General features: G+C 68.2%; 53 protein-coding genes, 1 tRNA gene and 1 pseudogene (2 of these 55 cut by a window edge). 19 read left to right on the top strand and 36 right to left on the bottom strand.

Features of this window, described 5'->3' with window-relative positions:
* The 3 genes in view from F9C12_RS29555 to F9C12_RS29545 are tightly spaced (each overlapping or abutting the next) and all read right to left on the bottom strand, a layout consistent with a single transcriptional unit that may run on beyond the window.
* Window positions 1-122 carry the 5' portion of a sensor histidine kinase gene (locus F9C12_RS29555; protein WP_409462531.1) on the bottom strand. 1105 nt of this gene lie to the left of the window's left edge, so the window shows 122 of its 1227 coding nt (coding positions 1-122); the start codon lies at window positions 120-122; the stop codon falls past the left edge of the window.
* The gene (locus F9C12_RS29550; protein WP_409462530.1) at window positions 98-940 is read right to left on the bottom strand and encodes an ABC transporter permease; all 843 of its coding nucleotides are present in this window, start codon (window positions 938-940) and stop codon (window positions 98-100) included. Before F9C12_RS29550 ends, F9C12_RS29555 begins: the two co-directional genes overlap by 25 nt.
* A complete protein-coding gene (locus F9C12_RS29545) occupies window positions 937-1812 on the bottom strand; it encodes an ABC transporter ATP-binding protein (protein ID WP_409462529.1) in 876 nt (291 codons plus the stop codon). The genes F9C12_RS29550 and F9C12_RS29545 overlap by 4 nt, the downstream gene beginning before the upstream one ends.
* Between F9C12_RS29545 and F9C12_RS29540 the strand changes: the two genes are divergently transcribed.
* Window positions 1811-3019, top strand: coding sequence for a pyridoxal-phosphate dependent enzyme (locus F9C12_RS29540; RefSeq protein WP_409462528.1), 1209 nt, complete (start codon window positions 1811-1813; stop codon window positions 3017-3019). The two genes, F9C12_RS29545 and F9C12_RS29540, sit on opposite strands and share 2 nt — an antisense overlap.
* Before the next feature lie 65 nt (window positions 3020-3084).
* On the opposite strand, the pseudogene panD reads toward F9C12_RS29540, so the two are convergent.
* From panD to F9C12_RS29525, 3 genes and pseudogenes are all read right to left on the bottom strand, one after another.
* Window positions 3085-3450 (bottom strand): annotated as a pseudogene (gene panD / locus F9C12_RS29535) (aspartate 1-decarboxylase); the annotation flags it as partial.
* 125 nt (window positions 3451-3575) lie between these two features.
* Window positions 3576-3884: a hypothetical protein gene (locus tag F9C12_RS29530; protein ID WP_409462527.1), complete on the bottom strand. Its 309-nt coding sequence runs from the start codon at window positions 3882-3884 to the stop codon at window positions 3576-3578.
* Between the two features lie 276 nt (window positions 3885-4160).
* Window positions 4161-5822 (bottom strand): alpha/beta hydrolase, encoded by a 1662-nt coding sequence (locus F9C12_RS29525; RefSeq protein ID WP_409462526.1) that lies wholly within the window; start codon window positions 5820-5822, stop codon window positions 4161-4163.
* Window positions 5823-6733: 911 nt separating this feature from the next.
* Between F9C12_RS29525 and F9C12_RS29520 the strand changes: the two genes are divergently transcribed.
* On the top strand, window positions 6734-7726 hold the full coding sequence (locus tag F9C12_RS29520; protein WP_409462525.1) for a BTAD domain-containing putative transcriptional regulator: 993 nt from the start codon (window positions 6734-6736) through the stop codon (window positions 7724-7726).
* Window positions 7727-8239: 513 nt separating this feature from the next.
* Here F9C12_RS29520 and F9C12_RS29515 read toward each other — a convergent pair.
* The 3 genes from F9C12_RS29515 to F9C12_RS29505 all read right to left on the bottom strand — a co-directional run bounded on the left by F9C12_RS29515 (window position 8240) and on the right by F9C12_RS29505 (window position 10492).
* Window positions 8240-8313 (bottom strand) — tRNA-Leu (locus F9C12_RS29515).
* Window positions 8314-8395: 82 nt separating this feature from the next.
* Complete coding sequence (locus F9C12_RS29510) at window positions 8396-9724, bottom strand: NAD(P)/FAD-dependent oxidoreductase (protein WP_409185033.1); 1329 nt, start codon at window positions 9722-9724, stop codon at window positions 8396-8398.
* 84 nt (window positions 9725-9808) lie between these two features.
* Window positions 9809-10492, bottom strand: coding sequence for a uracil-DNA glycosylase (locus F9C12_RS29505; protein WP_409185032.1), 684 nt, complete (start codon window positions 10490-10492; stop codon window positions 9809-9811).
* A 52-nt stretch (window positions 10493-10544) separates the two neighbouring features.
* Between F9C12_RS29505 and F9C12_RS29500 the strand changes: the two genes are divergently transcribed.
* Window positions 10545-12035, top strand: a complete 1491-nt coding sequence (locus F9C12_RS29500; RefSeq protein ID WP_409462524.1) for a S10 family peptidase — start codon at window positions 10545-10547, stop codon at window positions 12033-12035.
* A 40-nt stretch (window positions 12036-12075) separates the two neighbouring features.
* Here F9C12_RS29500 and F9C12_RS29495 read toward each other — a convergent pair whose 3' ends face one another.
* Complete coding sequence (locus F9C12_RS29495) at window positions 12076-12678, bottom strand: DNA-binding response regulator (protein ID WP_409185030.1); 603 nt, start codon at window positions 12676-12678, stop codon at window positions 12076-12078.
* A complete protein-coding gene (locus F9C12_RS29490) occupies window positions 12675-13814 on the bottom strand; it encodes a sensor histidine kinase (protein WP_409185029.1) in 1140 nt (379 codons plus the stop codon). The genes F9C12_RS29495 and F9C12_RS29490 overlap by 4 nt, the downstream gene beginning before the upstream one ends.
* Before the next feature lie 135 nt (window positions 13815-13949).
* Between F9C12_RS29490 and F9C12_RS29485 the strand changes: the two genes are divergently transcribed.
* From F9C12_RS29485 to F9C12_RS29465, 5 genes are all read left to right on the top strand, one after another.
* The gene (locus F9C12_RS29485) at window positions 13950-14834 is read left to right on the top strand and encodes an ABC transporter ATP-binding protein (protein WP_409462523.1); all 885 of its coding nucleotides are present in this window, start codon (window positions 13950-13952) and stop codon (window positions 14832-14834) included.
* Between the two features lie 18 nt (window positions 14835-14852).
* Window positions 14853-15572: an ABC transporter permease gene (locus tag F9C12_RS29480; RefSeq protein ID WP_409462522.1), complete on the top strand. Its 720-nt coding sequence runs from the start codon at window positions 14853-14855 to the stop codon at window positions 15570-15572.
* A gap of 156 nt (window positions 15573-15728) precedes the next feature.
* Window positions 15729-17249 (top strand): alpha/beta hydrolase, encoded by a 1521-nt coding sequence (locus tag F9C12_RS29475; protein ID WP_409462521.1) that lies wholly within the window; start codon window positions 15729-15731, stop codon window positions 17247-17249.
* Between the two features lie 100 nt (window positions 17250-17349).
* Window positions 17350-18855 (top strand): alpha/beta hydrolase, encoded by a 1506-nt coding sequence (locus F9C12_RS29470; protein WP_409462520.1) that lies wholly within the window; start codon window positions 17350-17352, stop codon window positions 18853-18855.
* A gap of 28 nt (window positions 18856-18883) precedes the next feature.
* On the top strand, window positions 18884-20398 hold the full coding sequence (locus tag F9C12_RS29465) for an alpha/beta hydrolase (RefSeq protein ID WP_409462519.1): 1515 nt from the start codon (window positions 18884-18886) through the stop codon (window positions 20396-20398).
* A 42-nt stretch (window positions 20399-20440) separates the two neighbouring features.
* Here the strand turns inward: F9C12_RS29465 and F9C12_RS29460 are convergent, their stop codons facing one another.
* From F9C12_RS29460 to F9C12_RS29430, 7 genes are all read right to left on the bottom strand, one after another.
* Window positions 20441-22156, bottom strand: coding sequence for a S8 family serine peptidase (locus F9C12_RS29460; protein WP_409462518.1), 1716 nt, complete (start codon window positions 22154-22156; stop codon window positions 20441-20443).
* Between the two features lie 83 nt (window positions 22157-22239).
* Window positions 22240-23238, bottom strand: coding sequence for an ABC transporter ATP-binding protein (locus F9C12_RS29455; RefSeq protein ID WP_409185022.1), 999 nt, complete (start codon window positions 23236-23238; stop codon window positions 22240-22242).
* A complete protein-coding gene (locus tag F9C12_RS29450) occupies window positions 23231-24256 on the bottom strand; it encodes an ABC transporter ATP-binding protein (protein WP_409185021.1) in 1026 nt (341 codons plus the stop codon). Before F9C12_RS29450 ends, F9C12_RS29455 begins: the two co-directional genes overlap by 8 nt.
* Before the next feature lie 5 nt (window positions 24257-24261).
* Complete coding sequence (locus tag F9C12_RS29445; protein ID WP_409185020.1) at window positions 24262-25218, bottom strand: ABC transporter permease; 957 nt, start codon at window positions 25216-25218, stop codon at window positions 24262-24264.
* The gene (locus tag F9C12_RS29440) at window positions 25211-26137 is read right to left on the bottom strand and encodes an ABC transporter permease (RefSeq protein ID WP_409185019.1); all 927 of its coding nucleotides are present in this window, start codon (window positions 26135-26137) and stop codon (window positions 25211-25213) included. The genes F9C12_RS29445 and F9C12_RS29440 overlap by 8 nt, the downstream gene beginning before the upstream one ends.
* A gap of 103 nt (window positions 26138-26240) precedes the next feature.
* The gene (locus F9C12_RS29435) at window positions 26241-27869 is read right to left on the bottom strand and encodes an ABC transporter substrate-binding protein (protein ID WP_409185018.1); all 1629 of its coding nucleotides are present in this window, start codon (window positions 27867-27869) and stop codon (window positions 26241-26243) included.
* A 205-nt stretch (window positions 27870-28074) separates the two neighbouring features.
* Window positions 28075-29028, bottom strand: a complete 954-nt coding sequence (locus F9C12_RS29430; RefSeq protein ID WP_409462517.1) for an exopolyphosphatase — start codon at window positions 29026-29028, stop codon at window positions 28075-28077.
* Between the two features lie 180 nt (window positions 29029-29208).
* Between F9C12_RS29430 and F9C12_RS29425 the strand changes: the two genes are divergently transcribed.
* Both F9C12_RS29425 and F9C12_RS29420 read left to right on the top strand, forming a co-directional pair.
* A complete protein-coding gene (locus F9C12_RS29425; RefSeq protein WP_409462516.1) occupies window positions 29209-29949 on the top strand; it encodes an oxidoreductase in 741 nt (246 codons plus the stop codon).
* On the top strand, window positions 29946-30680 hold the full coding sequence (locus F9C12_RS29420; RefSeq protein ID WP_409185015.1) for an SDR family oxidoreductase: 735 nt from the start codon (window positions 29946-29948) through the stop codon (window positions 30678-30680). The genes F9C12_RS29425 and F9C12_RS29420 overlap by 4 nt, the downstream gene beginning before the upstream one ends.
* A 4-nt stretch (window positions 30681-30684) precedes the next feature.
* On the opposite strand, the gene F9C12_RS29415 is transcribed toward F9C12_RS29420, so the two are convergent.
* From F9C12_RS29415 to F9C12_RS29390, 6 genes are all read right to left on the bottom strand, one after another.
* Complete coding sequence (locus tag F9C12_RS29415; protein WP_409462515.1) at window positions 30685-31578, bottom strand: LysR family transcriptional regulator; 894 nt, start codon at window positions 31576-31578, stop codon at window positions 30685-30687.
* Window positions 31579-31633: 55 nt separating this feature from the next.
* Complete coding sequence (locus F9C12_RS29410; protein WP_409462514.1) at window positions 31634-32725, bottom strand: lytic transglycosylase domain-containing protein; 1092 nt, start codon at window positions 32723-32725, stop codon at window positions 31634-31636.
* A gap of 628 nt (window positions 32726-33353) precedes the next feature.
* On the bottom strand, window positions 33354-33875 hold the full coding sequence (locus F9C12_RS29405) for a DUF501 domain-containing protein (protein ID WP_409467098.1): 522 nt from the start codon (window positions 33873-33875) through the stop codon (window positions 33354-33356).
* A gap of 601 nt (window positions 33876-34476) precedes the next feature.
* Window positions 34477-34842: a septum formation initiator family protein gene (locus F9C12_RS29400; protein WP_078870811.1), complete on the bottom strand. Its 366-nt coding sequence runs from the start codon at window positions 34840-34842 to the stop codon at window positions 34477-34479.
* A gap of 193 nt (window positions 34843-35035) precedes the next feature.
* Entirely contained in the window at window positions 35036-36322 is a 1287-nt protein-coding gene (eno, locus tag F9C12_RS29395) for a phosphopyruvate hydratase (RefSeq protein ID WP_409185011.1), read from the bottom strand.
* 115 nt (window positions 36323-36437) lie between these two features.
* A complete protein-coding gene (locus F9C12_RS29390) occupies window positions 36438-36920 on the bottom strand; it encodes a VOC family protein (protein WP_409185010.1) in 483 nt (160 codons plus the stop codon).
* A 70-nt stretch (window positions 36921-36990) separates the two neighbouring features.
* Between F9C12_RS29390 and F9C12_RS29385 the strand changes: the two genes are divergently transcribed.
* Together F9C12_RS29385 and F9C12_RS29380 are read left to right on the top strand one after the other, a co-directional pair.
* Entirely contained in the window at window positions 36991-37395 is a 405-nt protein-coding gene (locus F9C12_RS29385) for a tetratricopeptide repeat protein (RefSeq protein ID WP_409185009.1), read from the top strand.
* A gap of 206 nt (window positions 37396-37601) precedes the next feature.
* Entirely contained in the window at window positions 37602-37784 is a 183-nt protein-coding gene (locus tag F9C12_RS29380; protein ID WP_409185008.1) for a hypothetical protein, read from the top strand.
* Window positions 37785-37933: 149 nt separating this feature from the next.
* Here F9C12_RS29380 and F9C12_RS29375 read toward each other — a convergent pair whose 3' ends face one another.
* Window positions 37934-38725 (bottom strand): murein transglycosylase, encoded by a 792-nt coding sequence (locus F9C12_RS29375; protein WP_409462513.1) that lies wholly within the window; start codon window positions 38723-38725, stop codon window positions 37934-37936.
* 268 nt (window positions 38726-38993) lie between these two features.
* Here F9C12_RS29375 and efeU point away from each other — a divergent pair, with 268 nt between their 5' ends.
* The 5 genes from efeU (at window position 38994) to F9C12_RS29350 (ending at window position 43837) form a co-directional block, all read left to right on the top strand.
* Window positions 38994-39845: an iron uptake transporter permease EfeU gene (gene efeU, locus F9C12_RS29370; protein ID WP_409185006.1), complete on the top strand. Its 852-nt coding sequence runs from the start codon at window positions 38994-38996 to the stop codon at window positions 39843-39845.
* 2 nt (window positions 39846-39847) lie between these two features.
* Window positions 39848-40999: an iron uptake system protein EfeO gene (efeO, locus tag F9C12_RS29365; RefSeq protein WP_409462512.1), complete on the top strand. Its 1152-nt coding sequence runs from the start codon at window positions 39848-39850 to the stop codon at window positions 40997-40999.
* The gene (efeB, locus tag F9C12_RS29360) at window positions 40996-42252 is read left to right on the top strand and encodes an iron uptake transporter deferrochelatase/peroxidase subunit (protein WP_409462511.1); all 1257 of its coding nucleotides are present in this window, start codon (window positions 40996-40998) and stop codon (window positions 42250-42252) included. The genes efeO and efeB overlap by 4 nt, the downstream gene beginning before the upstream one ends.
* Window positions 42253-42357: 105 nt before the next feature.
* Window positions 42358-43422, top strand: a complete 1065-nt coding sequence (locus tag F9C12_RS29355) for an LLM class flavin-dependent oxidoreductase (protein ID WP_409462510.1) — start codon at window positions 42358-42360, stop codon at window positions 43420-43422.
* Window positions 43423-43426: 4 nt separating this feature from the next.
* On the top strand, window positions 43427-43837 hold the full coding sequence (locus tag F9C12_RS29350; protein ID WP_409185002.1) for a PPOX class F420-dependent oxidoreductase: 411 nt from the start codon (window positions 43427-43429) through the stop codon (window positions 43835-43837).
* A 74-nt stretch (window positions 43838-43911) separates the two neighbouring features.
* On the opposite strand, the gene F9C12_RS29345 is transcribed toward F9C12_RS29350, so the two are convergent.
* The 7 genes from F9C12_RS29345 to F9C12_RS29315 form a co-directional block, all read right to left on the bottom strand.
* Complete coding sequence (locus tag F9C12_RS29345) at window positions 43912-44475, bottom strand: hypothetical protein (protein WP_409462509.1); 564 nt, start codon at window positions 44473-44475, stop codon at window positions 43912-43914.
* A complete protein-coding gene (locus F9C12_RS29340) occupies window positions 44475-45824 on the bottom strand; it encodes a hypothetical protein (protein WP_409462508.1) in 1350 nt (449 codons plus the stop codon). The genes F9C12_RS29345 and F9C12_RS29340 overlap by 1 nt, the downstream gene beginning before the upstream one ends.
* On the bottom strand, window positions 45821-46624 hold the full coding sequence (locus tag F9C12_RS29335; RefSeq protein ID WP_409462507.1) for an ABC transporter ATP-binding protein: 804 nt from the start codon (window positions 46622-46624) through the stop codon (window positions 45821-45823). Before F9C12_RS29335 ends, F9C12_RS29340 begins: the two co-directional genes overlap by 4 nt.
* A 21-nt stretch (window positions 46625-46645) precedes the next feature.
* Window positions 46646-47434: a zf-HC2 domain-containing protein gene (locus F9C12_RS29330; protein WP_409462506.1), complete on the bottom strand. Its 789-nt coding sequence runs from the start codon at window positions 47432-47434 to the stop codon at window positions 46646-46648.
* 29 nt (window positions 47435-47463) lie between these two features.
* Window positions 47464-48018, bottom strand: coding sequence for an RNA polymerase sigma factor (locus F9C12_RS29325; RefSeq protein ID WP_409184997.1), 555 nt, complete (start codon window positions 48016-48018; stop codon window positions 47464-47466).
* 242 nt (window positions 48019-48260) lie between these two features.
* On the bottom strand, window positions 48261-49175 hold the full coding sequence (locus tag F9C12_RS29320; protein WP_409462505.1) for a MazG family protein: 915 nt from the start codon (window positions 49173-49175) through the stop codon (window positions 48261-48263).
* Window positions 49172-50170, bottom strand: coding sequence for a hypothetical protein (locus F9C12_RS29315; protein WP_409462504.1), 999 nt, complete (start codon window positions 50168-50170; stop codon window positions 49172-49174). Before F9C12_RS29315 ends, F9C12_RS29320 begins: the two co-directional genes overlap by 4 nt.
* Before the next feature lie 81 nt (window positions 50171-50251).
* Here F9C12_RS29315 and F9C12_RS29310 point away from each other — a divergent pair, with 81 nt between their 5' ends.
* Window positions 50252-50665, top strand: coding sequence for a hypothetical protein (locus F9C12_RS29310; protein WP_409462503.1), 414 nt, complete (start codon window positions 50252-50254; stop codon window positions 50663-50665).
* 660 nt (window positions 50666-51325) lie between these two features.
* Here the strand turns inward: F9C12_RS29310 and mfd are convergent.
* Both mfd and F9C12_RS29300 read right to left on the bottom strand, forming a co-directional pair.
* Window positions 51326-54904: a transcription-repair coupling factor gene (mfd, locus tag F9C12_RS29305; protein ID WP_409462502.1), complete on the bottom strand. Its 3579-nt coding sequence runs from the start codon at window positions 54902-54904 to the stop codon at window positions 51326-51328.
* 6 nt (window positions 54905-54910) lie between these two features.
* Window positions 54911-55852 (bottom strand): LLM class flavin-dependent oxidoreductase, encoded by a 942-nt coding sequence (locus F9C12_RS29300; protein ID WP_409462501.1) that lies wholly within the window; start codon window positions 55850-55852, stop codon window positions 54911-54913.
* A gap of 88 nt (window positions 55853-55940) precedes the next feature.
* Here F9C12_RS29300 and F9C12_RS29295 point away from each other — a divergent pair, with 88 nt between their 5' ends.
* Entirely contained in the window at window positions 55941-56717 is a 777-nt protein-coding gene (locus tag F9C12_RS29295) for a helix-turn-helix domain-containing protein (protein ID WP_409184991.1), read from the top strand.
* Here the strand turns inward: F9C12_RS29295 and F9C12_RS29290 are convergent.
* Window positions 56695-57201: a DedA family protein gene (locus F9C12_RS29290; RefSeq protein ID WP_409462500.1), complete on the bottom strand. Its 507-nt coding sequence runs from the start codon at window positions 57199-57201 to the stop codon at window positions 56695-56697. The genes F9C12_RS29295 and F9C12_RS29290 overlap by 23 nt on opposite strands.
* Window positions 57173-57405: the end of a class I SAM-dependent methyltransferase gene (locus F9C12_RS29285; protein ID WP_409462499.1), read on the bottom strand. Its footprint extends 373 nt past the window's final position; only the last 233 of its 606 coding nucleotides appear in the window; its start codon lies beyond the right edge, outside the window; it ends in the stop codon at window positions 57173-57175. Before F9C12_RS29285 ends, F9C12_RS29290 begins: the two co-directional genes overlap by 29 nt.

Here is a 57405-nt window from a genome sequence, read left to right as displayed (position 1 = left end):
TCGAGTGCCAGGACGAAGACGATCGTGGCGGCGAACGCAGCCAGGTAGTAGCAGTCCCAGATCAGGTAGCCGCGCAGCCATTCGTGCGGTACGCGGATCAACCCTGCCTGCTGCTTTTCCACCGGAACGTCAGCAGGCACAGCAGCAAGCCCCCCACGCACCAGGCTCCCAGTATCACCGCCGTTCTTCCCAGCTCCCATGATCCCGCCACCTCCTGGAAGGTCATCATGTCCGGCAGGAACACCGAGCGGAATCCCTGCGCCATCCATTTCATCGGAAAGAACGACCCGATTTCGACCAGGGGCGAGCCCAGATTGCGAACCGGGTTGAACAACACCCCGGAAATGAACTGTAGCGCAATGAACGGCAGCAAGATGACCGCCGAAGCGCTCTTCGCCGTCCTCGGCAGGCTGCTGATCGCGATCCCCAGCAGCGCGGAGGCCACCACTCCGAGCAGGAACACCCAGCCGAACACCAGCCACTTGTCCGCCGTGACCGGCAGTTTCAGGTCGAACAGCGCCTTGCCGATGCCCAGCAGCACCAGGACCTCCGCCACACTGACCACCAGTACCAGCAGGATCTTCCCGATGAAGTACGACACGAGCGGGGTAGGGCTGCCGTGCAGGCGTTTGAGCGTGCCGTCGTCCCGGTCCTGCGCGATCCCCGTGCCGAGGTTGACGAACGTGGTCGACATGATGCCGGCGGCGATCATGCTCGCGGCGAAGATCTGGCTCGCGTTGACGTCCGAACCCGGCACCTTGTCCTTGAAGATGCTCCCCAGCAGCAACAACATCACCGCCGGCAAGGAGAAGGTGAACACGACCGCGTCACGTTCGCGGAAGAACTGCTTCAGCTCGATTGCCCCGCGGGCAAAGCCGACCTTGGCAGCACTGGGCGGTGCGGGTCTGGCGGGACGCTGGCCTGTCTCTCGCACGGTCATACCGATTCCTTCCGGAGCTTGGCCGCCGACGCGGAGTCGTCGATCAGCTGGAGATAGACGTCCTCGAGACTCGGCCGCTGCACGGACAGGCCCGGAACGTTGCCGTCGTGGCGCTCGACGAGGTCCGCGACCAGCCGATCAGGGGTCGCGGTCTCCTCGACCTTGAGCGAGCCATTCTCGCGCCAGCTCACCACCGCCTTGGCGCTGGCACGGCCGCCGAGCGTGGCCGGCTCGCCGGTGATCTTGATCCTCCCGTCCGCGATGATCGCGACCCGGTTCGCCAGCGCCTCGACCTCGTCGAGGTAGTGCGTAGTAAGCAGGATCGTGATGCCTTCGCCGGCCAGCTGACGGATCAACTGCCAGAACCGCACCCTGGCTTCGGGGTCGAACCCGGTGGTCGGCTCGTCGAGGAAGAGCACGTCCGGGTCGCCGATGATGCCCAGTGCGACATCCACTCGACGGCGCTGGCCGCCCGACAACCTGCCGACTCGCTTGCGGGCGCACTCGGCGAGCCCGACCTGTTCGATGACCGCTTCCGGGTCTCGAAAACGCGGGTAGGTGCCCGCGAAGTGCCGGACGACCTCGCGAACGGTGAGCTCGGACGCGTCGGTAGCCGTCTGGGTGACGATACCGATCCGGCTGCGCCACGCCCGACCCGCTTTCTCCGGATCCTCCCCCAGTACCGAGACGGTTCCGCTGTCCCGCTTGCGGAAGCCTTCCATGATCTCGACTGTGGTCGTCTTGCCCGCACCGTTCGGGCCGAGCAGTGCGAAGACCTCGCCCGCCGCGATGTCGAGAGCGAGTCCATCGACAACCGTGTTGCTGTCGTACCGCTTGACCAGGTCTCTCACCTGGACGGCTGTTTCGGTCATGGGGCAATCGTGTCCCTCTCACCGGTGGACGAGTAGCGATCGGTGGACGGATCTTCTTGTCCATCGATCGACGGACACCGCGCTGTGGCGGCCCTGGCCAGAAGTCGCCAGAAACCTATCCAAAAATACGAACGCAGTGGATGCTTCACTTGCCGGCTTCGCGATTTCAATTCGGGGGAATGTCTTGTTGCGGCGAACTGACGAACTGCGCGCCAGCATCAGCCCTACCCCTGTATCGGAAATCGTGGTCGAATACCGGGGACGGGCACACGAACTGGCTCTCAAACACGAGAGTCACCATCCGACTGGGTCGATCAAGCACCGCACCGCGGTCGGACTGCTCGCCGAACTCGACCGCCGCGAGCCGCTCGAGCCGGGAACCGTGATCGTGGAATCCACCTCCGGGAACCTGGGTCTCGCGCTGGCCAGGCTCATCCGGATACTGGATTGCCGGTTCATCGCGGTGATCGACCGGAACACCCCGGAACCCACCGTCGAATCCCTGGCCTCCAATGGAGTCGACCTCGAATTCGTCAACGAGTCTGACGGCCATGGCGGTTACTTGCTCAGCCGCCTGCGCACCGTGGCCGAGCTGCTGCGTTCCGAGCCTGGTTACCGGTGGACGGACCAGTACCACAGTCCCGCCAACCCCCGGATCCATCAGCAGACGACCGCTCCGGAAATCCTCCGGCAGGGCGGTGCTGCCCTCGACGCGGTCTACGTGGCTGTCTCCACCGGCGGCACTCTCGCCGGGATCTCCGCACACCTGCGCACCGCCAGGTCCGATGTCCGCGTCGTCGCGGTCGACGCCGTCGGCTCACTGGTCACCGGCGACACCGGCCACAAACGACTCATCACCGGCCTCGGCGCGAGCCGGAAGTCCTGCTTTCTCACCTCCGCCTCATTCGACTTCGTGACGCGGGTCGCTCCGGCGGAGACCGTCCCGACCTGTCGAATGTTCCGGCAGGACACCGGCATCGCACTCGGCGGGTCGAGCGGCAGCGTCGTCCACTCCTACCTGTGCGACCTCGAACGCGGGCAGTTCCCCCGGCGAGCACTCGGGCTCTGCCCCGATGACGGCAGCAAGTACGAAGGCACCATTTACGCCGACAAGTGGCTCGACGAAACTAGGCTCAGCGTCGAAGTCCACCGCACGATAGAAAAATTCCGCTCGGCAGGAGCAGCTTTCACGATTGGCATCGGCTGAACCACGCCCGTACCGCGGCATCATGATCTCGCCCGGCGCACCGGGCGAGATCACGCACATCAAGCACCGGGATCAGTCCCGTTTTGCAGAATCTTGTTGTTCTCGTCGACGAATACGACCCGCGGCTGCACCTTTTTCGCCTCGGTGTCCGGCACCAGGCCGTATCCGATCACTATCACCAAGTCGCCTGGGTGCATCAGACGAGCAGCCGCACCGTTGAGCTGGACGGTCCGGCTCCCCCGCGCACCTTCGATGACGTACGTCTCGAGCCGAGCACCGTTGTTGATGTCCACGATGTGCACCAGTTCCCCGGGCAGAAGATCGGCGGCGTCCATCAGATCTGGATCAAGGGTCAGCGAGCCGACGTAATTCAAATCGGCGGCGGTCACCGTCGCCCGGTGGATCTTCGACTTGAGCATGGTCCGAAACATCGGAAAACCTCCAGAGGTCAGCTCACCGAACTCTAGATCACTTTTCGGACCGAACCGTCGTCTGGCGATATAATGCCAGGCGGAGTATCTCTTTGGGGACTCGTTTTTCAGTTTCTCCGGCGAGACTAATTTCCGCGCCGGAGATTGAAGGCGACGTTGACCAGCACGACGGCAGTCCAGGCGATCGCGGCGACCAGGATGTTTCCCGGCCCGGGCAAGGAAGTGGCAACTCCGGTGATCGGGATGCCCATGCCGATCGTGATCGCGGCCAGCCAGAACCCGCCGTTGTCCACTATCCGCTCCCTTACCGGCGGAGAAATCTCCGCCAGTCGTTCCTCGACCCTCGCTTCGATGGACGACGAAGCGCGTTCGAGGAACGCCGCGATGACCGCGGATTCGGATTCCGGGCCCAGCTCCTGACGCGCGGCGAGCATCCCAGCGACTTCCTCGGAAGTGATGATCGGCCTCGTTCCGGGCGCAGCCGGAAAGGCATGATCCGAAATAGGTTCGCTCACCGCTTCAGGATAGTGACAGAGGCGAGCTTTGTCCCGGGAAAGGCGGCCACTCTTCCAAGATGAGACGGTCGACGGACAAAGTCCGTCCATCGACCGGTTGACAACCAGACCTTGCCGGCCGTGCCATCATCTCTTTGCTGCCGGACGACGTGCCGTGCCAGGACCGGCAAACCAGTTCCAGCACGGCACGGGTCATCACCGATTCACACCCGCGAGGGTCGCGAGCCGGGGCAGTCCGACGGTATCCGTGTTGCCGGATCCGGTGCCCGGAATCATCGGGTCTGGCAACGCGGTCCCAGCGCAACTCGCGTCCCTCGGCGGCAAGGTGTCCGCCGCGAGGTACGAGTCCACCGCGTGATCGACGCAGGGGTTGCCACTGCCGTACAGCATGTGGTCGCCTTCACCGACCACTGGCAGAAGGCGGGAACCAGCGAAGTTCGCATGCGCAAGCTGCGCGCCTTCCCACGGAGTCGCGGGGTCGTGCGTCGACTGGATCATCAGTACGGACGGCACTCCGCGGCCTGTCGGCTTCGGCAGTTCCTCTCCCGCCGGACGCTGCCAGAAAACACAGGGTTCGGCGATCGTCCGCCAGCCGATCAACGGAAACAGCCGCCCTTGGATGCCCGACGAAACCGTCAGCGTGCCACGGTTCCCATACCACCGGGTGTCGTTGCAGCCGATGGTGTAGAAGGTCGCATCGACGGCATCCGGCGCACCAGCCTTCGCCCCTGGCAGACGGGAAGCCGTTTTGGCTCGCGCTGCCGCTTCCGCCACGGAAACCGGGAAACGCATCTTCGCCGGCGGCGGCCCGCTCACCGATTTCAGTTGTGCCAGCAACTGGGCAAGCACCAAGAAGTTTCTCTTGCTGTACAGGTTCCCGGCGACGATCGAGTCCAGCGTGCCCGCGTAGAGGATCTGATCGCCGAGATGTTGCGGATGCTCGGCAAGGAACGCACGAATGCGTTCGTAGCTGCCGCGCACCTGCTCGCCGGTGGAGCCTAGGTCGTACAGCGCGTCGTACTTCGCCGCCCACGGAAGGAAGTCCTGCCTGAATCGACGTTCGAACCCCATCGGCTGCAACGCGTAAAACTGCTGCCAGGTTCCAGTGAACAAGGTGTTGGAGTCGAACACGAACCTGCCGGCTCGCGAAGGGTACGCCGTGGCGTAGTGCGCGCCTAGCCAGGTTCCCGCTGAAAAGCCGAACCAGTTGACGGTACTGTGCCCGAGCAAGGTCCTGATCAGATCAAAGTCCTTGACCGTTTGCGCAGTCGTGATGAAGTCGCCGACCGGCTCCGATTCCTGCTGACACGCCTTCGCCTGGTTTTCGGCAGAATCCAGCATCGCGGAAACGTTCGCGCCGCTGCGATCGCGGACGTCGCGTTCACGCCCGATCACGGACCCGCCGCAGGTGATCGTGGTGCTGCGGCCCGTACCTCGGACATCGACGCCGACGATCTCCGAACTCTCCGCAACGGCAGAATGTGCCGGATCCAGAAACAGCAGCGGAACGATCAGCCCCTCCTCGCCAGGCCCGCCGGGATTGGTCAGCAACAGGTTGACAGGCTCGGTGCCGACCGGCCGGAGCCGGCTCACCGCCAGGTCGACTGTGCCGCGATCCTGGTGGTGCCAGTCGAGCGGCGCTCGAACCACCGAGCATTCGAGGCGTTCGGTGCCGGGCGGCAACCCCGGCGGGACTTGCGGGAAACAGGGTTGCCACTGCAAGGCCTGCGAGCGGAAACGAGCGGCTATGCCGACATCGCCTGGATCACGAGACGTCGCCGACGCAATCGGGGCCCCCATGACACCTGCCAGCACAGCCAGCACAGTGAACAGGACGGCCCAACGGCTTCGGATCATACGTCGACTCCTCATCGGTATTCGGAATACGGACTCTGAGCGCCTGCTACGGCGATATAGGAAGCCAGTTCGATCGGACATGACGGCTTTCGCGATCTCGCATCCCCACAGCGGCATCGAGGATGGACATGCCGGAGGAAGGCGGCACCCGGACAGCGACCCGACCGGGCGCGGCATACGCGTCGGCCCGCAGCAGCGAAAGCCCTCGGGCACGGAGCCGAGCTGACTCCGCCACATCGCGGTCCGCCGAGGCCTCCCGCCCCTCTTTTCGTGAAAAATGGAGGAGGCGAGTACCTATATGCTCATCGAATCGTAACATTTAACAACCGATTCCAAAGGGAGTCGCTCCCGCCTCGGACAAGAAGCGGAACCTGGCCATACACTCAGCGATCAGCAGCAAAACTGGACCATAGCCGACGACTCGCGCGCCAGGCATTGGCATGTACTCGCCACCACCGGCGACCGATAATGCAACGAAGCCCGGTGTTGCGATACGCCCCGGGCCGCACAGTCCCGCACCGGCAAGGCCACTAGGCCGCTCGACCCAGCGATCAAGGTCTGATCGGCCGAGTCTGTCGCAGGTGGACAGCGCTATCGCTCAGGGCATCAGCCTGCCTCGAAGGTGGCATTGCCTCCCGTTTACTTGTATATTTCAGTACACGGTGAGGCCAACCGGGGGCCTTGACAGCATTGGGGTGATTGCAACACAGGGGGGCCACTGAAATGCCTTTATCTCGATTGAACAAAATAACGGGCTTTACGTCATGACGCTTCGATTTCGCATACTCGGAGCGACGGAAATAATAGATGGAGAAAATGTATTAACGCCGGATGATTCATTGGAGCGAGGAATTCTCGCCACACTGGCGTTGCACGCGAACAGCAGGGTCAGTGCGGAAACCATCGCACCGATGTTGTGGGACAACCCGCCTGAGACAGCGCTTCGTCAGATCCAGACAAAGGTATGGAAGATCCGCGATCTGATGGATCGTGCCTTCAGAGGCACCGAACCCGGCGGGAGGCCGAAGCTGATCAATCAGGCCGGTGGGTACCTGCTGTTCGTCGGCCCGGAACACATCGACCTCGATCTGGTACGGCGAATGGTGACCGACGCGAGGGCCGCGACCACTGCGAACCAGCTGACGAAGGCGGCAGAGCGTTATCAGGCAGGTCTCACTCTGTGGCGCGGCCCAGCGTTCGCGGACGTGACCGCGCCGGGAGTCCGGCTCGAAGCGATCCGGCTCGCCGAGTACCGCATGTTCATCCTCGAAGAACGACTTGACGTCGAACTGCGTCTCGGCCGTCACGCCGACATCATCGCCGAGCTTGACGAGCTGGTGCGGGCGCACCCCCTCCGAGGGCGGCTGCGGCTGCATCTCATCCGCGCGCTCGGCGCGATGGGCAGGCGCAGGGACGCCGCGGAGGTTTACCGTGACGGCTATCGCGTCCTGGTACAGGAACTGGGCCTCGAACCGAGCAGAGAGCTGAGCGAGGCCTACCGGGCAGTCCTGGCCGGCGATCCGTTGGGCCCGCCGCCCATCGCTCGGATCATCACACCGAGGACCGTCGGGGGACTGGACGCGACTCACACCGCCATGCCCTCGTCCAGCACGTCAACCGCACCGGTCGAGCTCATCACGCACCTGCCTGACCACAGCACGATGCCCCCACCCGACCACCTCGAACCGATACTGAGACAGTTGCTCAGCGGCGCTACCGACCTGACCGCGAGCCGAAGACTCGGCTTGTCTCCGCGCACATTCAGCAGGCGGGTTTCGGAATTGCTCGACTACCTCGGGGTCGAAAGCCGTTTCCAAGCTGGAGTGGAGGCAAGTAAACGCGGCTGGGTACTCCGCGAGAACCACCACGACTCGGAAACACCAGCTCTTTCCGAGAGGCGTTGAACTCCTGCCCCCACCCCTACGGCAGAGGCCGAGGAAGGTACCAACTGGTAAGCCCATCCCATGGGCACAGCTGCGGCGTCGAACCCTGCCCACCGATCGCCGTCGCGACAGCAGGCTGGCCTAGCAACGGACACGCTTGCGAGAGCCAAAGCAGAACGGTAGGGCGCGCGCAATTCTGCTTCTCTGCTCCTGACAGACGCTCTCGAGAGGGCCGTCTCAGCGATCCTCTGGACCAGCGGCCTCCCTTTCGACCCCGTCTAACGCTGTTGCCGGGCAGTCACCCAGCCACAACCGATCGACCAGGCCGGAAACCCCGCGCCAGCGACCAATCACGGCCTGCTGTCCCGGCTGTCGCCGCACTCAGCCCCGGCCCCGCAGCGGTTGAGAACGGCTTCCAGACCAGCCGCGCGCAGAAAACCGCCAAGAGAGACTTCCCCGAGAAGATCGGCGGCGCATCCCGTCCGCAGGCCATGGCACTCTCCGAGCAACGAGCCTGCCGACCAGCGAAACCAGTGCCCCCGACGGGGTTCGAACCCGCACTGGGTCGATTTTAAGTCGACTGCCTCTGCCAATTGGGCTACGGGGGCCCACCCACCCTAGCGAACCCGCCCCAGGACACGACAAAGCCGGGCCGCCCGAAGGCGACCCGGCTTCACCACGACAACCAACTCAGCCCTTGCTGGCCCGGTTGAACTCTTCCTTCGGGTTGTTGATCTGCCCCAGCGAGATGACCTCCCGCCGGAACAACCCGCCCAGCATCCAGTCGAACAGGATGCGGATCTTGCGGTTCCACGTGGGCATCGCCTTGAGGTGGTACGCCCGGTGGAAGAGCCACGCCGGGAAGCCCTTGATCTTCAGGTTCAGTGCGTCCGCCACGCCCTTGTGCAGGCCGAGGCTCGCGACCGCGCCCAGGTTCTTGTGGTAGTAGTCCTTCGGCTGTCCACCGCGGATCACCTTGATGATGTTCTTCGCCAGCAGGCGGGCCTGGCGGACCGCGTGCTGGGCGTTCGGCGGGCAGGTGGCCGTCGGGTCCTGCTCGGTGCGCGAGAGGTCCGGGATGGCCGCGTTGTCGCCGGCGGTCCAGACGTCCGGGTGGCCGACGACCTGCATCGCCGCGGTGGCCTCGACGCGGCCGCGCTTGTCGAGCGGCAGGTCCGAGCTCGCGAGGACCGGGTTGGCCTTCACGCCCGCGGTCCAGATGATCGTGTCGGTGTCGAACTCGGTGCCGTCCGAGAGCACGACGTGGCCGTTTTCGAACGACTTCGCCGCGGTCGACAGGTAGACCTCGATGCCGCGCTTCTCCAGCTGCTGCACCGTGTACACGCCCAGCGTCTCGCGCACCTCGGGCAGGATCCGCCCGGCCGCCTCGACCATCACCCAGCGGATGTCCGACGGCTTGATGTTCGGGTAGTAGTTCTCGACCGCGAAGCGGGTCATGTCCTCGAGTTCGGCCAGCGCCTCGATGCCCGCGAACCCGCCGCCGACCACGGTGAACGTGAGCAGGCGCTTGCGCAGCTCGGGGTCGAGCGTGCTGGCCGCCTCGTCCAGCTTGGTCATGATGTGGTTGCGCAGGTAGATCGCTTCGCCGATGGTCTTGAAGGCGATGCCCTCCTCGGCGAGACCCGGGATCGGCAGGATCCGCGCGACGGCGCCGAGCGCGACCACGAGCACGTCGTAGTTCAGCGTCTCGACGTGGCCGTCGGCGGCCTCGACCGTGACGGACTTGCGCTCGTTCTCGATCTTCGTGACCCGCGCGGTCAGCACGTGGCAGCGCTTCAGCACGCGGCGCAGCGGCACGACCACGTGCCGCGGCTCGATCGCGCCGGCTGCCGCCTCGGGCAGGAACGGGGCGTAGGTCATGTGCGGCTGCGGGTCAACGACGGTCACGGAGGCCTCGTTGGCGCGCAGCATCTTCTGAAGCCCGTACGCGGTGTACAGGCCGACGTATCCACCACCGAGGACGAGGATCCGAGTCGGTTCCGACTTCGCAGCAGCCATGTACCTATAGTCGCACTTCCGAAGCTGCTTCGCTCGGGTACCCCACCCCGCTGTGACCAGCATCGCCACGCTGGTTGTCACGATTCAGATGAGGCCCGCCGCCGAGGCCGCGGCGGTGAACGCGGTCACCACCATGGGCTGTGTCACACGACCGGTCTGGACATTGCGCGGTGACACGTGGTAACAGCCGAACACCGCAAGGTCGCCGAGCTGCAGCCGGGCGCCGTGCGCGAAGGCCGGACGGGGTTTCGGCACCGGCCAGCCCGCCGCCGAAAGCACTGGCAGGAGCGCTTGCCAGCCGAACGCGCCGAGCACGACGATCGAACGCAGGGTCGGCCGCAGCAGGTCCAGTTCGTCGGCCAGCCAGTGCCGGCAGGTGTCCCGCTCAGCGGGGGTCGGCCGGTTCTCCGGCGGCGCGCAGCGGACCGGCGAGACGAGCCGGGTGCCGCGCAGCGTGAGGCCGTCGCCGATGGCGGCCGACACCGGCTGCGACGCGAGACCGACCTCGTACAGCACGCGGAAGAGGAAGTCCCCGGACGGGTCGCCGGTGAACATCCGCCCGGTGCGGTTGGCCCCGTGCGCGGACGGCGCGAGCCCGACCACGGCCAGCGCGGCGTCCTCCGCGCCGAAACCGGGCACCGGCCGCGCCCAGTACGGCTCCCCGGCGAACGCGGCCTTCGTCCCGGCCACGCCTTCGCGCCACTCGACCAGCCGCGGGCACGCGCGGCACCGCACCAGCTGCGCGTCGAGCTCGGCGAACGTGCGCATCGATCTCCTCCGCTCGGTGTGCTGCCACGGTAACGCGGGATAGGTTGGGGCCATGGCCGACACCACCGCGGACGAGACCGCCGAGAAGACCAAGGACGAGGAGACGAAGGCGGCGGAGCCCGTCGACGACCTCGTCACGACGCAGCACACCCTCACCGTCAAGCGGCGCAAGCTCGCCTACACCGCCCAGACCGGCCGGATCGTGCTCCGCCAGGAGGTCAAAAAGGACGGCAAGTTCGAGGGCTACCAGGCCAAGGCCGAGGTGTTCCTCACCGCCTACACCCTGGGCGACGCCGACCCCGGCACGCGGCCGGTCACCTTCGCCTTCAACGGCGGCCCCGGTTCCTCCAGCATCTGGCTGCACATGGGCCTGCTCGGGCCGCGCCGGGTGCTGTCCGGCGACGTCGACGACCCGGTTCCGCCGCCGTACGGGCTCGAGGACAACCCGGAAAGCCTGCTCGCGCACAGCGACCTGGTGTTCATCGACCCGGTCCAGACCGGCTACTCGCGGGTGGCCGAGGGCGGCGAATCCCAGCCGTACACCGGATTCCAGGGCGACGTCGAATCGGTCGCGGAGATCATCCGGCTGTGGGTTTCGCGCAACCAGCGCTGGCTGTCGCCGAAGTTCCTGGCCGGCGAGTCGTACGGCACGCTGCGCGCGGCCGCGCTGGCCGGGCATCTGCAGGAGCGCTACGGCCTGTACCTCAACGGATTGATGCTCATCTCGTCCGTTCTGGACCTCGGCACGTTGCGCTTCCACGAGGGCAACGACCTGCCGTACTCGCTGTACCTGCCCACGTACGCGGCGATCGCGCACTACCACGGCCGTCACGGCGACCGTCCGCTCGACGACGTGCTCGCCGACGCCGAGGACTTCGCCTCGAAGGAACTGCCGTGGGCGCTTTCCCGCGGCGCTCGGCTGTCCACTCAGGACCGGACCGAGGCGGTGCAGACGCTCGCGTCGCTCACCGGGCTCAGCGAGTCCTATGTGGACCGGGTGAACCTGCGGATCGAGCACGTCCGGTTCTTCACCGAACTGCTGCGCGACCAGGGCAAAACCGTCGGCCGGATGGACGGCCGGTTCACCACGTGGGAGCCGGACGGCGGCGTCGAGCACATGAGCGACGACCCGTCGGTGTCGCGGATCATCGGCGCCTACTCCGCCGGGTTCAACCACTACGTGCGGGCCGAACTCGGCTACGAGAACGACCTGCCGTACGAGATTCTGTCCACCGAGGTGTTCAAGGCCTGGTCCTACAAGGAGTTCGAGGGCCGATCGGTGTCCGTTGTGGACACCTTGAGCGCGGCGATGCGGGCCAATCCGCACTTGCAGGTCCACGTCGCCTTTGGACACTACGACGGCGCGACGGCGTACTACGCGTCCGAGTACGTGCTCGCGCAGCTCAAGATTCCCGAGGAACTGCGGGAGAACATCGACACGGCTTACTACCCGGCCGGGCACATGATGTACGTGCACGAACCGTCGCGGGTGCAGCAGTCGAAGGATCTGGGCAAGTTCGTGAAGAAGGCGTCCAACCGGTGACCTCGTGAGTGCCTATGCCGGTTAGAACCGGCATAGGCACTCACAACCAGTCGTGCTCCCGCGCGTACCGCGCCGCCTCGTGCCGGGTCCGCGTCTGCGTTTTCTGCATCGCGTTGGACAGGTAATTCCGCACGGTCCCCGCCGCCAGATGCAGCTGCGTCGCGATGTCCGCGACCGAATACCCCTCCCGCGTCGCCCTCAGCACGTCGATTTCCCGTACTGTCAACGGACAATCGTCCACCACGGCGAGCGCCGAGACGTCCGGGTCGATCCAGCGTTTGCCCTCGGCCAGCGTCCGGATCACCTCCGCGATGTGCGCCGGTTCCGCCGATTTGCTGACGAATCCCTGCACGCCGAGCTTCAGCGCCTTGCGCAGCACGCCCGGCCGTGCGTGCCGGGTCAGCATCAGGACCACCTGCTCCGGCCGCTCCCGCCGGATCCGCGCGACCGCGCCGAGTCCGTCCACATTGGGCATCTCCAGGTCGATCACCAGCACGTCCGGCCGATGCGCCAGCGCGGCCCGCACCGCCGCCTCGCCGTCCTCCGCCTCGGCGAGCACGGTGATCTCGCCTTCCATCGGCAGCAGCGCGGCCATCGCCTTGCGGAGGAGGGCTTCGTCGTCGGCGAGCACCACCGTCGTCATCGCGCCCCCTTCTCGGGAAAGGACGCGGCGGTCACGAATCTGCCGTCCTTCTGTTCCACCGTCAGTTCTCCGCCCTGATCCGCCAGCCGGTCCGCCAAAGTGGACAGTCCACTCAGTACCGGCGCGGCACCGTCCGCGACCCCGTCGTTGACGATGCTGATCCCCGTTTCGGTCAAGGTGATCCGCACCTGCCGGGCTTGCGCGTGCCGGAGGATGTTCGTGGCGGTCTCGCGCAGCACCTGGCCGAGCAGCTCGTCCGCCCCCGTGCTGACCTGCGCCTGCCGGTCGATCCGCACGTGGATCCCGGCCGCCTCGAAGAGGTTCTTCGCGTTCTCCAGCTCCGCGGACAGATTGAGCCGCCGCTGGGCGTAAGCGAGTTCCTTGGTCTGCACGATGGTTTCGCCGACGAGAGCGTGCACCTCGCGCAATTCCTCCTGGGCCCGGTCGAGATCCCGGTGCAGCAGCTTCTCCGCGAGCGCCACCTTCAGCTTGACCACGTGCAGTGTGTGTCCCTGGATGTCGTGCAGCTCGCTGGCGAACCGGACGCGCTCCCGGACCACCGCCAGCTCGGCTTCCTTCTCTCGGGACTCTTCCAGTTCGACGACGAGGTCGTAGAACTTCTGGCTGGCGAACATAAACGCCGTCGACAGCGCCGCGGCGATGGCCGGCGACACGACGAAAGCGAGCACTCGCGCGCCGGCCTTGTCGTCGTACATCAGCAGATTCGTCGCGCCGATCGCTCCGGTCAGCACCGCGAGGCCGACCAGCGCGGCGAGCCGGTGCCGCACCAGCGGCGGGATCAGGAACGAACCGACCATGGTCAGCCCGAAGAACGCCGCGCTCTGGTCGCTGAGCGCCCCGGCGAGCCAGACGAACGCGGTCAGCACCAGGCACGGCCGCGCGACGCGGAGGAAATCGCCGGCCGTCCAGCGTTCCGCGGTGACCACCGCGGCCAGCAGCCCGACCAGCTGGATGACGACGTGCCACCAGGTCTTCGACGCGAAGGCCACCAGCGCCACCCCGACGAGCAGCAGCGGCGGCATCACCGTCATGAGGTTGAGCCGTCGCAGCCGGTCCTGGACCGCGCCGCTGGCCCACGCCGTGCGGCGCGTCCACGGGGGACGGATCTCGATCATGGTGCTCCAGCCTCGGCCGCGGAATTCGGACCCAGCATGCCGCAGCCGCCCGGGCCCCACCAGTGACGCTGCGTCATGTTTTCGGCTGACGTGACCGCACTACTCCAGACCTGCGGAAACGGCTGGAATCGGAGCATGTCCACGACCCCAGTCATCGCCGTCGACCGGCTGAACCTCACCTACGGCGATTTCCAGGCCGTGCGCGACCTCTCGTTCCAGGTCGCCCGCGGCGAACTGTACGCGCTGCTCGGCACGAACGGCGCTGGGAAGACCTCGACGCTGGAGACTGTCGAGGGGCACCGGGCACCCAGCTCAGGCACCGTGCGAGTGTTCGGAAAGGACCCGCGCGACCGGGCTTCGGTGCGTCCCCGGATGGGGATCATGCTGCAGGAAAGCGGTTTCTCGCCGGACCTGACCGTGCGGGAGTCCGTCCAGCTGATCGGCAGCCTGACCCAGCGCAGCGACACCGTCGAGCGGCTGCTCGGCATCACCGACCTCACGCGCAAAGCCACCACCAGGGTCTCGCAGCTCTCCGGCGGCGAGAAGCGCCGGCTGGACTTCGCGACCGCCGTGTACGGAACTCCGGACCTGGTCTTCCTCGACGAGCCGACCACTGGTCTGGACATCCAATCGCGTGACGCGCTGTGGAAGGCGGTGGACCGGCTCCGCGAGGACGGCACCACCATCGTCCTGACCACGCATTACCTCGAGGAAGCGCAGCAGCGCGCCGATCGCATCGGGTTGATGCACCAGGGCACGCTCAACCGCGAAGGCACCGTCGCCGAACTGACCCGGACGCTGCCCGCGACCATCCGCTTTGGACTTCCAGCGCATTCGCCGGCACCACCGCTGCACGCGACCCGCGAAGAAGACGGCCGGTTCCTCATCGAGACCTTCGACCTGCAGAAAGACCTGCACACCCTGCTCGGCTGGGCACAGGACCGCGCCGTGGAACTGACCGAACTGGAGGCCGGACCGACCCGGCTCGACGACGTCTTCCGCGCCATCAGCAACGCGTAATCACCGAAAGGTTTCCCCATGCTCTCGATTGCCCGCGGCGAATTGATTCAGCTCTTCCGGAATCGCCTGGTACTAGTCACCGCATTGATCCTGCCGGTCGCGTTCAGCGCGTTCTTCATTTCCCGGCACGAAACTTTCGCCCAGCTCGGCAGCCTCGGCTACATCGCGGCACTCACGCTTTTCTTCATCACCGCGATCGGCCTGTACACCACCACCGTCACCATCCTCGCCGCCCGGCGGCAGAACCTGTTCCTCAAGCGCCTGCGCTCCACCGCGGCGAGCGACCCCGGCATTCTCGTCGGGCTGCTCCTCCCGATCACCGCGCTCACCACGATCCAGGTCGGCGTCATCCTCGGCGTCCTCGGCGCGGTCGCCGGCGCGCCGAAGAACCCGCTGCTGCTGGTCGTCGCGGTCGTCGCCACCATCGCCATGATGGTCGCGCTCGGCCTGGCCACCGCCGGTCTCACGAACTCTCCGGAGCACGCCCAGGTCACCACGCTGCCGGTCACGCTCGCGGTCCTCGCGGTCGCAAGTTGGATCGGAATCACCGGAACCGAACAGCTGTCCCTGCTGAAACGCCTTCTTCCCGGCGGCGCGGCCACCGAACTCGTATTGAATTCCTGGAATGGCGGAACCTCGGCCGCCGACTCACTCGTCCTGCTCGGCCCGATCGCGGCGTGGCTGATTCTCAGCGGCACCCTGGCGGCCCGACTATTCCGCTGGGAACCGCGCCGGTGAAACCCCTTCCGGGACCGAGGAGACCGGAGTAACGTCGGCGTCGCTTCCGATCGTCGACGTGTCCGCGGCAGCCGAATGTCCGGGTGCCCAGCTGATTTCGTGCGCTTTCCCGTCAGTTTCCTGAGTTCGCTTGATCTCGGCAAAGGATGGAAGACAGTGCGAAAACAACTATTCGTCGCGCTGGCGGCCGCCGCGTTGACGGCGCCCGCCGCTCCGGCGTACGCGGCTCCCCCGAAGCCCGGGGTGAACTGGGGAGCGTGTCCGGCCGACGCCGCCGCGCCGCCGCAACTGCAGTGCGCGTCGATCCAGGTGCCGCTGGACTACCGGCATCCGGGCGGAAAGAAAATCAGCATCGAGGTCTCGAGGCTGCGGAGCACCGATCCGGCCGCTCGGCGCGGAGTGCTGCTGTTCAACCCGGGCGGCCCGGGCGGTCCTGGCTTGACCTTTCCACTGGACCTGGTCCGGTCCGGCGTCCCGACCAGCGTGCTGGCCCGGTACGACCTGATCGGCTTCGACCCCCGCGGCGTCGGCCACAGCAGTCCGGTGAACTGCGGCCTGACCCCGGAGCAGCTGGTGATCGCTCCGAAGTACGCGCACACCGAGGCCGACGTCGTCGCCGCCTCCGCGTTCGCCAAGGGGATCGCACAGCAGTGCGCGGCCTCGGAATCCGCCCCAGTGCTGCCCTATCTGACGACCGCGAACACCGCGCGGGACATGGACCAGATCCGGGCCGCCCTCGGCGAGGCTAAGATCTCTTACCTCGGCTACTCGTATGGCACGTACCTCGGCGGGGCATACGCGACGCTGTTCCCGAACCGGACCGACCGGATGGTGCTCGACAGCGTTCTCGGGCCGGGCGGGTACGACGTCACCGCGGCGCGGCGGTTCGCCGAAGGCATGCAGGACCGCTTCCCGGACTTCGCGAAATGGGCCGCCGTCCGCGATTCCGTCTACGGTCTCGGCGCCACCCCGGCCGCCGTCACCGCGACCTTCGGAAAGCTTGCGGACAAACTCGACAAAACCCCGGTGGCCGGGATCGACGGTTCGTACTTCCGGCTGGAGACGCACAACCTGACCTACCAAACCCAGGCATTCCCCAGGCTGGCGCAAGCTTGGCAGTCGCTCCTCGCGAACCAGGTACCGCCGGGCGCGGTGCCGCCTGCCCCGACGCCCGCCGAACAGAGCGAGACCGGCACGATGATCTCCATTCTGTGCGGGGACAACGCGTGGCCGCGACAGATTTCGACCTACCAGGAAAACGTCGCGCACGACCGGGCGAAGTACCCGATGCTCGGCGGCTTGACGGCGAACGTGTGGCCGTGCGCGCGCTGGCCGAAGCAGCCGATCGAACCCCCGGTGCAGTTCAGCGACCAGGGTCCGGCGAACCTGTTGCTGGTCCAGAACACCCGGGACCCGGCGACCCCGCTGTCCGGCGCGCTGGAAACCCGCGCGCAGTTCGGTGGCCGGGCCCGGATGGTCACTGTGGACCAGGGCGGCCACGGTGCCGCGCTCCCGTACACGAACAGCTGCGGATTCGGCGCCGTCGCGGAGTTCCTGGTGAACGGCACGCGTCCGGACACCGACAAATTCTGCGGCGCCGAAACGAACACTCGCCGGCTCAGCCAGCAGCAACAGGAGGCGGCCGACCGGATTCTCGACCGGATGACGCGACACTGAACCGGCGATGGGCGGGACGATGAAAAGACGGTGGGGCAGGGAATTCCGCCCCACCGTCTTTTCCGTCCCGCGGTCAGCTCTCGACAAAGGAAGGAAAACCGTGCGAAGAACATTGCTCGTCGTACTCGCCGCCGCCGCGTTGACCGCGACGGCGCTTCCGGCATCGGCTGCTAAACCCGCACTGCACTGGGGCCTGTGCCCGGCCGACATTTCCTCTCCAGTACTGCAATGCGCGGCCCTCCAAGTGCCGCTGGACTACCGCAATCCAGCGGGCAAGAAGATCAGCGTCGAAATCTCCCGCCTCCCCAGCAGCGACCCAGCCAAACGACGCGGCGTCCTGCTGTTCAACCCCGGCGGTCCCGGGGGCCCCGGACTGACCTTCCCGCTGACCTGGGCGAGCCTCGGCGCACCGGCAAGCCTGCTCGCGGAGTACGACCTGATCGGCTTCGACCCGCGAGGAGTCGAGCACAGCACCCCGGTGAGCTGCGAGCTGAGTCCTGAACAGCTTGTGCTCGCGCCCAAGTACGCGCACAACCGCGAAGAAGTCGCCCAGGCCTCGGCAACTGCGAAGCAGATCGCCCGAAAATGCGCCGATTCGGCCTCCGCGCCGATCCTGCCGTACATCACCACCGCGAACACCGCCCGAGACATGGACCAGATCCGCGCCGCCCTCGGCGAAGCTAAGATCTCCTACTACGGCCTGTCATATGGCACCTATCTCGGCGGCGTATACGCCTCGCTGTTCCCGGACCGGACCGACCGCGTAGTGCTCGACAGCGTCGTCGGGCCGGGTGGTGTCGACGTCACCACCGCACGGCGCTTCGGCGAAGGAATGCAAGACCGTTTCCCGGACTTCGCGAAATGGGCTGCCGTCCGCAATTCGAGTTACGGTCTCGGGGCCACTCCCGCCGAAGTCACCGCGACCTTTTTCGCTCTCGCGGACAAGCTCGACCGGCACCCCGCAGGAGGCCTCGACGGCTCCCTCTTCCGGTTGGGCACGCACAGCCTGAGCTACCAGACGTTCTCCTTCCCCCGGCTGGCGCAGATCTGGCAAGCGCTTCTCAATGACCAGCCCGGCTCGGCACAGCTGCCCGCCGTGAATGCGGACCAAAGCCAGCGATCCACCATGATCTCGGTGCTGTGCGGGGACAACGCCTGGCCGCGGCAGATCTCGACCTACCAGGAAAACGTCGCGCACGACCGGGCCAAGCACCCGATGCTCGGCGGCTCGGCGGCGAACGTCTGGCCCTGTGCGCATTGGGCCAAGCAGCCGCTCGAACCCCCGGTGCAGTTCAGCGACCAAGGACCCTCGAATCTGCTGCTGGTCCAGAACCTGCGCGACCCGGCGACCCCGCTGTCCGGTGCGCTCGAAACACGCGAAGCGTTCGGCAATCGGGCGCGAATGGTCACTGTGGACCAGGGCGGCCACGGCGTGGGACTTCCGTTCCTGAACGGTTGCGGTTTCGCCGCCGTCACCGACTACCTGGTGCACGGAACCCGCCCGGCCACCGACAAATTCTGCGGTGCCGAAGCGAACGCTCGCAGCCTCAGCGAGCAGCAACAGCAGGCAGCCGACCGGTTGATAGATCAACTGCGGCAGTACTGAACCGACGATCGACTAAAGAAGGAGAACCGTGCGAAGAACATTGCTCGTCGTACTCGCCGCCGCCGCGTTGACCGCGACGGCGGCACCGGCGTCCGCCGCTCCTCCCTCAGTGCACTGGGGCAAGTGTCCGGCCGACATCTTGGCTCCAGCACTGCAATGCGCGTCGCTCGAAGTACCGCTGGACTACCGCAATCCAACCGGCAAGAAGATCAGCGTCGAAATCTCCCGCCTCCCCAGCAGCGACCCGGCCAAACGACGCGGCGTCCTGTTGTTCAACCCGGGCGGCCCCGGTGTACCCGGTCTCACTTTCCCGTTGGAAATGACTCAGTTAGGCATTCCCACGAGTCTGCTCGCCGAGTATGACCTGATCGGCTTCGATCCGCGCGGAATCGAGCACAGCAGCCCGGTGAGCTGTGACCTGAAACCGGAACAGATCCTCGCCATCGTGCCGAACTACGCACACAACCCCGCCGAAGTCGAAGCGGCCGCGGTAACCGCCAAAAAGATCTCGCGGCAATGCGCTAGTTCGGCCTCGGCGTCGGTCCTGCCGTACATCACCACCGCGAACACCGCGCGAGACATGGACCAGATCCGCGCCGCCCTCGGCGAAGCTAAGATCTCCTACTTCGGCCTGTCATATGGCACCTACCTCGGCGGCGTATACGCCACCCTGTTCCCGAACCGGACCGACCGCGTCGTGCTCGACAGCGTTCTCGGACCGGGCGGGTACGACATCACCGCGTCCCGGCGCTTCGCCGAAGGCATGCAGGACCGCTTCCCGGACTTCGCCAAGTGGGCCGCTGTCCGCGATTCGAGCTACGGTCTCGGCTCCACGCCAGCCGAAGTCACCACGACCTTCTTCCAGCTCGCCGACCACCTTGACCAGCATCCCACCGCGGGATTCGACGGTTCGCTTTTCCGATCGGCAACACACGGCCTGATCTACCAGACCTCGACGTTCCCCCTGTTGGCGCAGCTATGGCAAGCCTTCCGCACCGGCCAGGCGCCTCCGTCTGGTGCGCTGCCGAGCACCACCGGGCCGGTCCAGAGCCAAGTGGGCACGATGCTCTCGGTGGTATGCGGCGACCACGCGTGGCCCCGGCAGATCTCGATCTACCAGGAAAACGTCGCGCACGACCGGGTCAAGTACCCCATGCTCGGAGGCTCGACCGCGAACGTCTGGGCGTGTGCCTTCTGGCCGTATCAGCCGATCGAATCGCCGGTGCAGTTCAGCGACCAAGGGCCGTCGAATCTGTTGCTGCTCCAGAACCTGCGCGACCCGGCGACGCCGTTGTCCGGCGCGCTGGAAACCCGCGCGCAGTTCGGCGACCGGGCGCGAATGGTCACTGTGGACCAAGGAGGACACGGCGTCGCTCTGCCCTCCTTGAACAGCTGCGGCTTCAACGCCGCCGTCGACTATCTCGTGCGCGGTGTCCGTCCGGCGACCGACAAATTCTGTGGCGCCGAAGCGAACGCCCGAACGCTTACCCCGCAACAACAGCAAGCAGCCGACAAGATCATAAACCGGCTGCGGCAGTACTGAAAGCAGGTGGTGGGGCGGAACACCCGCCCCACCGCCGCTCGCTCAGCGCAGGAACGCCGAACCCCGCGTCACCGCGGAATAAGCGTCCACCGAACCATGTCCGTAGAAACCGTTGAACGACGCGTCACCCAAGCAGGTAGCCGTGAACGAAGCGTCCCGGCCCTCCTTCAGGTAATCGACCGTCCGCGGCACCGGGCACGCGATCGGCGCGGCAGTGCCTTCCAGCACCCGCTGCACCGTGTCCGGGTCCATCGAAACCGAATGCCCGGTCTTCTTGCCGTACTGGGAAACGATCAGCGCGGCGACCCCAGTCGCATGGGGAGCGGCCATCGAAGTCCCTTGCAGCCACTGGTAATAGCCGACCCGGCCGTCCGCCGCCGTCGCCTTCTGCACGCCGAGCGCGACGCCGGCCGGAGTCACATTGCCTTCCGCGTCGATGTTGCCCGCCGCCACGCCGACATTGCGCGGGTACGTGGAAAGGATCTCGTTCTCCACCGTCCGGTACCACGGCGTGCCGTAGCCGTCCCGGAAGAATCCGCCCGGCGCGGAAACGGAAATCTGCTCGGTCCCGTAGTTCGAGTAATCCGCTTTCTTCTGCGTCGGACCGAACGAGCCGACACCGATCGTGTGCGGGCCTTCGACCGGCAGCGAGAAGCACGAGGAATTGTCGATCTTACGCGGGTGCGTCCCGTTCGCCGGATAGTCCGGGCTCGTCACGTCGTCGTGCGGCGCGGCCAGCTCGTCGTGCTGGTTGCCGAGTGCGACCACCATCGTCACGCCCTTGCCGTGCGCGTAATTCAACGCCCGCGTGGTCGCCTCGATGACCGTGCGCTGTTCTGCTTGCTCCGCAGCGGAATCCGCCGGGTTCGACCGGCAGTTGTACAGCCACGGGTCCACGTAGAAGCTCATGTTGACGACGTCGAGTCCCGCGTCGCCGGAATACGTCAGCGCGTCGACCGTCGGCTGCAGGAAGAAATACCCGGAATCCTGTCCGGCGCGGACGTTCACCAGCGTCACATTCGGCGCCACCCCGGACACGCCGAATCCATTGGCCGCCGCGGCGATCGTGCCGGCGACGTGCGTGCCGTGGCCGTTGTCGTCGTGGTCCACCGGGTCGACACAGCCGCGGTATTCGCACGGTCCGTCGACCACAGTGCCGTTGACGTCGGCGACGATGTCCTTGGTGAAGTTGCGCGAATCGGCTTTGTCGAAGTTCGGCGCGATGTCCGGGTGACTGCCGTCGACACCGGTGTCGATGATGCCGACCTTCACCCGCTTGTCGCCCGCCTGCTTGGTGCGCGCGAGGTCGGAGCGGGTCGATTTGAGGCCCCAGAGCTGATCGTCCAGCGGGTCGGTGCCGACCGCCTTGTTCGCCGCGGCCTTGCGCGACACCCTGCCGCGGCCTTCCTTCTCGACCGCGTCCGGCTTCTCCTTCTTGCCCGCCTTCGGCGCGCTGCCGATCGCTTTCGCCTTGGCCGCGCCGAATACCGCGCGGTTGGCCGAAACCCGTTCAGCGAAGCCAGAAGCGGGCGCGGTGGCGGTGATCAACCCGACCGCGGCATTGGTCGCGACAATCGTGCCGCCCGCGTCGCGCACGGCCTGCTGCGCGGCAGCGACACTCTGGCCGTCCCGCGCCAGCACGCTGAATTCCGTTACCGGGCCGGCGGGTTGGGCCGACGCCGCCGGAAGAGCGACGCCGGACACCGCACCGAACAATGGCACCGCGAGTGCCACTGCGAGCAATCTTGGTCTTTTCACGAGTCCTCCTCAGGAAAACCGATAATGCAACGTACATAGCGGACACCGCGTACAGCAATCGGCAAACCGGAGGAATCGCCTGGTTAGGGAACCACCGATTTCACCTCGGCGAAGTGACAAGCCGACAGATGCCCGTCCGTCCGCGGTTCCAGCTTTGGCACCTCCGTCGCGCAAATGTCCGCGGCTTTCCAGCACCGCGTCCGGAAACGGCAGCCCGACGGCGGGTCGATCGGGCTCGGCACGTCGCCTTCCAGCCGGATCACCTGCCGCTGCCCGCGCACCGCCGGGTCCGCCACCGGTACCGCCGACAGCAATGCCTGGGTGTAGGGATGGGACGGCCGCTCGTAAATCTCGTCCTCAGTACCGATTTCGACGATCTTGCCCAGGTACATCACCGCGACCCGGGTCGACAGATGCCGCACCACCGAGAGGTCGTGCGCGATGAACACATAGGACAGTCCGAACTCGCCCTGCAGTTCCCCGAGCAGGTTCATCACCTGCGCCTGGATCGAAACGTCCAAAGCGGACACCGGCTCGTCGCAGATGATCACCTTGGGCCGCAACGCCAGCGCCCGGGCGATGCCGATGCGCTGCCGCTGCCCGCCGGAGAACTGGTGCGGATACCGGTTCACGTGCTCGGGGTTGAGCCCGACCACCTCCAGCAGTTCCTGCACCTTCTTCGCCCGCGAACCCTTGGGCGCGACATCGGTGTGGATCTCGAACGGCTCGCCGACGATGTCGCCGACCGTCATCCGCGGATTCAGCGACGTGTACGGATCCTGCAGCACGATCTGGATTTCCCGGCGCATGCGCCGCAGTTCCGCACCGCGCAGCTTGAACAGGTCGCGGCCCTCGAAGGTCGCGCTGCCGCTCGTCGGCTCCTCCAGGCGCATCAGCACTTGGGCGAGCGTCGACTTGCCACAGCCGGATTCCCCGACCACCCCGAGCGTTTCGCCCGGCTGCAGCTCGAAGGACACGCCGTCGACGGCCTTCACCTGCCCGATCGTCCGCTTGAACAGCACCCCGGTGCGCACCGGGAAGTGCTTGACCAGTTCGCGCACGCTGAGAATCGGCTCACCCACGGCTCTCCACCACCTCCTCGGCGAAGTGACACGCACTGACCCGGCCGAACCCGAGCGCGTGCGAGGACGGCCGCTCGTCGCGGCACCGCCCCACGGCCCGCTTGCAGCGCGGATGGAACGGGCACCCGGACGGAATGTCGAGCAGACTCGGCGGCAGGCCCTTGATGGTTTCCAGGGTCTGTCCTTTGAGGTCCAGCCGGGGCAGCGAATCCATCAGCGCGGCGGTGTAGGGATGCCCGGGCGAGCTGAACAACTCCCGCACGTCGGCCTGCTCCACGATCCGCCCGGCGTACATCACCGCGATCCGGTCCGCGACCTCCGCGACCACGCCGAGATCGTGCGTGATGAGGACCAGCCCCATTCGCCGTTCCCGCTGGATGTCCGCGAGCAGGTCCATGATCTGCGCCTGCACGGTCACGTCCAGCGCGGTCGTCGGTTCGTCCGCGATGAGCAGATCCGGGTCGAGAGCCAGCGACATCGCGATCATCGCGCGCTGCCGCATCCCGCCGGAGAACTGGTGCGGGTAGTCCTTCACCCGCCGTTCCGCCGCCGGGATCCGCACCAGATCGAGCAACTCGATTGCCCGTTTGCGCGCGTCCTTTTTGGACATTCCTAATCGGACGCGCAACTGCTCCTCGATCTGGAACCCGACGGTGAACACCGGGTTCAGCGCCGAAAGCGCGTCCTGGAAGATCATCGCGATCTCCGCGCCGCGGATCTGCCGCCGCCGGTCCGCCGACGCGGTGAGCAGATCCTCGCCGCGATAACGGATCGACCCGCCGGTGATCACGCCCGGCGGCGTGTCGAGAATCCCCATCACGGTCTGCGCCGTGACGCTTTTGCCGGAGCCGGATTCGCCAAGCACGGCAAGGGTTTCCCCGGCATGCACCGAATACCCGACGCCGTTGAGCACGCTGGCCACGCCGTCGGAAGTGCGGAACTCCACGTGCAGGTCTTCGACCTCGAGCAGCAGCTCGTGCTCCGTCGTCGGACCAGCTGAACTGGACACTGTGGACATTGCGGCTACCTCGACTTCGGGTCGAGCGCGTCGCGGATCCCGTCGCCGAGCATCACGAATGCGAGCACGGTGACGGTGACGAACGCACCGGGGAACAGGAGCATGTGCGGGACCGCGCGGAAATAGTCGCGCGCGTCGCTGATCATGACGCCCCACGACACCACCGGCGGCCGCACGCCGATGCCGAGGTACGCCAGCGTCGCCTCGGCTCCGATGGCCGCGCCGAGCGCGATCGTGGCGTACACGAGCACCGGTGCGAGCGTGTTCGGCAGCAGGTGCCGGAACACGATCCGCGGCGTGCTCGCGCCGAGCGCACGGGCCGCCTTCACGTAGTCCAGCTGCTTGGCCACCAGCGTCGCGGACCGCATGATGCGCATCGCCACCGGCCAGGTCAGCACCGCGATCGAGCACACCACCTGCACGATGATGGTGACCTGCCCGGGATTCGTGCCCGGCGCGTTGAACGTGGTGAGGATGACGATCGCGCCGAGCACGAACGGAAGGCCGGCGAAAATGTCGCCGAGCCGGGACAGCAGGCTGTCGACGATCCGGCCGTAGTAGCCCGCGACGATGCCGATCAGCGATCCGAAAAGGACAGTCAGCAGCGTCGCGAAAACGCCGACCAGCAACGAGGCCCGCGCCCCGTAGATGGTCCGCGCGTAGACGTCGTAGCCCTGGTTGTCGTAGCCGAACCAGGCGTCCGCGGACGGGCCTTCGTTGGCATGGGTCAGATCGCTGTATCCGGCGGGGCGGTGCGAGAACAGCCCCGGCGCGATCGCGATCAGCACGACCAGCAGGATGATCAGCGCGGAGATTACGAACGCCGGCTTGCGGCGCAGCTGCCGCCACGCGTCGCCCCACAGACTGCGCGGCTTCTTCGGACCGGCGTCGGCCGAGCTGTCCACATGCGACAGCTGTGCCGCGTCGATCCCTCCGCCGCCGACGAGATTCGGGTCAGTCATAACGGATCCTCGGGTCGAGAACGGCGTAGAGCAGGTCCACGATCAGGCTCATCAGCAGATACACCAGCACCAGCAGCACGACGACACCGACGACGGTCGCGCTTTCCCGGTTCTGGAGGCCGCGGAAAATCAGCCCGCCGAGACCGTTGATGTTGAACACGCCCTCGGTCACGATCGCGCCGCCCATGAGCGAACCCAGGTCGGTGCCGAGAAAGGTCAGCACCGGAATCACCGAGTTGCGCAGCAAGTGAATACCGATGACCCGGCTGTTGGGCTGCCCCTTGGCGATGGCGGTGCGGATGTAATCGGCGTGCCGGTTCTCCGCGATCGACGTTCTCGTCAGCCTCGCGACATAAGCCATCGAAAGGCTGCCGAGCGCGATTCCCGGCACGATCAGCTCGCCGAAGCTCGGATCGTCCGAAACGCTGGCGTCGATGATGCCCAGGTTCACGCCGAGCACGATCTGCAGCACGATCGCGGTGACGAACACCGGGAGCGAGATCAGGAACGTGGTCGAGACCAGCACCAGGTTGTCGAGGAAACCCTTGCCCCGCAACCCGGTCAGCACCCCGGCGGTCAGGCCGATGACGGCCTCGATGAGCACCGCGACGAGCGCGAGGCGCAGCGTGATCGGATAGGAGGTGGAAATCAGTTCGCCGACCGAGGAGCCGTTGAACGTCTCGCCCCAGTCGCCGCTGAACAGGCTTCCGAGGTATTTGAAGTACTGGACGAACAGGTTGTCGTTGAGGTGGAACTTCTCGGTCATCAGGTCGATGTAAGCCTGCGGGCAGGCTTGCTGACCGCATTTGCCGGAGAACGGGTCCCCGGGAACGGCCCACACCAGGGTGTAAATGAGGAAAGTGGTGCCGAAGAACACCGGGATCAACTGGAGCAGGCGACGCAGGACGTAGCGAATCATGCGTGGTTCCTAAGAGTGCGCGCCGGGCTCGTGAGTGGCGATCGCGGTTCTAACCGGGATCGCCACTCACGAGCCGCGTGGTGGGAACGGACGAGTCAGCGCATCACTTCTTGAGGACCTCGACCGACGAGTAGTCCGCGCGGCGGCGGAAGTCGAGGACCACGGTCTTGGTGTGCTTCGACTTGGCCGCGACGCCCTTCTCGTCCCACACCGGGATCGAGGGCAGGTCCTTCGCGATCAAGTCCTCGGCCTGCTGGTACAGCTTCACCGCGGCGTCCTTGTCCGCCGTCGAGTCCGCCTGCTTGAGCAGGGCGTCCACCTGCGGGTTGGAGTACGTCGAGTCGTTCGACGAGGCCCCGGTCCGGTAGAGCGGGTTGAGGAAGTTCTCAATGGACGGATAGTCCGCCGACCAGTCGGAACGGCCCATGCCGGTCAGCTTGTGCCCGGTCACGATGCTGCGCCACTGGCCGAAGTCGGTCGCCGGAACGAAATCGCATTCGACGCCGAGGGTGTTCTTGATGCTGTTGCACGCGGCCACCAGCGGTTCCTTGCGGCCGCCGTCGGCGTTGGAGGCGATGGTGAGCTTGCCCTTGAACCCGGACTTCGCGAAAAGCTCCTTCGCCTTCGCCGGGTTGAACTTGCAGTATTCGCCGCACACGCCGGGCCGGAAACCCGCGATGCCTTGGGAGACATAGCTGTCCGCGGGCACGTAGGTGTCGTGCATGACCGTCTTGGTGATCTGCGCGCGGTCGATCGACATCGAGATCGCGCGGCGCAGGTCGAGGTTGTTGTAGCCGGGCACGTAGTACGGCACCGCGATCGTGCTGATGCCCAGCAGGTGCCCGGTGACCAGGTTGTCCTTGAGGTCGGTCTTGTACTTCTCCGCGGTGAGCGCGGACGGCGGCAGCGTCTCGATGAAGTCGAGCTTGTTGCTCAGCAGGTCCTGGTAGGCGGTTTCCTGGCTGGCGTAGATCTTGTCGACCAGGTCCTTGAACTTGACCTTGTCCGGGCCCTGGTAGTCGTCGAACCGGGTCAGCTTGATCTCGACGTTCGGCGTGCGGCTGACGAACTTCATCGGGCCGTTGCCGATCGGGTGCTTCGCGAAGGCCTCCGGGTCCTTGAAGAAGGAGTCCGGCAGCGGCGCGAACGCGGTGTAGCCGATCTTGGTGGCGAACACGGAGAACGGCGCGTCCAGGGTCACCTGGAACTCGTAGTCGCCCTTGACGACCAGGCCGGACATCTTGTCCTTGGTCGGCTTCGCCCCCTTGTCGGCGGGGTGGACGTCGGAGTAGCCCGCGATGTTCTCGAAGAACGTGCTGTTGATCTGGCCGTTCGCCGAGTTGGCCCCGTAGTTCCAGGCGTCGACGAAGTTCTTCGCCTTGACCTCGGTGCCGTCGTGGAACTTCCAGCCGTGCTTGATCTTGATGTCGTAGACCTTGGAATCGGTCGTGGTGATCGACTCCGCCATCAGGTTGAACGGTTCGCCGCTGTCGCCCTTGTACGCGACCAGGCCGGAGAACATCGGGTCGACGGCCTTGGAGCCGCCGAGTTCGTTGGTGTTCGTGGGGATCAGCGTGTTCTGCGGTTCCGTGCCGTAGACCGTGAAGGTCCCGTTGGGATCCGTTTCCCCCGACGACCCGCTGCTGGATCCGCCGCCCCCACAGGCAGTCAGGAGCAGTGACAAGGTTGTCACGACAGCGGCCGCGCTCCAGAGCCTGGATGAACCCCGCATGTCCCCTCCGTTTCTCGCGTCCGAATAGCGAGATGGAGGCTAGCTCGATCAGCCCTTCGTAACCGGATCACCGGGTTGCACCTGAATAACGACACCGTTCATCACCCGGTCAGCTCACAACTAACTGCGCTTGATGACTTTCGGTGGTTTTGGTACGGGTTTGGCCGCGGGGTGCGCGCCCGGTGATCTCGACGTCGCGGAGCGTTCAGGCGAGCGACAAGGCGATGCCGTCGAGGATGTCGTGCTCGCTCACCACCAGCTGGTCCGGACCACCGCGCGCGGCGAGTTCCTCGGCGAGCACCTGGACGACGACCGCGCCGCCGCCGATCACGTCGACCCGGCCGGGGTGGATCACCGGGTTCTCGGCGCGGGTCGCGCGGTCGGCCGAGAGGAGCTGTCCGGCGAGCTGGTCGATCTGGCCGTGCGTCAGCTTCGACAGGTGCACGCGCTCGGAGTCGTACTCGGGCAGGCCGAGCGAAACCGCGGACAACGTGGTCACCGTGCCGGCGACGCCGATCCAGGTGCGGGCCTTCGCGACGTCCACGACGTCGAACGCCTCGGCGAGGATGCCGCGGGCCAGTTCGCGGGCGGCGGCGATCTCCTCGGCGGTCGGCGGGTCCCCCTTCAGCGCGCGTTCGGTGATCCGGACGCAGCCGATGTCGACCGACTTCGCGGCGGTCACCTCGGCCTCGCGGCCGTTCCAAGTGCCGAGGACAAGTTCGGTGGAGCCGCCGCCGACGTCGACGACCACAAACGGCCCGTCGTCCGGGTCCTGCTCGCCGACCGCGCCGGTGAAGGACAGCCGGGCCTCCTCGTCGCCGCTGATCACCTCGGCCTCGACGCCGAGCGTCTCGCGGGTCATCGCGAAGAACTCGTCGCGGTTGCTCGCGTCGCGGGTCGCGGAGGTGGCGACCATCCGCACCTTCTCGACGCCCTTGCGCCGCGCGGCGACGGTGTAGTCCGCGAGCGCGGCGCGGGTGCGTTCGAGCGCTTCCGGAGCGAGCCGGCCGGTGGCGTCGACGCCCTGGCCGAGCCGCACGATGCGCATCTCGCGGTGCAGGTCGCGCAGGTCGACCGTGCCGTCGTGGCGCGGGGTCAACTCGGCGACGAGCAGACGGATGGAGTTGGTCCCACAGTCGATCGCAGCTACCCGAGGCATGGCTTCGACTTTACTTGGTCTCCGGCGCTTCGCAGGCGAGGCGGGCATAGGCAGGCCCTATGCCCCCACGGCGACATTTGGTCTTTGCCTTTCCTTCTTTTCCGGTTCTACGGTTGACGTGTTCGCCGCGGTTCGGTTCGCGGCGGTTTTCTTCTCTTTTTCCTCGAAAGGTTTATTGGCATGCCCGATTACGGGATAGCGGGAAAACGCGCGGTGGTCACCGGCGGTTCCCGCGGAATCGGCGCGGCGATCGTGGCGCAATTGCTGGCCGCGGGCGCGACCGTGCTCACCACCGCCCGCGCGGCCGGCCCGGCGCCGGAGGGAGCGTCGTTCGTCGAGGCCGACGTCCGCACGCGGGCCGGAGCCCAGACGGTCGCGTCCGCCGCCGAAGAGGTCCTCGGCGGCGTCGACCTGCTGGTCCACAACGCGGGCGGCGCGCGTCCGCACCCCAGCGGCTTGGCCATCCCGGACGACGAATGGCAGGACGCGCTGTCGGTGAACCTGCTGGCCGCGGTCCGCCTGGACGCGCTGCTCGCCCCGGGCATGGCCGACCGCCGATCGGGCGCGATCGTGCACGTCTCCACCGCCGCGGTCCGGCCGCCGTTCCCGCCGTTCCTGCACTACGTGGCGGCGAAAACGGCGCTGGAGGCGTACAGCCGGGGCCTGGCCGCCGAACTGGCCCCGTCCGGCGTCCGCGTCAACACCGTGTCCCCCGGCCGGACCGCCACGCCCGGCGGCTTGGCGACGCGGGAACAGTGGGCGAGCCTGTCGTCCGGCGTTTCGGACTTCCCGGAGGTCCCGCTGGGCCGCGACGGCGAACCCGACGACATCGCCAACGCCGTGCTGTTCCTGCTGTCCGGCCAGGCGAGCTGGCTCACCGGAAGCGGACTGGCCGTCGACGGAGGCGAATACCCGCGATGAACGCTTATCAGGGAAAAACGGCGGTCATTACCGGCGGCAGTACCGGAATGGGTTTCGCCACCGCGAAATTGTTCGCCGACGGCGGCGCGCGGGTGATTATCACCGGCCGTTCCCGCTCCCGTTTGGACGCGGCTTTGGCTCAACTCGGCGCGGATGCGCTAGCTGTCCGCGGCGATGTGGCGTCGCTCTCCGATCTGGACGCACTGGCCGCCCAGGTACCCGGCCCGATCGACGCCCTGTTCGTCAACGCCGGGATCGCCCGCACGGCACCGTTCGAGTCGGTCACCGAGGAGCAGTTCGACGCGGACTTCGCGGTCAACGTCAAGGGCGCGTACTTCACCGTGCAGAAGCTCGCGCCGCTGCTGCGCTCCGGGGCGGGAGTCGTGCTGACGACCTCGACCGCGAACGTCATGGGCCTGCCGGAAACGAGCGTCTACTCGGCAGGCAAAGCGGCACTGCGGTCGATGGCCCGCACGCTCGCCGCCGAACTGCTGCCGCGCGGCGTCCGGGTGAACGCGATCAGCCCCGGTCCCATCGACACCGAGATCCTCGAAGCCGGGATGTCGGCGTCGGAAGCCGCGCAGTTCAAAGCTGCCCGAGCCGCGGCGAACCCGATGAAGCGGCTGGGCACCCCGGAAGAGATCGCCCGCGCCGTCGCGTTCCTGGCCTTCGACGCCACCTTCACCACCGGCATCGAACTGGTCGTAGACGGCGGCGACACCCAGCTCTGACGGTTCAGGCGGCCGGAGACACGGACTCGGACCAAGTCTCCTGCCGCAGGAACTCGAGCAACGCCATCTCCGCCGGCCCCGCCCCGGGCCGGACCGCCGCGACGACGGGCTGGGACACGACCGGAAACACCGGCCGGACGAGGTGCTCGTGGCCTTCCGGCACCGCCGACGCCGGAACGAGCGTCACTCCCAGCCCGTGCGCGGCCCACCGCACCGCCGTCGAGGTCTGCGACACGCGCGCGACCGCGGTCGGCTTCACTCCGTTGTCGCGCAACACTTCGGTGAGGAATCCGTCGAGCGCGCTGGCCGGATCGAACCGGATCCACTGCTCTTCTTCCAGCTCCCGCAACGCGATCCGGTCCTTTTCGAGCAACCGGTGCTTGGCGCCGAGGACGACCACGAACTCCTCGTCGCCGAGGTGGTGGCCCTCGTACAGCCCCTCGTCGCACGCCGAGCCGAGCAACGCGACGTCCAGCACCCCACGCCGGGCGAGCTGCTCCAGTTCGGCCGGATTCGGCTCCTCGAAAACGGTCACCGCCAACCGCGGGTATTTGCGCCGCAACGCCGCCAACGCACCCGGCAACTGCCGCGTCCCCAACCCCATCTGCGCCGCGACGAGCAACTCGCCGACCAGCTCGGCAGCGCCCGCCCGCGCGGTCGCCTGCGCGCGCCTTGCTGCCCGCACCGCGACCTCAGCGTCTCGGAGAAACGCCCGCCCGACGACGGTGGGCACGAGACCGGTGGGCGTACGGGAGAAAAGCTGCACGCCGAGTTCGCGCTCGAGCCCTCGAATCTGCTGCGAAACGGACGGCTGAGCGACGTGAAGCGCCTCAGCCGCAGCGGTCACCGACCCCGCCTCGGCGACCGCCAAGGCGTACTCGAACTGACGAAGACTCATCGGCTCCCCTGCGGTGTGGCGAGGGTATGTAATGGTGTAATCAAGGCTACCTTGATCAGCTGGTAGCCGCCGGGCTGCTGCTCGACGAAACACAGGTCGGCGTCGACGGCGGTGTCGTCGTGGTCGAGGTGCTGGATCCGCAGGTCGGAGTGGTGGACCCGGTAGTCGGCGTTTCAGTCGGACTCCCGGACTGGCTGCTTTGCGGCGGCAGCGCGGTAGGCGTCACCGACGGACGGCCGGTCGAGGCTGGCAACGACGACTCGGTAGTCCGCGGCTGATCCTGCTTCACGGGCGGCGGAGAACTGGACGTCGGCGGCGCGGGAACCGAACTGTCCGGCACCTGCGCGACGCCCTTGCGGTATGCCTCGGCCCAGAGGATGACGGTGGTGACGTAGGCGTCGGAGTTGTTGTAGCGGTAGATCGCGGTCCGCAACTGGTCTGGATTGGCCAGGTCGAGGCCGCCGGAGCAGAGATAGCGCGCCGCCGCGAGCGAAGCGTCGAAGAGATTGCCGGGGTCGGCCTTGCCGTCGCCGTTGCCGTCCGCCGCGTAGCTGCGCCAGGTCGCCGGAATGAACTGGAACGGCCCGACCGCCCGGTCCCACACCGGATCCTGGTCGAGAACGCCGTGGTCAGTGTCCGGAATCGCCGCGTACGGACCAGTCCCGTTGAGCTGCGGCCCGAGAATGGGCTGGAGCGTCGTCCCGGCAGCGTCGACGTACCCGCCCCGCGCGTGATTCGACTCGATCCGCCCGATGCTCGCGATGAGCGCCCAGTCGATATGACAGCCCGGCTGCTCTTTCCCCAGCACGTCCGCCGCATGCCGATACGCGACCAGCGCGGTAGCCGGAATCCCGAGCGGCCCGTCCGGAAGGTCGTACGCAGGGAGCGGAATCGGCGCGGGCGCGTCCGGCAACCGCCCGTCGACGGCGACCCCGCGGATCCCCGGGTCGTAACCCTGATCAGGCCTGACGTCCGCCGAATGCACCACCGGCATCCGCCCGACCCACCCGACGACCACCCCCGCCCCGACGGTCGCCGGAAGCACCCCGAGAACCCCCGCGAGCACCGCGACCACCGTCCGGTGCCGCGAAGCCACCCGCCGAGCCCGATAACGCCCCCACCGAACACGAACCCGTGCACGGCCCATCCATCGGGGTTTGTCCGGCGGCGGACCGACGAGCGCTCGGGTTCTTTTGCGCTGGCCCGCTTGGGGTTCCGTGGAGGCGGGAGTGGTTGCTGTTTTGGTGGCGGCTTTGCTGTCGGCGCTTTCGCCAGCCGACTCTGTTACCTCGCCGCCGCTGGCTTTTTCCCCACCTCGTTCGTCGCCCGCGCCGCTTTCGCCAGCTGAAGCGGCGACAACGGTTTCGCCCGCTACTTCGCCGCCTTCGTCACTCGCGGCGTTCCCGCCAGCCGCACCCAACTCACGACCGACGCTCTCGCCAGCAACGCCGCTTTCGTCAGCCGCAACGCCATTGCTCAATTCGGCCCGACCGGCTTCGTCATCAGCTGTGCCAGCAGCCTGATCGTCCGCGCTGTCTTCGCCGACCGCCCCACCACTGGCGATTTCGACCCGGCCGTCCGCAGCAGGAGACGCCTCAGCACGCACCGACCGCCGAGATCTGCGTGGCACCCGCACTGTCCGCCCCTCCCCGACGCGCCCGGCGGTGCACCCGGGCTCGCCTGCTCGGTGTGAAGCTCCGGTGCGCGCCGCGAAGCTTTCCCACCCAGGCGGGCACCGGCCTCTCCTGTGCCTATCCGCGCCCGAGACCGGAGCGTTACCCGGCGCAGTCGCCCGTCGGCCAGCCCTGTTCGCGGACCCAGGCGAGGGTCTCGTCGCCGAACGGGTTCACCCCCGGTCCGGCCGCGAGCGTGTGCGCGAGGTGGACGTGCAGGCATTTCACCCGCCCCGGCATCCCGCCCGCGGTCACCTGCGTGCCGAGCGACTCGATGGCGTCCCGCTCCGCGAGGTACGTCTCGTGCGTGCGCTGGTAGGCCGCCGCGAGTTCCGGGTCGGTGGCGAGCCTCGCGGTCATCTCCTTCATCACGCCGGACGCCTCCAACGTGCCCACCATCGACGTCAACCGCGGGCAAGTCAGGTAATACAACGTCGGGAACGGCGTCCCGTTCTCCAACCGCGGACTGGTCTGGACCACCGAAGGATGCCCGCTGGGGCACCGCGCGGCCACCGCCCGCAAGGCCCGCGGCGGCCGTCCGAGCTGCTGCGCGATGACCTCCCGGTCGGCATCGGTGACGGGCTCGAATCGGGGTGTCTCCGTGCTGCTGTTCACGCTCCCCAGGCTAATGCCGCCGCCCGCCCGCCCCCTCGCGACCTCCGCCGAAACGGCCGAGTTGTCCACAACCGGCACACCGTGTGGACAACTCGCCGCAGCCGCCTCCACGCCCCTCGCGATGTGGTTAGCGTGGAAGACAGCCCGAAGCTTCGCCGCCAAATCCAGCCGTTGGGAAGAAAGGTCAATCGGAAATGCTGCTCGAAAACCCGAAGCTCCAACACCGCGCAGATCGGGGTCCGCCCAGCCTCGAGAACCACCGACACCGACGACCTTAAGGAGCGTGCCTACGACCCATCCGCACCAAGCCCCGAACGGCTTATCCGCCGGGACCCCGCCACCTCAATGACCCCGGCCGACCGCCAACTGTCCAGACACCCAGCCCAGCCGCCAGCCTCACCGCTCAACAGTCCCAGCCAACCATCAGCCAGCCCAGCCAAGAACCCCACCAACTCAACGACCCCGGCCAGCCGCCAGCCGTCCCAGCCGCCAACTGTCCGGCGCATCCGCCATCCCGCCCAGCCGCCAGCCATCCGGCACCCAGCCGCCAGCCCGCCCAGCCGCCAACTGTCCAGCCAAGCCGCCAACCGCCAGCGTCACCCCAGCAACCTCAGCCCCCGGAAACCTGCGCCCAAAGATTCTCGTACCAAGGCGCCTGCGGAGCAGGCTGCTGCCCGGGCTGAGCAGCCGTCGGCGATCCCGGCTGGTCCTCCGGCAGCTGGACCATCCACGGGGTCTCGCCCGGCTTCACGTACCGCAGCCGACGTCGGGCTTCCGCCTCGATCTGGGCCGGGTCGCTCAGCTGGGCCTTGCGGTCGCGCAGCTGGGCGACCTCGTGCTGGAGCTGGGCGAGCTGCGCTTCCTGGTCGCGGACCTCGGAGCGCTGAGAAAGGTAGGTGCGCAACGGAACAGCGACGGTGAAGGCCAGCGCGCACACCACGATCGCCACCACGGCGGCGCGCCGGGTGGTCGACATGCCGAGCACCTTGGCCGCACCGGAGGCGCGTTTCGCCGCAAGGCCGCGGCGCAGCCGGGCCCTGGTCGTCTCCGTCGTGCCCGCGCCGGTGCGGCGCCGGGCCGACGCGGGGCGGCGGGCCCTGCTGGACCCGCTTCCCGCTGCCCGGCCGCCGCGGCGGCTGCGCGCCCTCCCCCGGTCGGCCATGTGCCCCTCAGGCCTCCGCGCTGAACCGCGGGAAGGCGAGGTCGCCGGCGTAGCGCGCGGCGTCCGCGAGGGTTTCCTCGATGCGCAGGAGCTGGTTGTACTTCGCGATCCGCTCGCCGCGGGCCGGGGCGCCGGTCTTGATCTGGCCGACTCCGGTGGCGACCGCGAGGTCGGCGATGAAGGTGTCCTCGGTCTCGCCGGACCGGTGGCTCATCATCGACTTGTAGCCGTACGACGTGGCCAGCGACACCGCGTCCAGCGTCTCCGACAGCGTGCCGATCTGGTTGACCTTCACCAGCAGCGCGTTCGCCGCGCGGCGGGTGATGCCCTCCTCGAGCCGGTCCGGGTTGGTGACGAACAGGTCGTCGCCGACGAGCTGGACCTTGTCGCCGATCTCGGAGGTCAGCTGGACCCAGCCGTCCCAGTCGTCCTCGCTCAGCGGGTCCTCGATGGAGACCAGCGGGTAGTCGCGCAGCAGTTCGCCGTAGTACGCGGACATCTGCTCCGCGCTGCGCTTCGAACCCTCGAAGGTGTAGGCGCCGTCGGAGTAGAACTCGGTCGCGGCGACGTCCAGCGCGAGCGCGACGTCCCGGCCCGGCGTGTAGCCCGCCTTCTCGATCGCGGCGAGGATCAGGTCGAGCGCCTCGCGGTTGTTGGCGAGGCTCGGCGCGAAACCGCCCTCGTCGCCGAGGCCGGTGGCCAGGCCGCGGCCCTTCAGCACGGACTTCAGCGCGTGGTACACCTCGGTGCCCCAGCGCAGCGCCTCGCGGAACGACTCCGCACCGATCGGCGCGATCATGAATTCCTGGATGTCGACGTCGGTGTCGGCGTGCGCACCGCCGTTGAGGATGTTCAGCATCGGCACCGGCAGCACGTGCGCGTTCGGCCCGCCCAGGTAACGGAACAGCTCCAGCTCGGACGATTCCGCGGCGGCCTTCGCGACGGCCAGCGAGACGCCGAGAATGGCGTTCGCGCCCAGTCGCGACTTCGCCGGCGTGCCGTCGAGGTCCACCAGCTTCTGGTCGACGATCCGCTGGTCGACCGCGTCGACGCCGACCAGGTCCGGGCCGATCTCGTCGAGCACCGCGGCGACCGCGCGCTCCACGCCCTTGCCGTTGTAGCGGCCGGTGTCCCCGTCGCGCAGCTCGACCGCTTCGTGTTCGCCGGTCGACGCGCCGGACGGCACGGCCGCCCGCGCCAGGGTGCCGTCGTCGAGCGCCACCTCCACCTCGACAGTCGGGTTCCCGCGCGAATCGAGAATCTCGCGCGCGCCTACCTGCTCGATGAGAGCCACGCTCTGCTCCTTGGTGGGTCGTGCCTGCGGTGACGCCGCCCAGAGTAACCGCCCAGCGGGTTCACCCGTTGGAGGCCAGGCCGGTGCCGGGCCGTTCCGCTGCGTGTTCTCCAGCTCAGCCGGGCACTTCGCCGGCCGCCTGGTCCTCCGGCCGGACTTCGCGCCATCCCGACGGCAGCTCGACCTGGTCGGTCACCTGCTGCCAGAACGTCCAGCTGTTGCCGCCGGGATCGGCGACAGTGAAGATCCGCGCGCCGTAAGGCTGGTCCTGCGGCGGTTCCGGCGCGTCGTCGTCGCCGAGCGCCGCGCAGACCCGCTCGTATTGCGCGTCGACGTCGGTCACGTACACGACGTTCAGCTGCCCGACCGGCCCTTCGACCCCCTTGGCTTCCCAGTATTCGGGACCCACCCCGGCCAGCTGGACGCGCGCGTCGCCCGCGCAGAGCGTCGCCTGGAAAACCTCGCCCGCCCCGTCCTCGAAGCGGACTTCCTCGGTGAAGCCGAACACCCTGGTCAGCCACGCGAGCGCGGCGGTCGCATCGCTGTAGTAGAGGTACGGCGCCAGTCCCACGTAACCGGGTTCCTGATCGCTGCTCATGGCGGAACAGTCCATCACGACTCGTCTGACGGTCGTGCAACGCCCTCCGCGCCGGTATCGTGAAGCGACCATGACGGACGCCGCAGCAGCCCCCGAACCCGACGGCGAATCGCGCTTCCGCAGGTTCCGCAACGCCGAGCACCTGGTCGCCCGGCGACGCCCGCTCGACGCGCTCAAAGAACTCGAACCCCTGCTCGCCGACGAGCCGGACAAGCCGAGCGTGCAACTGCTCGCCGGGCGCGCGTACTTCCACTCCGCCCAGCTGCGCCGCGCCGAACACGCGTTCACCCGCGTACTGGAGCTGGACCCGACCGACCACTACGCCCGGTTCGTGCTCGGCCGCACCCTCCAGCGCCTCGGCCGTTTGGCCGAGGCGCTCGCACAACTGCGGATGGCGTCGGCGATGAACCCGGTGCCGGAGTATCTCGAAGCGATCAGCGAGGTCAGGGCGAGGATCACGCTCAGCGACCGCTGACCCCGCCCGTCCCGAACGTGCACCCGCGCAGGCACTCGCGGGCACCCGCCGGATCCAGCGCGGTCCCGGCGCGTCTTCTGAAGTGAACAGGGCAGAGGGGAAGCCTGGCCATCCGGCGACCCGGCTCGGCCGGTCGGCCGATCCGGGCAGACCGGGCGAAGCGCGATCCTTGGTGTCATCACAGAGAGCGATTTGAGGAGGCCGACATGACCGCGCTGACCGTGATCGGAGCCACCGCCGGGCTGCTCGTGCTGGTGCTGATGGCGCTGGCGCCGGCACTCGTCGAACTGAACGAACGCCACCCGGTCCAGCCGCGCAAGCAGCCGGTGCGCGCTGAGACTCTGGCGCAGAAGACGGTGCGTGTGAGCGCCGCGCTGCCGACCCACTGACTGCCGCCAGCTCAGCCGACCGCTATACGAAAGCAAGCCAGCACATTCCGGCTTAGTGCCCGATTCGCCGAAAGCAGAACGAGCGAACCGCCGCACCCGAAACAAGACATCGACCGGGGCAGCGAAACCGCCCGGACAACGAGCCCCGCTCAGGGCGCGACGCTCTCCTCCGCGTAAGAATCCGCCGCAGTGAAGACGTCCTGTACGTAGTTGACCGCCGGGTTGTAGAGCAGCATCGCCTTCCACCAACCCGCCGGGGCGCCCAGGTCGTCGTCGCCCGAGCAGAGGTAGCGGGCCGCCGTGAAGGCCGCGTCGTCGAGGTTGCCGGGGTCGGCGGCTTTGCCGTCGCCGTTCGCTCGTTGGGCGTGTTTGTGCCACGCGGCAGGCATGATCCGCAGCGGGCCTACGCGGTGGTCGGCACTGCGGTCGCCGTCGAGTTTTCCGGCGTCGGTGTCCGGGCCTTCGGCTGGGCCGAGGTTGACCGGCATCGTGCCGTCCGGGCCGGGTTTTTCCGTTCCGAAGGACAGGTTTCCGATCGCGGCGAGCGTCGCCCACGACAGGTGGCATGACGGTTTCTGCCGCTGCATCCACATTTCCGCGCGCCCGTACGCGGCGAGCACGCGCGCGTCGAGCCGCGTTTTTCCGGCTACCCGGGTGGCCCACGCGTCCAGTTCCGCTTGGTCGGACACGAGCGGGCGGTCCGGCGGGGCGGCCAAACCGACCCGCGGGGCTTCGGAGCCGGGTTGCGGGCGCGGCTCCGTTTTGGCCGAGACCGGCGGCGGGGCGGCCGCGGCGGGTGGCGCGGGCGGGTTCGGGTTCCGGATCCCGATGGTCACCACCAGCACGACCCCGGTCAGCACCAGACCCAGCGCGAACGCGATGCGGCTCGGATAACGGCGCGGTGGAGACGGCGTAATGGTCGGCTGAGTGGTATCGGCCACTCGGACAGGTTACTGATGAACCCGCGAGGGGGACGCTGGACTGGGCGAATGGCAAGCGGATGGTTAACTCCATGCCCGAGAAGCCCAGGTCACACAATTCGTTACGTGACCCCTCGGCGACGCTCTGACCTGCGGTTACCCTAACCTAACTCCCCACGGAACGTCGTTTTGCCCATTTTGCCGGACCCGGTCAGCGAACTTCCCTCTGGACTTACAGGCAAGCCTTACCTAAAAACATCAGGTCAGGTAGTCGAAGGAGGGCTGAACAGTGGTGTTTTCCAGCGCGCTCATCGGGCTGCGCGAAGGCCTCGAAGCCGCGCTCGTGGTGAGCATCCTGGTCGCCTTCCTGGTGAAGACCGAACGACGGCACGCGCTGCGGTTCGTGTGGCCCGGGGTCGGCGCGGCGGTGCTGCTGTCGATCGGGGTCGGCGCGATCCTCACCTACAGCACCGCGCAGCTGAGTTTCGAGCATCAGGAACTGCTCGGCGGCAGCCTTTCCATCGTCGCGGTCGTCTTCGTCACCGCGATGATCTTCTGGATGCGCAAGGCTTCCCGGCACATCGCGGCCGAATTGCGCGGGAAGATGGAGGACGCGCTCAAGGTCGGCCCGGCGGCGGTGCTGCTGCTTTCGTTCCTCGCGGTGGGCCGCGAAGGGCTCGAAACCGCCGTTTTCTTCTACTCGGCCGTGCAGACCGCACAATCCGACACCCTGCAGCCGCTCGTCGGGTTCGTGGTCGGGATCGCCGCCGCGATCGTGCTCGCCTATCTGCTCTACCGCGGCGCGGTGCGGTTCAACCTGGCGAAGTTCTTCACGATCACCGGCGTGCTGCTGGTGTTCGTCGCCGCCGGCGTCCTCGGCTACGGCCTGCACGACCTGCAGGAAGCCGGGTTCATCCCCGGACTGACCACGCTCGCCTTCGACGCGTCGAGCACGCTGCCGGAGACCTCCTGGTACGGCGCGCTGCTCAAGGGGATCTTCAACTATTCGCAGCAAACCACTGTGCTGCAAGCGATCGCGTGGGTCGCCTACGTGGCGATCGTGCTGCCGCTGTTCCTCAAGCCCGCCCGCAAGAACAAGACCGAAGCGGCTCCGGCCGCTCCGGCCGCCGCCAAGGAGTGACCGTGCCCCAGTTCCGCAAAACCTCGACGGCTGTGCTCACCGGCCTCGGCGCGCTCGTCGCGCTGACCGCCTGCGACAGCACGAATTCCGCGTCCGGACCGTCGGGCGCGGCCTCGGGCGGGCCGATCAAGGTCGAGGCGTCCGACACCGCCTGCTCGGTTTCGGCGACGACCGCGGCCGCGGGCAACCTGACCTTCGAGATCGCCAACAAGGGCAGCAAGGTCACCGAGTTCTACCTCTACGCCGAGGGCGACCGGATCATGGGCGAGGTCGAGAACATCGCGCCGGGACTGAACCGGCGGCTCATCGTCGAGGTCCCGGCCGCGGGCAAGTACCAGACCGCGTGCAAGCCGGGCATGGTCGGCAACGGCATCCGCGGCGACTTCACCGTCACCGGCGGCGCGCAGAGCCAGAACAGCGCCAGCGCGCAGAAAGCCGCGGCCACCAAGAGCTACGCGACCTACGTCGAGAACAACAGCTCGGCGCTGGAGACCGAAACCGCGAAGTTCGTCGCCGCGGTCAAGGCGGGCAAGGTCGACGAGGCGAAGGCCGAATACGCCCGCACCCGCGTTTTCTACGAGCGGATCGAGCCGGTCGCGGAGAAGTTCGGCGACCTCGACCCGGCCATCGACGCGCGCGAGGCCGACCTCGAACCCGGCCAGCAGTTCACCGGTTTCCACCGGCTGGAGAAAGACCTGTGGAGCACCGGCCTGAAGCCGGACAGCCCGCAGATCGCGGACAAGCTGCTCGCCGACGTGAAGGCGCTGGTCGCCAAGGCGAAGACGCTGCAGCTGAGCGTGCTGGACCTGGCCAATGGCGCGAAGGGCCTGATGGACGAGGTCGCCACCGGCAAGATCACCGGCGAGGAGGAGACCTTCTCGCACACCGACCTGTGGGACTTCCAGGCCAACCTCGACGGTTCCAAGGGCGCGATCGCGGCGCTGCGGCCGATCATCCAGGAGCGCGACGCCGCCCTCGTGTCCACTTTGGACAAGGAGTTCGCGAACGTGCAGGGACTGCTGGACAAGACCCGCTCCGGGGACGGTTTCAAGTACTACAACGAACTCTCCCAGGACCAGATCAAGGCGTTCGCCTCGGCGGTCGACGCGCTGAGCGAGCCGCTGAGCAAGGTCGCGGAGGTTGTCGCCAAGTGACCGAGGAGGGGACGCGGGTTTCCCGCCGGAAGCTGTTCGGGCTGGCCGGCGCGGGAGTGGCGCTGGCCGGCGCGGGCGCGGCGGCCGGGGTCGGCATCGACCGGCTCGGCGGCGCCCCCGCCTCGGCCGCGGCGTCCACTGTGGACTTCCACGGCGAGCATCAGGCCGGGATCGTCACGCCGACGCAGCAGAACCTGCATTTCGCCGCGCTCGACGTGACCACGAAGGACGTCAACAAGCTCCGCGAACTGCTGCGCACCTGGACGGCCGCGGCCCGGCGGATGACCGCGGGCCAGGACGTCGGCCCGAACGGCGCGCTCGGCGGCTCCGCGCAGGCCCCGCCGGACGACACTGGCGAGGCGCTCGACCTGCCTCCCTCCGACCTGACCCTGACGATCGGCTTCGGCCCCTCGCTCTTCGACGACCGGTTCGGCCTCGCCGCGAAGCGCCCGCCGCAGCTGATCGACCTTCCGGCGTTCCCGAAGGACAAACTCGACCCGGCCCGCAGCGGCGGCGACCTGTGCATCCAGGCCTGCGCGAACGATCCGCAGGTGGCGGTGCACGCGGTGCGCAACCTGGTGCGGCTGGGCTTCGGCGTCACCGAGGTGCGCTGGTCGCAGCTCGGATTCGGGCGCAGTTCGTCGACGTCGCGCTCGCAGCAGACGCCGCGCAACCTGTTCGGGTTCAAGGACGGCACCAACAACATCAAGGCCGAGGACACCGACGTGCTCCGCGACCAGGTGTGGGCGCAGGCCGGCGACGGGCAGGCGTGGATGGCGGGCGGCACGTACCTGGTGGCGCGCCGGATCCGGATGCACATCGAAACCTGGGACCGCGAAACCCTCGCCGGGCAGGAAAAGATTGTCGGGCGCACCAAGGGAACCGGCGCGCCGCTCGGGCAGACCGGCGAGTTCGACCAGGTCGACCTGCAGGTCGGCGGCGAGGGCGGAGCCCCGCTGATCGCCGAGGACGCGCACATCCGGCTGGCCTCGCGCCAGACGCGCAAGGGCGTGCAGATCCTGCGCCGCGGCTACAACTTCGTCGACGGCTCGGACGGGGTCGGCCACCTCGAAGCGGGATTGTTCTTCCTGGCGTTCAACCGGGACACGCGCACGCAGTACGTCCCGATGCAGCAGGTGCTGTCCTCGAAGGACGCCATGATGGAGTACCTGCAGCACACCGGTTCCGCGCACTTCGCGATTCCGCCGGGCCTCACCCCGACGAGCAACTGGGGTGACGGGCTCTTCGCCTGACCAGTACAAACCTCCCGGCCCCGCCACTGCGTGGGACCGGTTGCCGGCGCCTTCCGGGCAAGCGACGGTGACCGCGTTCATCCGCGCGAGGTGAGGAGTTCGGTCGTGGTCGCAGTGGCACAGCCGCGGTTCGGGGTATGGGCGGTCGTCTACGGGTCGTGGGGCCCGTTCGATCATCCGGACGACCCGGTGGACGCCAGCTGGGAACGCAACCGGCGGCTGATCGTCGAGGCCGACCGGCTCGGGTTCGATTCGACGCTCATCGCGCAGCACGTGGTGAACCCGTTCGGCGACGAACTGGACCAGCTGGAGACGTGGACGTCCGCGGCGGCGCTCGCCGCGCTCACCGAGCGGATCGAGATCATCGCGGCGATCAAGCCGTATCTCGTGCACCCGGTGGTGCTGGCGAAGCAGGCGCTGCAGATCCAGGAGATCAGCGGTGGCCGGTTCGGGCTGAACCTGGTCAACGCCTGGTACAAACCGGAACTGGCGCGGGCGGGCATTCCGTTCGCCGAGCACGACGAACGGTACGAGTACGGCCGCGAATGGATCAGCGTCGTGCGCGGACTGCTGGCCGGCGAGCGGGTTTCGTTCCAGGGCAAGCACTTCCAGGTCGACGGGTACCAGCTTCGGCCCGCCGGTTCGGCACCGACGGTGTACGTCGGCGGCGAATCGGACCCGGCGCGGGCGCTGGTCGCGGACAAGGCCGACGTGTGGTTCATCAACGGGCAGCCGAAGGAAAACGTCGCCGGCCTGATCGCGGACGTCGCCGCTCGCCCACGGGCCGGCGCACCGGTCCGGTTTGGACTGTCCGCGTTCGTGGTGGCCCGCGAAACCGATGCGGAGGCGGAAGCGGAACTGGCGGCGTTGTGGGAACTGGCCGAGGCGGGCAAGGCGCGCTGGGAGGCGCTGGTCGCGGACGCCGATCCGAAGGCGGTGATGTTCCAGACCTTCGCGAAGTACCCGCACATCGGCACGAACGGCGGCACCGCGGCTGGCCTGGTCGGCAGCTACGACACCGTCGCCCAGCGCATCCGCGAGTGGGCTGACCTGGGAATCGAGACGTTTATGCTGCAATTTCAGCCCTTCGAAGCGGAGATGCGGCGGTTCGCCGAGCACGTGATCCCCCGCGTGCGCTTGACTTCAAGCAAGCTTGAACTTGCACGGTAGGTGCATGTTCACCGAAGCGGAACTCAAGTACCTGGCCGACCAGCCCCTCGCCCGGGTGGCCACGCAACAGCCGAATGGAACTCTGCAGGTCAGCCCGGTCGCGTTCGCCTGGAACCCGGAGACTCAGACGATCGACGTGACCGGGTACAACCTGACGAAAAGCCGGAAGTACCGCAACGTCGAGGCCAACGGCAACGTCGCCATCGTGATCGACGACCAGCCCTCGACGAAGCCGATGCGCGTCCGCTGCCTGGAGATCCGGGGCCGGGCGGAAGCCGTGCCGGACGCGTTCGAACCGGACGGCCACCTCGACGGCGCGGTCATCCGCATTCACCCGCACCGCATCATCAGCTTCGGCATCGACGACCCCGACCACGAACCGCTGGAGGTCAAGCCGAACAACCGGAACGTCTGAAGCCGCGCCGGTCCGCAGTCCCGCCCCTGCCCGGGGGAGGGACGGGACTGCGCCCGGCTTGCCGGTTCGCCGTGTCATCGACGAGCACCCGCCACCGTGTACGCCGCCGTTCCGGCCGCGAACACCAGCCCGGCTGTCCACCACGCCGCGGCCGAGTCCGCCGGTGCCATCGGCCAGGCCAGGATGTCGTGGAACTGACCGGCGGTACGCGGTACGAAGACCGCCGTCATCGCCCAGCCGAAGGGCAGCGTCCAGCCGAACTGGCCGCCGAACAGCGTGGCCGCCAGCCCGGTCAGGCCAAGCAGCCCGGCCGCGTTGCGCAGGACCCATCCGGTGTCCATCGGAGGATCGACAAATCCTTGTGCCGCAAGCATTGCTCCACCAGCCACCGCACCGATCAGCAGCAGATGCGCCAGTCGCCGGGGCGGCCAGCGGAAGGAGGCCGTGCGGTCCAGGTCGATGTCCTGTCCGCTAAGACCCACGCCTGCCACCGCGACCGCGGCACCGAGGCTGATGGTCGCGAGGAACGTCGACCAGTTGTCGCCGATCAGTGGCGGGAAAGCGGCGACGCAAAGCAACATCGCCGCCAAGGACACCGCGAGATGGCGCGAACGCACATACAGCACTGTCCACCGCATCAGCGCGCACCCTCCGTGAGGATCTTCAACGGGTCACCGGTGCAGGTCAGCTCCGCCTGGCGAGCGGCGGCCATCCGAGCGGTCTGTTCCGCCTCCGGCGCTGCCTTCAGGGCCGCCCACGCTGGGTCTGTTTGGGGCTGCAGCGGAGGCTGCCGACGCGAAGACGGCGGCGTATACGAGCCAACCAGCCATTGCGCCATCACCCAGCGCGCGGCGTCCTCCCGGTCGTTCTGCTCGCCGCCGTAGGACGCGGCGTGGCAGGGCGACGTTCCGGCGCCACTCAGCAGCGCCAGGGTGAGGCTCGAACCGCTCTTGTCCTGCAGCGCGTAGTCGTCCTGATTGATCAGCACCCGGGACGGGTCTCGCGGTCCGGCCCGGTTGGTCCGGAACGGCTCTGTCGACTCCTCGACGCGGGTTGGAGGGTGCGGCAGTTTCTCCAGTCGCCGCAAGGCTTCCTTGCCTGGACCGGATACAGTGGACAGCCAGTCCTCGTGCAAGCGCGTGACGCACACCGGACCGTCGCAGACGAGCGCGGCGGCCATTTTGTCCTGGACGTAATTGTCCGTCGACCAGGCGGGAAAGAGCGGCAACGCCACCGCCAGCCCGGCCGCTACCGGGAGCAGCGCGAACACCTTGGCGCGCGTCGAACTGGCCAGCAGCAACAGGATTCCCGCGGCTGTGAGGCCGAGCAGCCAGCTCAGCTGCCCGAATTCGACCGCGGGACTCGGCAGGTCGAACGGACCGTGCGGCTGCACTTGCCCGACGCCCAGCAGCACCATCGCGTTCGGCCCCGCTCCGTTCATGCCCGACACCTGCGCGTAGAACCCGCCTGCCAGCGCGAGCACAGCGAGCACCGGAGGGGTGATCGGATACGGCAGCAACCGGCCAAGGCCGAGCCCCAGTGCCACGCCCGCGATTACGGACAGCACGCCGAGCACCAGTTGCATCACCCACGCCGTGGTGAACAGCCCGCCCTTCGCGATGACCTGCCCGATCCCGGCGGCGACGAGCACCAGATAGCCCACCACCGCGGCGAACCCGAGCGCGAGACCGAGCGTGGCGGCTCGCTGCCCGGCGGGTCGCGGGGTGGAGCCGAACAGTTCGCCGACCCCGGCACGGGCGTCCCGCATGCCCTGGATCGCCGCCGCTCCGACGATGATCGGCCACATCAGCACCAGCAGGTAGCGCGACCACCGCACCGCGGTCAGCCACGTCGCGTTCCAGGCCGCGGAATCGTAGTTCCACGGGCCGCGCGAGAACACCAGCAAGCCAAGGCTCACCGCCAGGATCGCGATCGGCACCCAAGGCGCGATGGTGCGCCGGAGTTCGATCCGGAACACGCTCCTCACCACGACCCCTTCCCCTGCGCGTGGCCGAGCAGCGCCGAATAGCCGCGCTCGATCGGGCTGTCGCCGACGTCCGACTCGCTGCCCGCCGCGGCCAGATCAGCTGGCGTGCCTTGGAAAACCAGCTTCCCGGCGGCGAAGAGGACGACGTCCGAGCACGCCGCGGCGACGTCTTCGACCAGATGCGTGGACACGACGACACACGCGTCCCGGCCGATTTCCTGCAGCAGCTCGCGGAACCGCAGCCGCTGCGCCGGATCGAGCCCGGCGGTGGGTTCGTCGAGCAGCAGGAGCACCGGGTCGTTCACGATCGCCTGCGCGATGCCGACCCGGCGGATCATGCCGCCGGACAGCGTCTTCAGCTTGTCCTCGGCGCGTTCGGCGAGACCGACCCGCTCGATCGCGCGCTGCACCGCGCCCGGCACCTCCCGCTTGGGCATTTCCTTGAGCCACGCCAGATATTCGACGAACTCGCGGACGGTGAACCGCTTGTAGTACCCGAAGCTCTGCGGCAGATAGCCGATCCGGCGGCGCAGGGCGCGCTGGTCGAGGTGCCCCCCGACCGGCGCTCCGAGCAGCGTCAGCTTGCCTTCCGTCGGCCGCAGCACGGTGGCCAGGGTGCGGATCAAGGTGGTCTTGCCCGCGCCGTTGGGCCCCAGCAGCCCGTGCACGCCCGTGCCGAGCGCGAGGTCGAGTCCGTCGACCGCCATCTTCTTGCGGCCGACCCGCACTTTCAGTCCCTGAGCCTGGATTTCCCAGGCATAGGCCGCCGGAGCGACCTCGGCGGCTTCCACAGCCCGCATCGGTGTCCCCTCTCGTTTCCGTCAGTGCTGTGCAGCAAGCTGCGTGAAGGTGTTCCGGCGAAGCACTACGAACAAGGTCGCGACCGCCGCCGCCGCCAGCCAGCCCGGCCAGGCGACGTCCTCGAGCAGGACCGAGCCCCCGAACGCGACGCTCGGCACCACCAGCGCGCCGAGCCACACGCCGACCAGGATCGACGCCGCCCAGGCGACCCCGATGAACGTGCCGAGCGCGAGGGTCCCGGTGGTGAACGCGAGACTCGGCAGCAGCCCGAGTCCCATCCGCGCGCCGACCAGCCAGTCGGCGGCGAGCAGCACCGCCAGCACCGGCACCACGACCGCCGTGGTCCGCCGCAGGATCAGCTCCAGCCCGGCCCGCGGCGTGGCCGCGGTGAGTTCGTACGAGGGATCCAGCCCGCGGGACCACGCCGCCGCCACCCCGAAGACCGGCAGCACCGGGGAAAGCAACTGCACGAACGACAGTTCCTCGCGCAGCGACCGGTCGAGGTAGACCGACAGCGCGCCGACCACGAGGACCATCAACAGCCACGGCACCATCACCGGGGTCGCCCAGCAGTGCAGCCACGCCGCGGCCCGGCGCGGCCTCGGCCGCGGTGCTTCGGCGAGGTTCGGTTCCAGCCCGGCCCACACGATGTCCAGCAGACCGGACACCTCGGCGGTGGACGCGCCGGCGAGCCGCGCCCGGCAGTGCGAGCACTTCTCCAGGTGCCCTTCGATCGCCCATGCCTCGTCCCCCGGCAGTTCGCGCCCGGCGACATAGCCGGCGAGCATCCGGTCGGATACGTGGTGCACGGCTTGACCTCCTTCCGACAGTCCTGGTTTCACGACAACGCCTCCCGCATCGCGATCCGCGCGCGGCGGGCCCGGGTTTTGACCGTGCCCTCCGGCAACCCCAGCAAAATCGCGGTCTCCCGCACCGACAATCCGTCGAGCACCATCGCTTGCAGAACCTCGCGCAGTTCGGGCGCGAGACTGCGCAAGGCGTCGCCCACCGAATCGCCGACCGTGCCCGCCAGCGCCTCCTCTTCGGCGGCGGGCGCGGACAGCGATTCGTGCACTCCGGGCGGCGGATGCGCGTGGTGTGCCCGCCGCCGGAACGCGTCGATGAGCCGCCGCACCGCGATCGTCCACACCCAGCCCACGGCGGAGCCGCCGGCGACGACGCCCGCGAACGAACCCGCGGCACGCCACACGGCGAGGTAGGTCTCCTGCATCACCTCCGCGACGATCTGGTCGTCGGAACAGCGGTGGCGCAGGCGAATCGCGAGCCACGGCGACGTGCGGCGGTAAAGCTCTTCGAACGCCGCACGGTCGCCGCGGGCGGTGCGCCGGAGGAGGCGTTCCTCGTCCGGCTCCCTGGGTGGCTTGTGCTTCACACCCGGCAAGACGCCACCTCCGCGCTTCTGGTTCTCCAAAACAAGTGATCTGGATCACAGTGGAACCGAAGCGATTCGGCTGCCGGGGCCATCGTGCCCGGGCGACGACGGGGGCAGGGGCGGTTGGACGAGGTCTCCGTCGTTCGAGTGAGGACGGGTCAGCACGTCAACGCACGCAGGCGGCAGCGAACCACCAGCACGCGAAGAGCAGGCGGATTAGCAAGCAGCGCATCAAAAACGGCTCAAGCCGAAGGCCAGAACTTCCGCCAGCCCTCAGCCTCCAACGTCGACGGTTCGACCCCGGCCTTCCGCGCCGCCGCCTCCGCCGCGCGAATGTCGCGGGCGAACTGCTTCGCCACTGCCCGCAGCTCGCCCTCGGGGTCCAACCCGCCCCGGCGAGCGGTGGCCGCCGTGCGGAAAAGCTGGGCCGGGGCCGAGGAATCCTGCGGGAACAGGTCCAGCGGGATTCCGGCGCGGCCGCTGCGCTGCCCCAGCTTCCCGGCCAGGGCGACCGCGGGCTGGCCGAGCGCGACGCCGTCCACAATGGACTTGCGTTGCTTCTCGGCCTGCTTCAGTTCTTCCCACTTCAGTTCCTGGTGCTCGGCCGAGGCGATCCGGGCCGCGTCGGAGAAGACGTTCGGATGGCGGCCGACCAGTTTGTCCACCAGGTCGCGGGCCACGTCGTCGATGGTGAAGGGGGCTCGGCCGTGTTCGGCGGCCACGCGGGCGTGGAACAAGACCTGCAGCAGGACGTCGCCGAGTTCCTCGCGCAGGGCCGCGCGGTCGTTGTCCTCGATGGCTTCCAGCAGTTCGTACGTTTCCTCGACCAGGTACTGGCGCAGGGATTCGTGCGTCTGCCGGGCGTCCCACGGGCAGCCGCCCGGCGAGCGCAGGCGGTCCATGACCTCGACCGCTTCGACGAGCGGCGGCACCGGGGTTTCGATCAGCCGCGCCCCGGCGGCGAGCATCGCGGCCGCGGTCGGTTCGGTGCGGGAAGCGGCGAGCAGCACGATGTCCGCGTAGGACTCGCCTACCTGCGGGACCCCGAACTGCGCGGGGTCGACGTCGGTCGCGGCGTACACCGCGCTAGTGCGAAGCAGGGGCAGGGCGGCCGCGGGCAGCGTCGCGCCCCGGACCAGGACTACAGTGCCGGTCACTGCTGCGCCGGAGCACCGCCGCGCAGAGGCACGGCCACGCCCGTGACCTCGGCCGCACTGGGGGCGAGGTTCATGCCGACCGCGTCCCACACGCCGTAGCGGGGGTTGATTTTGAAGTCCACGTTGCCAACATACGGCTGGAGCATCCGCACGCCGATCGCACCCAGCTGAGCCGCGGTCGGCTGCTGGACCTGGTCGGTGGCGACCTTCGAATCCGTGGTCCGCTTCCGCACCACGGCGGTGACCCACCAGGTCGGCGCGCTCGCCGGGTTCGGCTGGAACGCGATGGCGGTGTTCGCGGGCACGCCGAACAGCACGGTCGCGGCGTCCTGCGGCGACGACAGCGCGGGGGCCTGCTGGCCGACGTTGCCCTGCGCGCCGCCCTGGATGTCGGCCTGGATCTTGTTCGGGTCGCTCGCGTATTCCTCGGCCTTGGCGATGGCCTGGCTGCGCGCGGCCTTCGGGTCGATCGACGGGGCCTGGCTCTGCGAGGTCGGCGCGCCGATGCTGGTGTAGTCGAAGTTCACCGACAGGGTGGGCAGGTACTTCAGCGCGATCCGCTGCTGCAGGTACTGATCGGTGATCGCCTCGCGGTGGTCGCGCAGCCGCCAGACGAGCTGGGTGACGGCCGCGGACTGGTCCTGCGTGACGGACTCGGGCACCGGCGACGCGAGCGGATCTTGTTGCATGGCCTCGCTGACGGTGGCCTCGTCGACCGAGATGCCTTCCTTCTGCGCGGCCTTCACGACGACCTGGTGCAGCAGCGTCTGCCGGACGATCTCGCGCCCGACCTGGTCGAGCTGGTGCCGCGAGGCGAGCTGCCGGGCGTACGGCTGCTCCTGCACGGCGCGGTCGAGCAGCGCCTGAACCTGGTCGATGGTGGTGACCTGACCGTCGACGACCGCGGCGGTGCCCACCTGACTGGGACCGGTGCCGCATCCGGCGAGAAGAAAAGCTCCGGCGAGAACGGCGCCCAGCGCACGGCGGCACCCCATGATCCGCATCACAGGCCCTACCCTCTCACATGGCCTCCAAACGCAACACCATCGAGGCATTCAGCGGGCTATTGTCGACATATGGACTCTTGGTTGTCGATCGAAGTCCTCGACGGGGCCTTCGCGGCGAGCGCGTGGCAGCGTGCTCACGGCGACCGGCTGACCGAGGCCGCGCTGACCAACGGCGCCGAACAGTGGGCGTGGCACGTCCACCGCTGGGGCGTGACGCTGGAGATCGAGTTTTCCTCGGAGGAGAAACGGGACCGCTTCCGGAACCTGCCCGCCGTGACCGCCGCTCTCGACGCGGTGCCGGACCCGGAACACGGCCTGCTCGTGTATCCGGGCCGCGGCGGCGGGTCGGGAGCCCGGGTGCCGCGACGTCCCCGGCCGTCGCCGATGTCCGGGTGCGGGGCACTGCCCGCGCCGGAGGAGGAGGTGTCGCTGCGGCTGGCTACGGCGGAACCGCCGGGGGTTGAGGTTTGCTCGGCGGGCTGAAGCCACCGCTTGGCCACGGAAAGGGTGCCGCTGCCGGATGGGCGCGGTGGTACCTCGCCGTTAAGCTCCGCCTCCGGCGGGTCGATAAGCCGAGGCATCACGCGGCTGGTCACGGCTGAACCGCCCGGCCTCGAGGCCTGCTCGGCGAGCTGAAGCCGCGAAAAGAACGCCGTGGCCGAGCGGACGCGGCGACAACTCGCCATCAGGACCGCCACGAGCACCGATACCGCACAGCAACAACCGTCGCCGCTCAAACTAGCTCCGCCTCGGCGACCAGACGCGAACCCGCACACCACGCGGCTGGCCACGGCCGAACCGCCCCGCCTCGAAGCCTGCTCCACGAACTGAAGCCGCGAAAAGCGAGCCGCCGCCAAGCGAAAGCGGCGACAACTCGCCATCCAGACCGCCACGAGCACCGATACCGCACAGCAACAAGCGCCGACACTCGAACTAGTTTCGCCTCAGCGACCAGACGCGCACCCGCACACCACGCGGCTGGTCACGGCCGAACCGCCCGGCCTCGAAGCCTGCTCGGCGAACTGAACCCGCGAAAAGCGAGCCGCAGCCAAGCGAAAGCGGCAGAACCCCGCCATCCAGACCGCCGCGAGCACCGATACCGCACAGCACCCGCGGCGGCTCAGGCGAGGCCCGCCGCACCGCTCATACCGCCGCCGGGGTTTTCGTCAGTTGTGCCAGCAGCTTCGTGCACCAGTCGAGCAGTTCCTGGTCACGCAGCACCGGCGCGCCCATCCGGCCCCCTGCTGGGCCTTCGGTCGGCTTCGGCACCGACACCGTGTTGGTGATCGCCTTGTACACCGCCTTGGGGTACAAGCGTTTCAGCCGCACCAGCTGCGAGTCCATCAACGGCAGCGGCGCGAACCGGATCGTGTTGCCCTGCGCCGCGACCTCGGTGACGCCCGCGGCGCGGCAGGCGTGCCGGAATGCCGCGACCGCGAGCAGGCGGGTGACCGGGGCGGGCGGCTGGCCGTAGCGGTCGACCAGTTCCTCGCGCACCGCGTCGAGGGCCGCGGTGTCCGGGGCCGACGCGATCTTGCGGTATGCCTCGAGCCGCAGTCGTTCGCCGGGGACGTAGTCGTGCGGGATGTGTGCGTCCACTGGCAGGTCGACGCGGACTTCGGCCAGTTCCTCGTCCTCCGCCGGCTCCGCCCCCGCGTGCCGGCGGAACGCCTCGACCGCTTCGCCGACCAGGCGGACGTACAGGTCGAACCCGACGCCCGCGATGTGCCCGGACTGTTCCGCGCCGAGGATGTTGCCCGCGCCGCGGATTTCGAGGTCCTTCATCGCGACCGCCATGCCCGCGCCGAGTTCGGTGTTCTGCGCGATGGTGGCGAGCCGGTCGTGCGCGGTCTCGGTGAGCGGCGCTTCCGGCGGGTACAGGAAGTACGCGTACCCGCGCTCGCGGCCACGCCCGACCCGGCCGCGCAGCTGGTGCAGCTGGGCGAGGCCGAGCATGTCGCCGCGTTCGACGATCAGGGTGTTGGCGTTGGAGATGTCCAGGCCGGTTTCGACGATGGTGGTGCAGACGAGGACGTCGTACTCGTTCTCCCAGAAGCCCTGGATGATCTTTTCGAGCTTGTCCTCGTTCATCTGCCCGTGCGCGGTGACGACGCGCGCCTCCGGCACCAGCTCGCGGATCCGTTTCGCCGCCTTCTCGATCGACGACACCCGGTTGTGCACGTAGAACACCTGGCCGTCGCGCAGCAGCTCGCGCCGGATCGCGGCGCCGACCTGTTTGTCGTCGTACGCACCGACATAGGTCAGGATCGGGTGCCGGTCTTCCGGCGGGGTGAGGATGGTCGACATCTCGCGGATGCCCGCCAGCGACATCTCCAGCGTGCGCGGGATCGGCGTCGCCGACATGGTGAGCACGTCGACGTGCGTGCGCAGCGCCTTGATGTGTTCCTTGTGCTCCACGCCGAACCGCTGTTCCTCGTCGACGATCACGAGGCCGAGGTCCTTGTAGCGGATGCCGGTCTGCAGCAGCCGGTGCGTGCCGATGACGATGTCGACCTCGCCGTCGGCGAGCTGTTCGATGACCTGGTCCGATTCCGCCTTGTGCGTGAACCGGGAAAGGCCCTTGATGGTGACCGGGAACGACCGCATCCGTTCGGTGAAGGTGCTCAAGTGCTGCTGCGCGAGCAGCGTGGTGGGCACGAGCACGGCCACCTGTTTGCCGTCCTGCACCGCCTTGAACGCCGCGCGCACCGCGATCTCGGTCTTGCCGTAGCCGACGTCGCCGCAGATCACGCGGTCCATCGGGACGCCGCGCTCCATGTCCGCCTTGACCTCGTCGATGGCCGCGAGCTGGTCGTTGGTCTCGGTGAACGGGAACGCGTCCTCCAGCTCGGACTGCCACGGCGTGTCCGGGCCGAACGCGTGCCCGGGCGCGGCTTGCCGGGCGGCGTAGAGCTGCACCAGCTCCGCGGCGATCTCCTTGACCGCCTTTTTGGCGCGCGCCTTGGTGTTCTTCCAGTCCGAGCCGCCGAGCTTGTTGAGCGTCGGCAATTCGCCGCCGACGTAGCGGGACACCTCGTCGAGCTGGTCGGTGGGCACGAACAGCCTGTCCCCGGGCTGGCCGCGCTTGGAGGAGGCGTACTCCAGCAGCAGGTACTCGCGGGTCGCCCCGGCGACCGTGCGCTGCACCATCTCCACGAACCGGCCGATGCCGTGCTGGTCGTGCACCACGTAGTCGCCCGCCTTGAGCGCCAGCGGGTCGACCGCGCCGCGGCGGCGCGACGGCATCTTCGTGTTCAAGTCCTTTGTGGACGATCCAGCGGTGGCGCCGCGGCCGGTCAGGTCGGCCTCGGACAGCACCACGAGCGCGCGCTCCGGCGAGACGAAGCCCTCCGCGAGCCCGCCGCAGGTGACCGTGACGACCCCGGCCGGCGGCACGTCCGCGAGCACCTCGACGTGTTTCGCCGGGACCTCGGCCGCCACCAGCTGCTCTACCGCGCGGCTGGCCGTGCCCTGTCCGGCGACGACGAGCACGCCGGTGCCGCCGGACGCGAGGTGCGCGCGCAGGTCGGTCATCGCGCGTTCCAGCTCGCCCCGGTAGCCGGGCGCGGGCTCGATGCCGACGCGGTACACGTCCGGGTCTTCGCTGGTCAGCTGGGTGAGCGTCCACCAGGGACGTTTCGTCTCCTGCGCGTGCGACGCGATCTCGGACAGCTCGCGGTACGCCGACGCGCCGAGGTCGATCGGGGCCTGCCCGCCCGCCGCCGCGGTGGTCCAGGAGGCTTCGAGGAACTCCTGCCCGGTGCGGACGAGGTCGGCCGCGCGGGCGCGGATCTTCTCCGGATCGGCCAGCAGCACGTGGCTGCCCTGCGGCATCGCGTCGGTGAGCAAGGCCAGTTCGCCCTCGCAGAGCACCGGGATGAGCGCCTCCATGCCCTCGACCGGGACGCCGCCGGACAGCTTCGTGAGCATTTCGGCCAGGTGCGCGTCGGCCTCGTACGTGGTGGCCAGCTCGGCCGCGCGCGCCTTGACGTCCGGCGTGAGCAGCAGCTCGCGGCACGGCGGCGCGGTGACCCGCTGGATCTCGCCGGGCAGCGAACGCTGGTCGGACACCGCGAACGCGCGGATCTCGCTGACCTCGTCGCCCCAGAACTCCACCCGGACCGGATGCTGCGCGGTGGGCCCGAACAGGTCGAGGATGCCGCCGCGGACCGCGAACTCGCCGCGCTTCTCGACCATGTCCACGCGCGTGTACGCCAGCTCGACCAGCCGTTCGAGCAGGCCCTCGAAGCTCTGCTCCTCGCCGACGACCAGGTCGATCGGCGCGAGCGAGCCGAGCCCGGGAGCCATCGGCTGGATGAGGCTGCGCACGGTCGCGACCACGACCCGCAGCTGCTCGTCGCCGGTGTGCAGGCGGTGCAGCACTTCCAGCCGCCGTCCGACCGTGTCCGCGCGCGGCGACAGACGCTCGTGCGGCAGCGTCTCCCAGGACGGGAAATCCGCCACGCGCTCGGGGCCGAGCAGCGCGCCGAGCGAAGCGGTCAGCTCGTCGGCCTCGCGCCCGGTGGCGGTGACGGCCAGCACCGGACGGCCCGCGCCGCCACGCTCGGGGTCTTCGGCCAGCGCGGCGGCCACGAGCTGCCGTACGGCGACAGCGCCTTGCAGTTCGAGCAGCGGGGCACCGGCGCGCTCGACAACACCGCGCAGCGCCGGGTCGGGAAGGATGGCTTGGAGGAGTCCGGACAGTACAGCGTCGGTCACCATCCCAGCCTACGTCGCGGCACCGACAAGTTTTCGCTCCCCGGCGATCACCTCCGCCAACAGGGGCAGTTGCCGCTCGACCGCGCCGGGCTCCAGGGAGCCGACGCGCAGCAGCACGTGTTCGGCTCCGGCCTCGGCATAGCGGCGCACGGCCGCCGCGACCTCCGGGATCGATCCGGTGACGGTCGCCTGGATGGTGCTGATCTGCGCCAACGGCCGCTGGTAAGTCGCCTGCGCGTAGTCCTCCAGAACACGATGGCCGCGACGCGGGTCGGCATCGACGTAGACGGTCAAGAACAGCGAGGGGGTCACCGGACGGTCGGCGGCGGCGCGGATCGTCGCGAGACCGGACGCGTAATCCGCCGGATCGGGTGGATACGGAAGCCAGCCGTCGTAACGGAGAGCGGTGCGGCGAAGCGCGGCCGGCGTCGCGCCGCCCAGCCAGATCGGCGGACCGCCGGGGCGTGCGGGCCGGACCGCCGGCGGCAGCCAGTCGTAGTGCAGGACCTTGCCGTGGAACGAGCGCGGCTGCCCGGTCCACAGCTCGCGCCAGAGCGCGACCACGTCGTCCAGATGCGAGAACCGCGTCCGGAAATCGACCCCGGCCAGCTCGAACTCCTGCTCGCTGAAGCCGGGGAAGCCCGCGCCGACGCCGACCGCCAGCCGTCCTTCGGAGATCAGGTCCACCGACGCGAGCGTCATCGCGGTCTGCACTGGATTGCGGTGCGCGGGAAGCAGCACGGCGGTTCCGACGGTGACCAGTTCGGTTGCCTGCGCGACCGCCGTGAGCAGGGTGAGCGGTTCGATCCGGGGGCGGGAAAGCGAGTCACCGGCCCAGATCGAATCGAAGCCGAGCCGTTCGGCTTCGCGGGCCAATGCGACGAGGGCACGCGGGGTGCCGCCAGCTTCGAGCTGCGCCTGTCCGGCGGGAAGAAGAAGTCCGAATTCCACGCCGCCGACAATCCAGCGCGGCCCGGCGTCCCGGCAATTCCCTCCAGGGAATGGCCCGGCGTCCGGCCCCTCGGCCAGAATCGCTCAGGTGCCCGCTTCGTTCGCCGACGCCTTGCGCGACGCCCGCTCCCGCCGCCGGCTCAGCCAGCTCGACCTCGCGCTGAAAGCCGGGACGACGCAACGCCACGTCAGCTTCATGGAACGCGGCCGTTCGCTGCCCGGCCGCGGCATGGTGGTGCGCGTGGCGGAGGCGCTCGGCCTGCCGCTGCGCGAGCGCAACGCCTTGCTGCTGACCGCCGGATACGCGCCGGTCTACCCGGAAACCCGGCTGGACGATCCCGCGCTGACGCCCGTGCTGGACTCGCTGCGCGCCCTGCTCGCCGGACACGAGCCGTACCCGGCGCTGGTCGTGAACCGCTACGGAGACCTGGTCGCGGCGAACGACAGTTTCGGCCTGCTCACCGAGGGCGTCGCCGAGGACCTGCTCGAACCGCCGGTCAACGTGCTGCGGCTGGCGTTGCACCCGCGCGGGCTGGCGCCGCGGATCCGGAATTTCGCCGACTGGGCGCAGCACGTGCTCGAACGCCCTCGCCAAGGTCTGGCGCAGGGTCCAGATCCCCGGCACCAGGCGTTGCTGGACGAACTCACCGGCTACCTGCCGTCGCCCGGCGAACCGTCCGGCGACCACCTCGGGTTCGCCGTGCCGCTGCAGTTGTCCAGCTCGGCGGGCGAATTGCGGCTGCTCACCGCGATCACGCACTTCGCCACCGCGGTCGACGTGACGGTCGCCGAGCTGAGCCTCGAAACCTTCCTGCCCGCAGACGCTTCGACCGCGGAGCTGCTCAAGGCGCGACCCACCCGGTGAGCTGCCCCATCGTCAGCTCCACCCCCGCCCAGAGCACCGCCGCGCACAGGCTTCCGACGAAGAAGCGTCGGTACGACAGTCCGGCAGAACCGGCGACGCGGGGCACGAGAGTGCGTACGCCCGCGAGGCACCGCCCTAGGACGACTGCTGGCACGCCGTAACGCGCGACGGTCGCTTCGGCCTTGTCCCACTTCGCTGCGCCGATCCGCTGCCCTACGCGCGACCGTCGCAGCTTCGGACCCCACAGCCGGCCCTCCCAGTACGCGAGCTGGTCCCCCGCCAAAGCCGCCGCGACGCAGATTGCGAGTGCTGGCCACAGCTGTAAAGTCCCGCGCTGCACAAGGAAACCCATGAGCAGCAAGGTCGACAGCGTCGGCAGCACGATGCCGGGCAACAGCGCAGTCTCGGCCATGATCACCAACGCGCAGATCAAGTAGACGAGCGGCGCGGGAGCGTCAAGAAGCGGCTGAAGCAGGCTGTCCATAGCGGTCCAGTCCCGACCGCACGGGCAAAGCTGCGCGGTACACGTACGCCGGCGGCAGGTTCCGCCACACGACACTGGTGCGTTCGACAACCGCGAAGCGGCTTCGCAGCAACCGTGCGAAGCGGCGCGCTGGCGGTGTCCAGGCGGTGTGCGCGTACGCGAAGGTGGTGAAGCGGCCTTGTGGAGACAGCACCTCGCAGACAG

This window comes from Amycolatopsis sp. GA6-003, from assembly GCF_046267895.1.
Classification (GTDB): Bacteria; Actinomycetota; Actinomycetes; order Mycobacteriales; family Pseudonocardiaceae; genus Amycolatopsis.
The sequence above is the reverse complement of the archived record's forward strand: the minus strand, read 5'-3'. Positions and strand labels throughout refer to the sequence as shown.

Excerpts from the sequence above, each read along its gene's own strand:
- F9C12_RS29315 (WP_409462504.1), bottom strand. The coding sequence starts at position 50,170 with ATGGGGTGCCGCCGTGCGCTGGGCGCCGTTCTCGCCGGAGCTTTTCTT.
- F9C12_RS29390 (WP_409185010.1), bottom strand. The coding sequence starts at position 36,920 with ATGAGCAGCGATCAGGAACCCGGTTACGTGGGACTGGCGCCGTACCTC.
- F9C12_RS29310 (WP_409462503.1), top strand. The coding sequence starts at position 50,252 with ATGGACTCTTGGTTGTCGATCGAAGTCCTCGACGGGGCCTTCGCGGCG.
- F9C12_RS29500 (WP_409462524.1), top strand. The coding sequence starts at position 10,545 with ATGGCCGACACCACCGCGGACGAGACCGCCGAGAAGACCAAGGACGAG.
- F9C12_RS29490 (WP_409185029.1), bottom strand. The coding sequence starts at position 13,814 with ATGATCGAGATCCGTCCCCCGTGGACGCGCCGCACGGCGTGGGCCAGC.
- F9C12_RS29510 (WP_409185033.1), bottom strand. The coding sequence starts at position 9,724 with ATGGCTGCTGCGAAGTCGGAACCGACTCGGATCCTCGTCCTCGGTGGT.
- F9C12_RS29545 (WP_409462529.1), bottom strand. The coding sequence starts at position 1,812 with ATGACCGAAACAGCCGTCCAGGTGAGAGACCTGGTCAAGCGGTACGAC.
- F9C12_RS29520 (WP_409462525.1), top strand. The coding sequence starts at position 6,734 with ATGTTGTGGGACAACCCGCCTGAGACAGCGCTTCGTCAGATCCAGACA.
- F9C12_RS29540 (WP_409462528.1), top strand. The coding sequence starts at position 1,811 with ATGGGGCAATCGTGTCCCTCTCACCGGTGGACGAGTAGCGATCGGTGG.
- F9C12_RS29400 (WP_078870811.1), bottom strand. The coding sequence starts at position 34,842 with ATGTCGACCACCCGGCGCGCCGCCGTGGTGGCGATCGTGGTGTGCGCG.
- F9C12_RS29550 (WP_409462530.1), bottom strand. The coding sequence starts at position 940 with ATGACCGTGCGAGAGACAGGCCAGCGTCCCGCCAGACCCGCACCGCCC.
- F9C12_RS29415 (WP_409462515.1), bottom strand. The coding sequence starts at position 31,578 with ATGAGTCTTCGTCAGTTCGAGTACGCCTTGGCGGTCGCCGAGGCGGGG.
- F9C12_RS29485 (WP_409462523.1), top strand. The coding sequence starts at position 13,950 with ATGTCCACGACCCCAGTCATCGCCGTCGACCGGCTGAACCTCACCTAC.
- F9C12_RS29495 (WP_409185030.1), bottom strand. The coding sequence starts at position 12,678 with ATGACGACGGTGGTGCTCGCCGACGACGAAGCCCTCCTCCGCAAGGCG.
- F9C12_RS29480 (WP_409462522.1), top strand. The coding sequence starts at position 14,853 with ATGCTCTCGATTGCCCGCGGCGAATTGATTCAGCTCTTCCGGAATCGC.
- F9C12_RS29410 (WP_409462514.1), bottom strand. The coding sequence starts at position 32,725 with ATGGGCCGTGCACGGGTTCGTGTTCGGTGGGGGCGTTATCGGGCTCGG.
- mfd (WP_409462502.1), bottom strand. The coding sequence starts at position 54,904 with ATGGTGACCGACGCTGTACTGTCCGGACTCCTCCAAGCCATCCTTCCC.
- F9C12_RS29525 (WP_409462526.1), bottom strand. The coding sequence starts at position 5,822 with ATGATCCGAAGCCGTTGGGCCGTCCTGTTCACTGTGCTGGCTGTGCTG.
- F9C12_RS29530 (WP_409462527.1), bottom strand. The coding sequence starts at position 3,884 with ATGCTCGCCGCGCGTCAGGAGCTGGGCCCGGAATCCGAATCCGCGGTC.
- F9C12_RS29505 (WP_409185032.1), bottom strand. The coding sequence starts at position 10,492 with ATGCGCACGTTCGCCGAGCTCGACGCGCAGCTGGTGCGGTGCCGCGCG.
- F9C12_RS29385 (WP_409185009.1), top strand. The coding sequence starts at position 36,991 with ATGACGGACGCCGCAGCAGCCCCCGAACCCGACGGCGAATCGCGCTTC.
- F9C12_RS29435 (WP_409185018.1), bottom strand. The coding sequence starts at position 27,869 with ATGCGGGGTTCATCCAGGCTCTGGAGCGCGGCCGCTGTCGTGACAACC.
- F9C12_RS29440 (WP_409185019.1), bottom strand. The coding sequence starts at position 26,137 with ATGATTCGCTACGTCCTGCGTCGCCTGCTCCAGTTGATCCCGGTGTTC.
- F9C12_RS29425 (WP_409462516.1), top strand. The coding sequence starts at position 29,209 with ATGCCCGATTACGGGATAGCGGGAAAACGCGCGGTGGTCACCGGCGGT.
- F9C12_RS29290 (WP_409462500.1), bottom strand. The coding sequence starts at position 57,201 with ATGGACAGCCTGCTTCAGCCGCTTCTTGACGCTCCCGCGCCGCTCGTC.
- F9C12_RS29335 (WP_409462507.1), bottom strand. The coding sequence starts at position 46,624 with ATGCGGGCTGTGGAAGCCGCCGAGGTCGCTCCGGCGGCCTATGCCTGG.
- F9C12_RS29420 (WP_409185015.1), top strand. The coding sequence starts at position 29,946 with ATGAACGCTTATCAGGGAAAAACGGCGGTCATTACCGGCGGCAGTACC.
- F9C12_RS29350 (WP_409185002.1), top strand. The coding sequence starts at position 43,427 with ATGTTCACCGAAGCGGAACTCAAGTACCTGGCCGACCAGCCCCTCGCC.
- F9C12_RS29430 (WP_409462517.1), bottom strand. The coding sequence starts at position 29,028 with ATGCCTCGGGTAGCTGCGATCGACTGTGGGACCAACTCCATCCGTCTG.
- F9C12_RS29450 (WP_409185021.1), bottom strand. The coding sequence starts at position 24,256 with ATGTCCACAGTGTCCAGTTCAGCTGGTCCGACGACGGAGCACGAGCTG.
- F9C12_RS29345 (WP_409462509.1), bottom strand. The coding sequence starts at position 44,475 with ATGCGGTGGACAGTGCTGTATGTGCGTTCGCGCCATCTCGCGGTGTCC.
- F9C12_RS29445 (WP_409185020.1), bottom strand. The coding sequence starts at position 25,218 with ATGACTGACCCGAATCTCGTCGGCGGCGGAGGGATCGACGCGGCACAG.
- F9C12_RS29380 (WP_409185008.1), top strand. The coding sequence starts at position 37,602 with ATGACCGCGCTGACCGTGATCGGAGCCACCGCCGGGCTGCTCGTGCTG.